This is a genomic window from Candidatus Eisenbacteria bacterium (assembly GCA_030017955.1).
Lineage (GTDB): Bacteria > Eisenbacteria > RBG-16-71-46 > JASEGR01 > JASEGR01 > JASEGR01.
In genome coordinates this window covers 1-41,824 of record JASEGR010000017.1, presented here as the reverse complement: position 1 = coordinate 41,824, position 41,824 = coordinate 1, and the positions used below count along the sequence as shown (strand labels likewise).

Annotated in this window: 37 protein-coding genes and 1 tRNA gene; 30 read left to right on the top strand and 8 right to left on the bottom strand. The window is 52.1% G+C overall.

Annotated features, from left to right (window positions below; all coding sequences use genetic code 11):
• Window positions 1–364: 364 nt before the first annotated feature.
• The 21 genes from recA (at window position 365) to QME66_04035 (ending at window position 16,950) form a co-directional block, all read left to right on the top strand.
• Window positions 365–1,426, top strand: coding sequence for a recombinase RecA (gene recA, locus QME66_04135; GenBank protein ID MDI6808158.1), 1,062 nt, complete (start codon window positions 365–367; stop codon window positions 1,424–1,426).
• Window positions 1,423–1,980: a regulatory protein RecX gene (locus QME66_04130; GenBank protein MDI6808157.1), complete on the top strand. Its 558-nt coding sequence runs from the start codon at window positions 1,423–1,425 to the stop codon at window positions 1,978–1,980. The genes recA and QME66_04130 overlap by 4 nt, the downstream gene beginning before the upstream one ends.
• Window positions 1,981–2,070: 90 nt before the next feature.
• A complete protein-coding gene (gene alaS, locus QME66_04125; protein MDI6808156.1) occupies window positions 2,071–4,731 on the top strand; it encodes an alanine--tRNA ligase in 2,661 nt (886 codons plus the stop codon).
• 66 nt (window positions 4,732–4,797) lie between these two features.
• Entirely contained in the window at window positions 4,798–5,010 is a 213-nt protein-coding gene (locus QME66_04120; protein MDI6808155.1) for a hypothetical protein, read from the top strand.
• Entirely contained in the window at window positions 5,003–5,731 is a 729-nt protein-coding gene (locus QME66_04115) for a hypothetical protein (protein MDI6808154.1), read from the top strand. Before QME66_04120 ends, QME66_04115 begins: the two co-directional genes overlap by 8 nt.
• 5 nt (window positions 5,732–5,736) lie before the next feature.
• Window positions 5,737–6,801 carry a glucose-1-phosphate thymidylyltransferase gene (locus tag QME66_04110; GenBank protein ID MDI6808153.1) on the top strand — a complete coding sequence of 355 codons (1,065 nt, stop codon included), beginning with the start codon at window positions 5,737–5,739 and terminating at the stop codon, window positions 6,799–6,801.
• The gene (rfbD, locus tag QME66_04105; protein MDI6808152.1) at window positions 6,798–7,661 is read left to right on the top strand and encodes a dTDP-4-dehydrorhamnose reductase; all 864 of its coding nucleotides are present in this window, start codon (window positions 6,798–6,800) and stop codon (window positions 7,659–7,661) included. Before QME66_04110 ends, rfbD begins: the two co-directional genes overlap by 4 nt.
• A 373-nt stretch (window positions 7,662–8,034) precedes the next feature.
• Window positions 8,035–8,643 carry a D-sedoheptulose 7-phosphate isomerase gene (locus tag QME66_04100; GenBank protein ID MDI6808151.1) on the top strand — a complete coding sequence of 203 codons (609 nt, stop codon included), beginning with the start codon at window positions 8,035–8,037 and terminating at the stop codon, window positions 8,641–8,643.
• Window positions 8,640–9,545 (top strand): decaprenyl-phosphate phosphoribosyltransferase, encoded by a 906-nt coding sequence (locus tag QME66_04095; protein MDI6808150.1) that lies wholly within the window; start codon window positions 8,640–8,642, stop codon window positions 9,543–9,545. The genes QME66_04100 and QME66_04095 overlap by 4 nt, the downstream gene beginning before the upstream one ends.
• Window positions 9,546–9,567: 22 nt before the next feature.
• Complete coding sequence (gene ispE, locus QME66_04090) at window positions 9,568–10,422, top strand: 4-(cytidine 5'-diphospho)-2-C-methyl-D-erythritol kinase (GenBank protein ID MDI6808149.1); 855 nt, start codon at window positions 9,568–9,570, stop codon at window positions 10,420–10,422.
• A 94-nt stretch (window positions 10,423–10,516) separates the two neighbouring features.
• Window positions 10,517–10,813 (top strand): septation regulator SpoVG, encoded by a 297-nt coding sequence (gene spoVG / locus QME66_04085; GenBank protein MDI6808148.1) that lies wholly within the window; start codon window positions 10,517–10,519, stop codon window positions 10,811–10,813.
• A gap of 92 nt (window positions 10,814–10,905) precedes the next feature.
• Window positions 10,906–10,980, top strand: a tRNA-Gln gene (locus QME66_04080).
• 118 nt (window positions 10,981–11,098) lie between these two features.
• The gene (locus tag QME66_04075) at window positions 11,099–12,022 is read left to right on the top strand and encodes a ribose-phosphate pyrophosphokinase (protein ID MDI6808147.1); all 924 of its coding nucleotides are present in this window, start codon (window positions 11,099–11,101) and stop codon (window positions 12,020–12,022) included.
• A 40-nt stretch (window positions 12,023–12,062) separates the two neighbouring features.
• Window positions 12,063–12,743: a 50S ribosomal protein L25 gene (locus QME66_04070; GenBank protein ID MDI6808146.1), complete on the top strand. Its 681-nt coding sequence runs from the start codon at window positions 12,063–12,065 to the stop codon at window positions 12,741–12,743.
• The gene (gene pth / locus QME66_04065; protein ID MDI6808145.1) at window positions 12,673–13,344 is read left to right on the top strand and encodes an aminoacyl-tRNA hydrolase; all 672 of its coding nucleotides are present in this window, start codon (window positions 12,673–12,675) and stop codon (window positions 13,342–13,344) included. Before QME66_04070 ends, pth begins: the two co-directional genes overlap by 71 nt.
• A complete protein-coding gene (gene rpsF / locus QME66_04060) occupies window positions 13,344–13,679 on the top strand; it encodes a 30S ribosomal protein S6 (protein MDI6808144.1) in 336 nt (111 codons plus the stop codon). The genes pth and rpsF overlap by 1 nt, the downstream gene beginning before the upstream one ends.
• 57 nt (window positions 13,680–13,736) lie before the next feature.
• Window positions 13,737–14,174 (top strand): single-stranded DNA-binding protein, encoded by a 438-nt coding sequence (locus QME66_04055; protein ID MDI6808143.1) that lies wholly within the window; start codon window positions 13,737–13,739, stop codon window positions 14,172–14,174.
• A 37-nt stretch (window positions 14,175–14,211) separates the two neighbouring features.
• Window positions 14,212–14,466 carry a 30S ribosomal protein S18 gene (gene rpsR, locus QME66_04050; protein MDI6808142.1) on the top strand — a complete coding sequence of 85 codons (255 nt, stop codon included), beginning with the start codon at window positions 14,212–14,214 and terminating at the stop codon, window positions 14,464–14,466.
• Window positions 14,467–14,666: 200 nt separating this feature from the next.
• Window positions 14,667–15,110 (top strand): 50S ribosomal protein L9, encoded by a 444-nt coding sequence (gene rplI, locus QME66_04045; GenBank protein ID MDI6808141.1) that lies wholly within the window; start codon window positions 14,667–14,669, stop codon window positions 15,108–15,110.
• 27 nt (window positions 15,111–15,137) lie between these two features.
• Window positions 15,138–16,388, top strand: a complete 1,251-nt coding sequence (locus tag QME66_04040; protein ID MDI6808140.1) for a peptidyl-prolyl cis-trans isomerase — start codon at window positions 15,138–15,140, stop codon at window positions 16,386–16,388.
• Between the two features lie 64 nt (window positions 16,389–16,452).
• The gene (locus tag QME66_04035) at window positions 16,453–16,950 is read left to right on the top strand and encodes a bifunctional nuclease family protein (GenBank protein ID MDI6808139.1); all 498 of its coding nucleotides are present in this window, start codon (window positions 16,453–16,455) and stop codon (window positions 16,948–16,950) included.
• 30 nt (window positions 16,951–16,980) lie between these two features.
• On the opposite strand, the gene QME66_04030 is transcribed toward QME66_04035, so the two are convergent.
• The 5 genes from QME66_04030 to QME66_04010 are packed head-to-tail and all read right to left on the bottom strand — an operon-like array spanning window position 16,981 to window position 22,300.
• A complete protein-coding gene (locus QME66_04030) occupies window positions 16,981–19,068 on the bottom strand; it encodes an N-acetylmuramoyl-L-alanine amidase (protein MDI6808138.1) in 2,088 nt (695 codons plus the stop codon).
• A gap of 23 nt (window positions 19,069–19,091) precedes the next feature.
• On the bottom strand, window positions 19,092–19,808 hold the full coding sequence (locus QME66_04025; protein ID MDI6808137.1) for a succinate dehydrogenase iron-sulfur subunit: 717 nt from the start codon (window positions 19,806–19,808) through the stop codon (window positions 19,092–19,094).
• Entirely contained in the window at window positions 19,808–21,508 is a 1,701-nt protein-coding gene (locus tag QME66_04020; protein MDI6808136.1) for an FAD-binding protein, read from the bottom strand. Before QME66_04020 ends, QME66_04025 begins: the two co-directional genes overlap by 1 nt.
• Before the next feature lie 10 nt (window positions 21,509–21,518).
• Complete coding sequence (sdhC, locus tag QME66_04015) at window positions 21,519–21,920, bottom strand: succinate dehydrogenase, cytochrome b556 subunit (GenBank protein MDI6808135.1); 402 nt, start codon at window positions 21,918–21,920, stop codon at window positions 21,519–21,521.
• Window positions 21,921–21,931: 11 nt separating this feature from the next.
• Window positions 21,932–22,300, bottom strand: a complete 369-nt coding sequence (locus tag QME66_04010) for a hypothetical protein (GenBank protein ID MDI6808134.1) — start codon at window positions 22,298–22,300, stop codon at window positions 21,932–21,934.
• Between the two features lie 266 nt (window positions 22,301–22,566).
• Here QME66_04010 and QME66_04005 point away from each other — a divergent pair, with 266 nt between their 5' ends.
• The 5 genes from QME66_04005 (at window position 22,567) to QME66_03985 (ending at window position 27,236) form a co-directional block, all read left to right on the top strand.
• A complete protein-coding gene (locus QME66_04005; protein ID MDI6808133.1) occupies window positions 22,567–23,745 on the top strand; it encodes an ABC transporter substrate-binding protein in 1,179 nt (392 codons plus the stop codon).
• 12 nt (window positions 23,746–23,757) lie between these two features.
• Window positions 23,758–24,651, top strand: coding sequence for a branched-chain amino acid ABC transporter permease (locus tag QME66_04000; protein ID MDI6808132.1), 894 nt, complete (start codon window positions 23,758–23,760; stop codon window positions 24,649–24,651).
• Window positions 24,652–25,668: a branched-chain amino acid ABC transporter permease gene (locus QME66_03995; protein ID MDI6808131.1), complete on the top strand. Its 1,017-nt coding sequence runs from the start codon at window positions 24,652–24,654 to the stop codon at window positions 25,666–25,668. It abuts the gene before it with no gap.
• Window positions 25,669–25,788: 120 nt separating this feature from the next.
• On the top strand, window positions 25,789–26,532 hold the full coding sequence (locus QME66_03990) for an ABC transporter ATP-binding protein (protein ID MDI6808130.1): 744 nt from the start codon (window positions 25,789–25,791) through the stop codon (window positions 26,530–26,532).
• On the top strand, window positions 26,532–27,236 hold the full coding sequence (locus tag QME66_03985; protein MDI6808129.1) for an ABC transporter ATP-binding protein: 705 nt from the start codon (window positions 26,532–26,534) through the stop codon (window positions 27,234–27,236). Before QME66_03990 ends, QME66_03985 begins: the two co-directional genes overlap by 1 nt.
• Window positions 27,237–27,409: 173 nt before the next feature.
• Here QME66_03985 and QME66_03980 read toward each other — a convergent pair whose 3' ends face one another.
• Window positions 27,410–30,259, bottom strand: coding sequence for a FlgD immunoglobulin-like domain containing protein (locus tag QME66_03980; GenBank protein ID MDI6808128.1), 2,850 nt, complete (start codon window positions 30,257–30,259; stop codon window positions 27,410–27,412).
• 149 nt (window positions 30,260–30,408) lie between these two features.
• Entirely contained in the window at window positions 30,409–32,133 is a 1,725-nt protein-coding gene (locus QME66_03975; protein ID MDI6808127.1) for a S8 family serine peptidase, read from the bottom strand.
• A gap of 205 nt (window positions 32,134–32,338) precedes the next feature.
• On the opposite strand from QME66_03975, the gene selA reads away from it, so the two are divergent.
• The 3 genes from selA (at window position 32,339) to lon (ending at window position 40,096) form a co-directional block, all read left to right on the top strand.
• A complete protein-coding gene (selA, locus tag QME66_03970; protein MDI6808126.1) occupies window positions 32,339–33,766 on the top strand; it encodes an L-seryl-tRNA(Sec) selenium transferase in 1,428 nt (475 codons plus the stop codon).
• A 34-nt stretch (window positions 33,767–33,800) separates the two neighbouring features.
• Window positions 33,801–37,484: a chromosome segregation protein SMC gene (gene smc, locus QME66_03965; protein ID MDI6808125.1), complete on the top strand. Its 3,684-nt coding sequence runs from the start codon at window positions 33,801–33,803 to the stop codon at window positions 37,482–37,484.
• A gap of 158 nt (window positions 37,485–37,642) precedes the next feature.
• Entirely contained in the window at window positions 37,643–40,096 is a 2,454-nt protein-coding gene (gene lon / locus QME66_03960) for an endopeptidase La (GenBank protein ID MDI6808124.1), read from the top strand.
• A 33-nt stretch (window positions 40,097–40,129) separates the two neighbouring features.
• Here lon and QME66_03955 read toward each other — a convergent pair whose 3' ends face one another.
• Window positions 40,130–40,996, bottom strand: a complete 867-nt coding sequence (locus tag QME66_03955) for an inositol monophosphatase family protein (protein ID MDI6808123.1) — start codon at window positions 40,994–40,996, stop codon at window positions 40,130–40,132.
• 285 nt (window positions 40,997–41,281) lie between these two features.
• On the opposite strand from QME66_03955, the gene QME66_03950 reads away from it, so the two are divergent.
• Window positions 41,282–41,725, top strand: a complete 444-nt coding sequence (locus tag QME66_03950; protein MDI6808122.1) for a hypothetical protein — start codon at window positions 41,282–41,284, stop codon at window positions 41,723–41,725.
• Window positions 41,726–41,824 lie beyond the last annotated feature (99 nt).

Here is a 41,824-nt window from a genome sequence, read left to right as displayed (position 1 = left end):
CTCATAACTATCATCCCCTCCATAAAGGCTCCCTCCTTCGAGGGGACATTTTAGCATTGCAGTTAACGGGGACATTTTCCCTTTGCTAACACATCGATCTATCTCTTTCTTGACTTCACCTTCTCCCTTAGATATTGTTCCAAATTGACCGGTTTGGAATCAATCTGACCGGTGGAGAGGAATCTTCGAAGAAGAAACTGACTGGTTGCGGGGAGGCGGGAGCGGATGGGAGGTGGTTGGGGTGGACAGTCTGGTTGAGGTTTCCAGTCATGCGCAAGAGTAGCGGGGTCAAGTAATACTGGACAGATTCTCGGAGCTTCTGGGGCAGCACCCTTTCGAATGAAAGGGCAGAAAGAGGTGAATCATGGTGACAGGTCTAACAAAAGAAAAGACAAAAGCGCTTGAGCTTGCCGTTTCGCAGATAGAAAAACAATTTGGAAAAGGTGCGATCATAAGGCTGGGTGAAGATTCTGCCAAGGTCTCTGTCGAAACCATACCTACCGGCTCACTTGGGCTCGACATCGCTACCGGGATTGGCGGAGTCCCGAGGGGAAGAGTCGTTGAAATCTTCGGCCCGGAATCTTCAGGGAAAACGACGCTGGCCCTCAGCATAATAGCCAACGCGCAGAAACTCGGCGGGAATGCCGTTTTCATCGACGTCGAACATGCGCTTGATGCTGCGTATGCAAAGAAGTTGGGCGTCGATATTGAAAATCTTCACGTTTCCCAGCCGGATACCGGCGAGGAAGCCCTTGAGATAACCGAGCACCTTGTGAGAAGCGGGGCGGTTGATGTGATTGCGGTCGATTCGGTGGCAGCCCTTGTTCCGAAGGCGGAAATTGAGGGAGAGATGGGCGATGCGCACATGGGACTCCAGGCAAGACTCATGTCGCAGGCCCTCCGCAAGCTGACCGGAGCAATAAGCAAATCCAAGACCTGCGTCATATTCACGAATCAGATACGAATGCAAATAGGCGTCATGTTCGGAAATCCTGAAACGACTACCGGCGGAAGGGCGCTGAAGTTCTACGCATCTGTGAGACTCGACATAAGAAGAATAGCTTCGATCAAGGAGGGCGACAGGGTCGTTGGAAACCGGACAAAAGTAAAAGTCGTGAAGAACAAGCTTGCAGCTCCTTTCAGAGATGCGGAGTTCGATATTCTCTACAATGAGGGCATCTCAAGAGAGGGAGAGATAATTGATCTTGCCATTGACAAGGGAGTCCTGGCGAAGAGCGGCACATGGCTTTCCTTCGGTGAGGAAAGAATCGGCCAGGGCAGGGAGAACGCAAGATTCTACTTGAAGGAGCACCCCGAGCTTCTCAAGAAAATCGAAGACAAACTGAGGATTCCACTTGACCACAAACCGGCTGAGCCGGCCCCGGAGCAGCAGAAGGAAAAGGTCGCTGAGAAAGTCAGACGGTGAGATTCAGGACTCTGGGGAGAGGAGGCGTCAGCAAGAACAGATCCTCCTTTCGCTCCAGCAAGGCCCGGGGAAAAGCAGAAGATGAGAAGCGGGACAGCTTCGATGAAGCAAAGAGCAAAGCCCTCGATATTCTGGCAAGAAGAAGTATTACAGCGAAAGCACTCCTTGAAAAACTAAGGGAGAAAGGCTTCACCGAAAAGACGAGCTCCCTCGTCGTTGCAAGACTTACGACGCTGGGGCTTATCAACGATCTCGAATTCGCAAGGGCTTTCGTAAGGAACAGAATCCTTGTCTCTCCAAGGGGATTCTTCCTGCTAAAGAGAGAACTTCTCGGAAAAGGTGTTCCGAAAGCAGTTGCTGAGAAAGCGATATCTGAAGCACGGGAAGACGTAAGCGAAATCGAGATAGCTGAGAAGCTTGTTGAGAAGAAGATGAGGAGTCTGGGAGGAGTGGAGGAACGCCGGGCCAAAGCCAGGGTTTTTTCCTTCCTTGTTAGAAAAGGGATCCCGGCGAGCGTTGCGATTCAAGTGACAAGGAGCAAATTCTCCGGGTGAGTGAGTGGCGCCAAAGTAACTGATGCACTCGGGGGCAATCAGGCGATTTGTCCCCGAATTCAGGATTCTCAGGTGGGAGAGAATTAAGTGATGTGTCCCCGAATTCAGGAGTTTTCTTCGTCGAGGTTGAGGGGGCTTTTTCTCGATTTCTTCAAAGATAAGGACCACACCGTAGTTCAGAGCGCTCCCATCGTGCCGGATGATCCTTCACTTCTTTTTACTACCGCCGGAATGGTTCAGTTCAAACCCTACTATACGTTGGAAAGTGAAATTCCTTTTTCAAGGGCAGTCTCCATCCAGAAATGCCTGAGGGCCACGGATCTAGAGAATGTGGGGCACACGATACGACACCACACCTTTTTCGAGATGCTCGGAAATTTCTCTTTCGGCGATTACTTCAAGGAAGAAGCAATCTCCTGGGCCTGGGAGTTTGTGATTGATGTTCTTGGACTGGATAAGGAAAAACTCTTCATCTCGGTCCACATGCAGGACGAAGAGGCCAGGAAGATCTGGCGTGAGAAGATAGGGGTCCCGGAGCCGAAGATTGTCGGGCTCGGAGATGAGGACAACTTCTGGGGGCCTGCCGGGCTTACGGGCGCCTGCGGACCTTGCTCGGAAATCTATATTGACCTTGGCGAAGAAAAAGGGTGCGGTAAACCCGACTGCGGCGTCGGATGCGATTGTGACAGATTCGTCGAGTTCTGGAATCTCGTTTTTCCTGAATTCTACAAGGATGAAAAGGGGAAGTTATCGCCGCTGAAAAGAAGAGGCGTTGATACAGGGATGGGGTTTGAGCGTCTTGTCATGATTTGCCAGGGGAAATCCTCGAGCTACGAAACGGACATTTTCCTGCCGGTCATGAGGGCCCTGGAAGAGAAGGGAAGCATTGACTCAGGTAAAGCGAAGATTCCGATGAGAATAGTCGCAGACCATGCCCGGGCACTTGTGTTCGCCATCTCTGAAGGGATTCTCCCTACGAATGAAGGAAGGGGTTATGTGTTGAGGAGGATCCTGAGGAGGGCTGTGAGGAGAGGCAGGGACCTGGGTCTCAAAGGGCCTTTTCTCTACGAGCTTGTCGGAGTGATCGCCGATTCGATGGGTTCCATCTATCCCGACCTTCTCCGGGATCCGGGAAAGGTTTCTCTGGTGATAAAGGGTGAGGAGGAAAGATTCAGGTCGACGCTCGATGAAGGGATGGGGAAGCTCGACGCGCTCGTTGAGACGGCAAAAGAAAAAGGGGAACGCTCCCTTTCAGGCAAGGAAGCATTCCTCCTTCATGACACCTACGGTTTTCCAATTGATCTCACGGTTGAAATTTGCAGCGAGGCCGGGCTTAGCGTAAGGGAAGATGAGTTCGAAAAGGAGATGGCTCTTCAAAGGAAGAGGGCTCAGGAAACTGGTGAGTTCCTCCAGGAAAAAGAGGAGAGAAAGGTGTGGAAACCTTGGGTACTTGTGAGTTCTGGAATCGCGACGGCATTCGTCGGCTACACAAAACTGTCTCAGAATGTGAAGGTGAGAAGGTACCGCGAAGGAGAAAAGGGGCTTCCTCAGATTGAAGCTGTGCTGGACAAGACCCCTTTCTACGCCGAGGGGGGAGGACAGGTTGGAGACTGCGGTCGCCTGATAGGGCCGGGAATTGAAGTGAGGATTGAGACTGCACGGAAAGAAGGAGATCTCCTCATCCATTGTGGCGAGTTTGTGAGAGGTGAACCGAAGCTCCTGGCGGCCCCGGGCCTTGTGGCAGAAATTGACAAAAACGTGAGGGATGCAGTGAAAAAGAACCATACTGCGACCCACCTTCTTCATACCGCGTTGCGAACGGTCCTGGGCGAGCACATAAGGCAATCAGGTTCCTTTGTTGCATCTGACAGACTACGTTTCGACTTCACTCACTTCTCCGCACTTTCTCCCGAGGAAATCAATTCTGTCGAGGACCTGGTGAATGAAAAGATTCAGGAGAACCTTCTTGTGAAAACCTCTACAACTTCGCTTGAGGGGGCAAAAAGCCAGGGGGCGCTTGCTTTCTTTGGCGAAGTATATGGAGACACTGTGAGGCAGGTCATCGTAGGAGAGAAAGACTACGTTTTCTCGCGCGAGCTCTGCGCTGGAACACATGCATCTCATACCGGAGAGATTGGCTCCTTCCGGATTGTCTCCGAGAAGGCAGTTGGCTCAGGTCTCAGAAGGATTGAGGCAGTGACCGGGCGGGCTGCAGATGAATATCTGGACGAAGAGAGGAACTTCCTGACTGAGCTTGAAGATTTCCTGAAGGTGCCGAGACGGGAGCTTCTTGACAAGGTGAAGGCACTTCAGCTTGAAAACGATAGATTGAGGAAGAAACTCGATGCTCTTCAGGGAGAATCGGCGCTTTCGATTGCCTTGAAGAAGTTGGAAGAAGAGCCAATTCTCGTCAACGGAGTCAGGGTTTTGACTGCGCCTGTTGATGCGCCGGACATAGATACGCTGAGAATTGTGGGGGATGGGCTCAGGGAGAAAATGGGCCGAGGAGTCGCGATCCTTGGCTCTGCTATTTCCGGAAAGATCTCAATAGTGATTGCGGTGACTGACGAGCTTCTCCGCGAAGGCAAGATTACTGCCGGCGAGATTGCCAAGGAGCTCGGGAGCCGTCTGGGCGGCGGTGGTGGTGGCCGTCCTCATCTCGCATTGGCGGGCGGGAAGGACCCGGAAAAACTCGCAGAAGGACTCGAGACGGGACGAAGGCTCGTTGAAGAAAGACTGCGAGCCGGGTGACGGTTACTCTGAGTCGGTGACCGGGTTCAGGCAAGGTGGCCATCGAAAAATGGCGTTGGAGCGAACATGGTGAGATTCTTGGGGTACTCGTCACGGTGGAAAGCGAGCGTCCCCGTTACGGGCGAGTTTGCACTGTCTGAGGCCGAAGGCCGAGTTTGCGAACTCGAGCGAGCGTGCCGGGACGGGTCAAGAATCTACGCCAGGAGCGGAAACGCGCATTTTTCGCCGGTGACGGGCGCCGTGCGGCTGGAGGGAAAGGACATCTCGAAGCGTGATTGACATTCACACACACATTCTTCCATTTGTTGATCCTGACGGACCTCAGTCGCTGGACGGGTCGCTGGTCATGGCCCGCCAGGCGTGGAATGACGGAGTCAAGGTGGCTTTCGGAACGCCGCACATTGTGAGCGACCGGCCCAGGCAAAATGGGAAGAAATGGAAGGAAGCAAGAGATAGACTGGATGAGGCTCTTAGGAACGAGGGAATAAGTCTTGATGTGAGACTCGGCGGAGAAGTCTATTTCACCGAGAAACTCGAGTCATTCCTGGAAGAAAACAATGTCTTTCTTGATGAAGCGCACAGATTCTTCCTGGTTGAGTTCCAATTGACCTCGTTTCCTTCCGGCGCTGAATCAATTCTTTCCAGAGCTGTGAGAAAAGGCATGGTTCCGATTCTCGCCCACATCGAGAGAAACCTGGCCATGTCGAAGAATCGGGTTCCCGTTTGTGATCTTGTTCAGATGGGCTGCCTTACCCAGATAACCGGTGGCAGCCTCCTGGGATACTTTGGGGACACGGCGAAGGAAAAGGCAAAGGAGCTCCTGGGAAATGGACTGGTTCATTTCCTTGCCTCGGATGCACACGACCCGGTGGACAGACCGCCTGTCCTGGCAGCGGCCCTCAAAGAGGCCTCGAAAATCATAGGCGACACGGAGGCGGGAAGACTCGTGCATGAGAATCCAAAATCACTTGTCGATGGCGCATCTCACTTGAGGAGGTGAGGACAATAAAAGGGCTCATCCTGAGCGGCGGAAAAGGTACGAGACTGAGGCCGATAACCCATACCAGCGCAAAGCAGCTTGTTCCGGTTGCGAACAAACCGATTCTGTTCTACGCAATTGAGGCCATAAGGGACGCAGGCATCACTGATATCTACATAGTGGTCGGCGATACGAAGGATGAGATCAAAGCGGCAGTGGGAAACGGTTCTGCCCTTGGGGTGAAGGCAACCTATATCGAACAGGAGGCTCCGCTCGGACTGGCACATGCAGTCAAGATCTCTGAGAAATATCTGGGCAAGGAACCGTTCGTCATGTTTCTCGGAGACAACATCATCAAGGACGGAATCAAGAATTTCGTGGACGAGTTCAGAAGCGAACACCCAAACTGCCAGATACTTCTCGCCAAAGTGCCTAATCCTTCCGAATTCGGAGTGGCGGAGCTTGATGCCGACAGAGTCGTGAGGCTTGTGGAGAAGCCAAAAATCCCGAAGAGCGATCTGGCGCTTGTCGGCGTGTACATGTTTGACAGCACGGTCTTCAAGGCCGTGAATAACATCAAGCCGTCCTGGAGAGGCGAACTCGAGATAACCGATGCAATCCAATATCTCATCGACAAGAAGTTCGTGGTAAGGTCTCACACAATCACGGGGTGGTGGAAGGACACAGGTAAGCTTGAAGATATACTCGAGGCCAACAGAATTGTCCTCATGGCGCTTGAGCCGAGGATCGAAGGCAGTGTTGATTCGAAATCACAGGTAGCAGGAAATGTGGTGATTGGTGAAGGCAGTGAGGTCAAGGAGAGTGTCCTCAGAGGGCCCCTGATAATCGGGAAGAACTCGAAGATTACCGGATCCTATGTCGGGCCTTTCACCTCTATTCATGACAATGTTCTGGTTGAGAACAGCGAGATCGAGCACAGCATTGTGCTCGAAGGCAGCACTATTCTGAATCTCGGCGCCCGGCTTGAGGGAAGTCTCATTGGCAAGAACGTAGTTCTCAAGAAGAATTTCTCCAAACCCCAGGCCTATCGTTTCATGGTGGGGGATTCAAGCCAGGTCGAGGTCTATTGACAAAGCGCAGAGTTCTTGTAACAGGCTGTAAGGGGTTGTTGGGCACTGCCCTTACAAGAATTCTCTCACAAGAGTACGAAGTGATTCCCTGTGACATAGACACGGCAGATGTAACCGATCTGGATTCGTTCGGAGAATTCGCACGGAATGCTTCACCGGACATAATCGTACACTGCGCGGGTTACACGAGAGTTGACGATGCCGAGAAAGAAAAGGAGCTTGCCTTCAAGATAAATGCCTTTGGCACGAAGAATGTTGCGACCGTGGCGACTGAAATGGAAGCCCCGGTTCTCTATGTGAGCACAGACTACGTTTTTGACGGAAGAAAGGGTGCGCCGTACCTGGAATTCGACCGGCCAAATCCAATAAACGTCTACGGCAGCTCCAAGCTGGCCGGAGAAGACTTCGTGAGGAACATCTGCCCGCAAAACTGGATAGTGAGAACTTCCTGGCTCTATGGCACGGGCGGCAAGAACTTTGTCGATACGATGGTGACCCTTTCCGGGAAGGGCAAAGAGATACCGGTTGTGGATGACCAAAGGGGTTCTCCGACACTCGCGGACGACCTTGCCGGTGCAATGATGGTCATACTGAAGAGGAACGAGTTCGGTCTCTATCACGCTACAAATGGCGGGGATTGCTCATGGTACGAATTCGCCAGGGAGATAGTCAGTCTCTGGGGAGGAGACGCTGCTATCGTGAAGCCGATCTCTTCGGCTCAGTCGGACCGGCCGGCGAAGCGCCCGACGAACTCAGTCCTGGAAAATTACCGCCTGCGGCACACACTCGGATTTGAGACCCGGCACTGGAGAGACGCCCTGAAGGACTACTTGAGGGCCAAGAAAGAAGAAGGCTCGTAACAATGGAAAACGGGATATTGTTCACGAAGATCGAGCACTGTAGCGGCTGCCTGTGAAATCAGGAGTGCTGTGCAGCAGCTGGGCCTGGAGATGTCCTTGAACCGACTTTCCGAAAATCTCTGGACTCCCTTCTTGGAGGAGGGAACGACCCCGAAGGGGACGAATTTGCGCTGTCTGAGGCCAGGGGCCGAGTTCGCAAATTCGAGTGAGCGAGTACGGGAAGGATCGACATTTTCGGCAGGAGGGAAAGGATATCTCCCGGAGCTGAGCCCGGGCCGAGGAATCAGCCGCCAGCCGAGCCTGAATCGCGATGCCTGATGTTGCCAACACGCAAGGTGGTACGCAGTCGAAGTGTCGCTGAAAGGAGCATTTCTTGCCGAGAAAGAGCCAGCTAACACGACAGGATGCAGAAAATGCGGTCCTGACCTCCTCCAAGATTATAAGGGAGGTTGGTGAGAAAAACGGGAAGTGGATAATGGACGTCGCGCAGGTGATGGTTCACGCCGTCAATTCGGGGAAGAAGATCCTCTTCTGCGGGAACGGCGGCAGCGCGGCCGATGCTCAGCATCTCGCCGCTGAATTGAGCGGCAAGTTCTATCTCAACAGAGATGCGATCCCGGCGGTCTCTCTCACGACGAATACCTCCATCTTGACTGCAGTCGGAAATGACCTTGGATTTGAGAAGATCTTCTCAAGACAACTTGAAGCGATGGGGGCGAGGGGCGATGTCCTTGTCGCTATAACGACAAGCGGAAAGTCGGAGAACATAATACGGGCGGTTCGCACAGCCAAAAAGAAGGGTCTCAAGACAGTTTGCTTGACGGGGCTCAAAGGAAGGGAGCTCGCGAGGGAATGTGATTTTTCGCTCATCGTTCCTTCGGAAGAGAGCCCGCGAATTCAGGAAGCACACATCACGGTCGGGCATACAATCTGCTGGCTGGTTGAGGCTCAGCTGTTCGGAAAGAAAGGAAAAGGAAAGTGAGAGGAGCCGGCAAGAGAATTTTCGACCTCATCACTGAAATGAGGCCGAGCCAGTGGACTAAGAACCTTGTCGTTTTCGCAGGGCTTATCTTCTCACATGGAGGCGCGACAACTTCACTTCTATTGAGATCGGTGGCCGGATTCTGTCTCTTCTGTCTCCTTTCCGGATCAATCTACATTCTGAACGACGTAGCGGATATCGAAAGAGACAGAGCGCATCCCTGGAAGAAGAAAAGGCCCGTTGCGAGAGGCGATATCTCCAAGAGTTCTGCGGTGTCTTTCTCTCTGCTGATTGCCGCCGTCTCTCTTTGTCTTGCATATCCGCTTGGAAGAAGTTTCTTTTTTGCTGCGGCGGGGTTTGTTGTCCTTAATGGTCTATACAGCCTGATTCTGAGAGGAGTCGTGCTCCTTGACGTTATTGCAATTTCGACGGGGTTCGTTCTCAGAGCTTTGGCCGGAGTCGAGGCCTTGAGAGGAGTCGAACCCGGTATTGAGGTTTCGCCCTGGCTCCTGCTCTGCACTTTCTTTCTTGCGCTCTTTCTTGCTGTCGGAAAGAGGAGGGCTGAGTATGAATTCCTGCTCGAAGGCGCGAGCAATCACAGGCTGACTCTTACAAAATACTCTCCGCGCGTCCTGGATCAAATGATACCGGTTGTCACGGCAAGCACGGTCATATGTTACTCGATCTATACAGTCGCTCCAGGCACAGTGGAGAAATTTCACACCACGGGTCTTCTATACACGGTTCCATTCGTTCTCTTCGGAATATTCAGATATCTCTACCTGGTTTTCGAGAAGGGCAAGGGCGGAAATCCTTCCGAGACCCTTCTCACTGACCTTCCGCTCATAATCGACATTCTTCTCTGGGGTCTGGTAGTAGTCTGGGTAATCTATTTGAGTTAGATACCTCCCATAGCGATCCCATATGACAGAGAAACTCCTGGCTTCTTTTGCGAAGCTCAACCTGTGCCTTGAGGTGGGTCTCCTAAGAAGCGACTCCTACCATGAGATTGAGTCTGTGCTTACGACCATCAGTTTGAAGGACGACGTAATAGTGAAAAAAGCGCTGGGCAAAATCTCCGTCCGCTGTGACTCAGAGAGCGTCCCGGTGGATAAGACGAACATCGCCTGGAAAGCCGCAAGGCTGTTTCTCGAGAAATTCTCACTCAAGGGAGGCGTTGAGATTGAGATAAGGAAAAAGATTCCGGTTGGCTCCGGCATGGGCGGGGGGAGCAGCAACGCCGCCGCGGTACTTAAAGGTATGGCTGAGCTCTGGGGTCTGAACCTGAGCAGACAGATGCTTCTTGGTCTTTCTGCCCTTCTTGGAAGCGACGTCCCGTTTTTTGTCGAGGGAGGCGTGGCGATTGCCAGAGGAAGAGGGGAGAAGTTGAGCCGGCTTGCCGGCCTGCCTGAAATGTGGTTTGCGCTGGTGAATCCAGGGTTTGCGGTATCAACCTCCTGGGCTTACGGCGAAGCCGAAAAAATTGGGTTGACACGTAATGCTGGGTGCAATAACATGTTACTAATCGGGATAGAGCATGGCGATATCGGCCTGATCGCTCGCTGTATCCACAACTCGCTTGAGGACGTGGTCGTGCGGAATTACCCGATTGTAGGACATCTAAAAGAGTTAATGATATCTCTGGGTGCACTCGGGAGCGCCATGAGCGGGAGCGGTCCAACAATATTCGGCGTTTTCAAGACTCAGGAATCTGCTGAAGAGGCTGTTGACAAACTGACAGCCCTCGGGTTATCCGGGTGGGTTGCCAAGCCTGTGTAGGCGGAGAAGTCTGAATCTTTCCGGCCACCCGGAAGTGCGTGATTGGGCACCGCGTTGCGCGTTGCGGTATACCAGGACAGGTGGTGACGACCATATGGAGATCACAGAGGTAAGGATTTCTCTCAGGGAGAAGGACAAGCTCAAAGCTTTTGCGAGCGTCACGCTTGATAACGCATTTGTAATCAGAGGCATGAAGGTCATAGAAGGGAACAGCGGCATGTTTGTGGCAATGCCTAGCCGGAAGAAACCCGACGGTACTTATCAGGACATTGCGCATCCAATCAACAATGAGGCGAGGAGGATGCTGGAAGACAGGGTGCTATCTGAGTACTATCGGGAGTTGGCAAAGGAGAAAAGCGCTCAGCCAACTTCACTCACTGGGAGAGAATAGGAGGCCTGGGCACTCAAGGGAGCCTTCTTAGACACAGCCGACGCCCGGTTAATCCCGAGGCATGAACATAAGAGGTGGCGAAACTCCTTGGATGGGGCGTCGTCAAGCGGTAAGACACAGGAATTTGGATCCTGCATTCGGGGGTTCGAATCCTCCCGCCCCAACCAAATTGAGCGATGAGGAGAGTAGGCTAGATTACGGTTCTTATTATTGTGGCCGGACGGTCTGCTTCCATAATTGTGAAATTGAACCTGGAAATAGGCCGTCCTATTTTTTGAAAATCGAATGAAAATATTCTCTGGAAACGCAAACAAAGACTTGGCACAGGAAGTGTGCCTCGAACTGGGTATCAGTTTGGGCGACGCTGATGTCTCCTGCTTCTCAGACGGGGAGACTACGGTGAAGATAAACGAAAACATCAGAGGCGTTGACGTTTTCGTTTTCCAGTCGACCAATTCTCCCGCCTCAAACCTCATGGAGCTCCTTGTGATGCTGGACGCTGCCAAAAGGGCGTCTGCCAGGCGGGTCACCGCTGTGATTCCTTATTTCGGCTATGCGCGACAGGACAGGAAAGACCAGCCGAGAGTCTCGATCACTGCCAAACTGGTAGCGAATGTGATTGCGACTGCCGGGGCTGACAGGGTTCTTACAATGGATCTTCACGCACCCCAGATTCAGGGATTCTTCGATATTCCTTTTGATCACATCTATGCTGCCCCTGTTCTCATCGACTACTTCAAGAACAAGGGGGTTCAAGATCTGGTCGTGCTCGCTCCTGATATCGGAAGTGTCAAGATGGCCAGAGGATTTGCGAAAAGGCTTGGTGCATCACTTGCCATAGTGGACAAAAGAAGACCGGCTCCCAATGAGGCGGAGATCATGCATCTCATAGGCGATGTTAAGGACAAGAGGGTCGTCATAATAGATGATATTGTTGATACCGCCGGGACTCTGACCCAGGCGGCACGAGTGATAGCCGATAATGGGGCGATGGAGGTCTTTGCCGGCTGCACTCATGCGGTTCTTTCGAATGATGCGATTAAGAAGATCAGAGACTGTCCCATTAAGGAGCTTGTCACTACAAACACGATACACCACGATGCAAGTGGGCTAGACAAGAAAATGAAGACGCTTTCGGTTGCGAAGCTGCTTGCGGAGGCGGTAAAGAGAATCCACGAAGAGAGATCATTGAGCAGCTTGTTTGTCTGAGCAAGAACTAACCCTTGTGCTTTCTTAAGGAGGTTTTCCCATGCCCGTGTTTTCGCTTGAGTGTGAGGTAAGGACCAAGGTTGGTACCGGAGAATCAAGAAGGTTGAGAAGGTCTGGATTTTTCCCTGCCGTGGTCTACGGGCAGGGAGATGCTCCCATGCCGCTCCTGGTCTCGAAGGAGACACTTTTCTCGGTGTTGAAAGTTTCCGGCGGGAGCAATGTTCTGGTCGATCTCAAGATCTCAGGCCAGAAGAAATCGGAGATTAAGACCATAATAAGGGAGCTTCAAAGAGATCCTGTGACCGGGGGTATTCTCCACATCGATTTCCAGCACATCTCCCTCACCAGTGAGATAGTTGTCGAGGTTCCTGTTGTCTTGACCGGAGTTCCTGTCGGCGTCACCGAGCACGGGGGCATTCTCGAGCACATTTTGAGAACGGTTCAGGTCGAGTGCCTGCCGACGGACATTCCCGAGAAACTGGAAATAAATGTCTCGGCTCTTGGGGTCGGAGACTCCATCCATGTTGGGGACATTACGATAGTAAACGGCAAGATCCTTACAGATCTTGAATCAGCACTGGCTACCGTTGTGCCGCCGACTGTCTTTGAAGAGGTGAAAGTCGAAGCTGCTCCTCAGGAGCCTGAACTTATTGCAAAGGCTGAAGAAGAAGAAGTGCCTGAAGAGAAAGAAGAGGGAAAAGAAGCAGAAGAGGAAAAGTAGATTCTTGAGAGCAGTCATAGGGCTTGGAAACCCTGGAAAGAGGTACAGGAAGACCAGGCACAATCTTGGATTCAGGGTTGTCGACATGGTGCAGTCCGGATTCGACGGGGTGGTTGGGGAGGTAAGGGGGATGTACTGGGCAAAGACATCCGATTCGGCTCAAGATAGATTCTTCTTTGTCAAACCGCTTGCCTTCATGAACAGGAGCGGCCCGGCAGTCCGGGAGTTTGTTGAGGAGCATGGGCTGGTATCGGGAGAGCTCCTCGTTGTCTGTGATGATATCTACCTTGCGCTCGGGAAGGCGAGGCTGCGCAGGAAGGGAAGCTCTGGCGGTCACAAAGGGCTTGAATCCATCATAGAGTCTCTCGGAACGAAGGAATTCCCGAGGTTGAGGATTGGAATAGGCCCTGTTGATGGAGACGCTGACCTGGTGGAATTTGTCCTCTCCGAGTTCACCGACGATGAGGAAAACACTCTTGAGGGGGTTCTGGGGGCTGCATCGGGCTCTGTTGTTGCTTTTCTCGAAAAAGGCTTGGACACCGCGGTTGACCGCTTGAATGAGTCACTGACTGTACCAGGCAAAAAGGGGGTGATTGACTAGTGAAAGACTATGAGACTGTCATCATCTTAAGTCCCAATCTGGACGAGAAAGACCTGGACGAAGAGATGGAGAAGGTGACGGGCACGATAACGTCCTTCGGGGGCGAGGTGAAGGAAGTGGAGAAGTGGGGTAAGAGACGATTCGCCTACGAGATCAAGAGGCACAAAGAAGGCAATTATGCCCTCATGAAGTTCAAGAGTCCACCATCGGCCTTGACGGAACTTGACAGGAGGCTCAAGCTGAATGAACGGGTTCTCAGACACTTGACATTGTTGAGCGTATCTCTCCCTCCATCGGAGGAGAAGAAGAGTGCGAACGCGAATGACCGTGTCTAAGATGGGATTCTGACAAGCTGTATCTGGAAGCGGGGGGGATGTTGGGAGGAGGAGAATATGATGACCGATGTGAAATTAGCTTCAATAAACAGAGTCTTTATTTGTGGAAGACTTACAAGAGATCCCGAGCTGAGATTCACGCCTTCTGGAGCACCGGTTGGAACATTTGCCATTGCCTCCAACAGACGGTTCAAGAATCAGAGCGGAGAATGGAAGGAAGAAGTCTGCTACGTGAACGTTGTCACCTGGGGAAAGCTCGCAGAGAGAGCCGGCGAGGCCCTGAAAAAAGGAAGTGCAGTGTATGTTGAAGGACGGCTGAGAAGCCGGTCGTGGAACCAGCCCGATGGGTTGAAGAAAAGTGTCATAGAGGTGGTGGCAGATAGAGTACAATTTCTTGACAGGGACAAAAGAAAGGAAGATGAGACGGCTCCCGCTCCCGATCTCGAAGCCGGAAAAGAAGAGCCTGAGGAATCGGATGAGGAGCTGCCATTCTAGAACCGCACAATTCAAACACTAACCGGACGGAGGCAATTTGAGAGTCAGGGAGAAAACCGAGAAGACCGAGAAGGTAGTAAGAAAGAAGGCATGCAAGCTCTGTATCGAGAAAATTGATCGAATCTACTACACTGATGAAGATCGACTTTCCAGATTCATATCTGACAGAGGAAAAATAGTCCCGAGAAGGATCACGGGCACCTGTGCCAGGCATCAGAATCAGATAAGGGCTGCTGTCAAAAGGGCGCGGATGCTTGCCCTGCTGCCTTTCACGGGCGACCACCACAGGTGAGTTCTCAGGGGCCCTGGGCATCCTGACTCCTCACTTTGCCGGGACGCCTTGCAGGTTTCTCGTATGCAGACTATCCTTTGAGAGAACCGAATTCGCCGAACTTCGGAACAGTCCTGGTGTATGAATTGCAGTCTCATATCGCAAGACGTGGAAAGTGTCGTCGAGCTTGTCAGGAAACAGTCTTCAAAAAGGAGCGGTAGATGGAAGTTGTTCTTCTTGAAAAGGTGCAGGGCCTCGGAGAAAGAGGCGATGTCGTCAAGGTTGCTGAAGGATACGCAAGGAACTATCTGATTCCCCTAAAGAAGGCGATAGTTGCAGGCGAGAAGAGCCGTGGCGTTCTTGATGAGCAAGAGAGAATGTTCAAGAAGAGAAGAGAGAAAGAGCTTAGGGAGGCCGGCGTGCTTGCCGCCGAACTAGAGAGTGTTTCCTGCACGATTCCCATGCAGTCCGGCGAAGACGACCGGCTGTTCGGGTCTGTTACCGCCCAGGATATCAGCGAATCTCTCGAGAAACAGGGATACAAAGTCGACAAAAGGAAGATTGTTCTTGACGAACCGCTCAAGGCACTTGGAGTGTATTCAGTCCCTATAAAGGTCTGTCCGGAAGTCGAGGCAGTAGTGAAAGTCTGGGTTGTCAAAGAATAGGTTCTCACGGAAAGGAGTCAGGGCACAATGAGATACGCGTCTATTGCTGTTCTCTTTCTCCTGGTAGCGGTTCATTCGTTGTACGCCAAGGAGGAGGCAGGCGTAAAGCCCGGGAGCAAGAGCCCGGTCGTTCTGGCGATAGTCAACGGAGTGCCGATAACCAGTGCCGACCTTGATGCGGAAATTGAACAATACGGGCAGAAAGACCGTATAAGACTGGACTCACCCAGTTCAAAAAGGGTCATTCTTGACAGGCTTGTTGACGACTGGTTGTGGCTGAAGGCAGCGAACGATTCCGGCCTGAGAAATGACCCGGAGTTCCTGAAGAGGATGAAAATCGGGGAGAGGCGAGTCCTTCTGAGCCTCTTCTACGAGAAAGAGATAGTGGGAGGGGCCGCGCCCTCTGACGAAGAAGTGAAGAAATACTACGACGAACATCTCAAGAACTATGAACTGAAAGAGAGGGTGTATCTGAAACACATGGTCCTCCCGACCGAGCAAGAAGCGCTTGCCGTCAAGAAGGCGCTGGATGCCGGCGGGAGTTTTGAAAAACTTGCCAAGGAGAAGTCAACTGACCAAGCCACCAAGGACAACGGTGGAAGGGTTGGCTTTGTGATGAAGGGGATGGCCGTCAAACTTCTCGGCAGTGCTTCGGACACGTTGGTGACTGAAGCCCTTCAGCTGGAAGTGGGCAAGGCAAGCAAGGTGATCAGAACCAGCAAGGGCTTTGAAATTCTTGAGATTGACTCCAAAGAGAATGCACGCACGAAGACGCTGGATGAGGTCCGGTCTCAGATAAGAGAGAATCTCCAGGGAAAGAGGACGTCGCAACTGCAAAATGAGATATATGAGGAGCTCAAGAAAAATGCCAAGGTGGAAGTAAACGAGGAAGCGCTTATAAACTATCTTGCTGAGAAAATGACTCCCCCGGAGCTCTTCGATGCCGCTCAGAAGGCGTCGACTCCGTTCGAACGCATCAAATACTATCAGAGAATAGTCACGGCTTTCCCGGATAGCGCCCAAGCCCCTCAAGCTCAATTCATGATTGGGTTCACCTATTCCGAAGAACTGGGTGACTACGCAAATGCCGAGACCAGTTTTGATGCAATGCTCAGGAGATACCCTAAGTCCGACCTGATTCCTTCGGCGAAGTGGATGATGAAGAATATGAAGGAAAGCAGGCCCAAGCTGAAAGGTCTTGAGGATGTCAAGAAAGCGTCGAAAGAAAAGCCAGACGAGCCCAAGGGCGGTAAGAAGAAGGAAGACAAGAAGAAATGAATGCTCGCTACAGGTCTCACCCTGACACATAGAATGGCCCGGTGGAGTTTGCGGGGAGGCTCACGTGCTGATTGAAGTCGGGATTGGCGGACTCGCGATTGACGAGAAAAGCAAGAGTCCCGTTGTCCTTCTGCAGGAAGTCGGCGGAGAGAGATACCTTCACATCTGGATTGGGCCGGCCGAAGCAAGTGCAATCGCGATGGAGCTGGCAGGCAGGAAGTTCCAGAGGCCGCTTACTCATGATCTGATGGCAATGATTGTTGAGGGACTCAAGGCCCACGTTTCGAAAGTTGTTATCTCGGAGCTCAAGGATAATACTTTCTTCGCGAAGATCATCCTCGACAGGCAATCAGAGAATGTGGCGGTTGATGCAAGACCGAGCGATTCAATAGCCCTGGCATTGAGGACTCACTCGCCTATCTACGTTGCCGAGGAGTTGCTGAACGGTCAGGGGAAGGTTGGTACAGAGAAAACGAAGGAAGAGCGTGAGGCGGAGAGGGCTGAAGAGCTGAGAAGGTTCCTCGAAAAAATGAATCCGGAGGATTTCGGAAAGTTCTTCTGAACCGGCGTAACGTCCAGGAGACAGGACGCTTCAGGGATTCGCGCCGGTTTTCTGCAGGGTGAGTTTCAATCCGGAAAAGATCAGAAAAGCCTCGAGTTCAAGATTCTTCTTCTTGTCAAGAAAGACCCTATCTGCCGCTCCCGACACGTTGAAAAACCTGATGATTACTGCCGGAGCACTTGTCTGCTGGATAGTATACCCGGGATATTCGAATACTCCGATCTTCCGACCGAGACTATCTGAGAACGCCCCTGCGACGGATGATGCAAGCATTCTTCCGGCAGCACTGCCGGGATAGTAGAAACTCCCCGTCTTAGATATCCCAATCCCGCTGTGAGAGATTTGTATGAAGAAATCCGCTCCGGCAGTTTCGGCAAACATGACTCGCTCAGCAGCCGATGGAGACGTGTGTTCGTCCCTTGTCAGGAAGGCCTGACCTCCTGCATCAGTGATCAAGGCAGCGAGGCGCCTGGAGACCTCCAGATTGAGCCTGGGAGACAGGGCCAGAATCTTCGGATTGCCTTCATCCGGTTCAAGGCTTTCCGGGTCTATGACAATCCGTTTGCCCTGGAATATGCCGTCAAAGAGAGGATTGACGGAGACTTGAACCCCCGAATCACCTGCCCCTGAAGCTGTCCGGATAGATTGCTCGTACCCTTCCTTGAAAATTCTCGTGACGGAATCTCCTTTCGAAAAGCAGATCGCAGCGAAGAAACCGTCCCTGTTCGTCTCGGTGTATGTCTGTCCCGCGATTTCCACTCTTGCCGATCGAATTGGGAGACCGGACCTTGAGTCCTTGATGAATCCGGTAAGCCAGCACGTGTCACCGCCGGCAGTGCTGCAGGTGATCGAATCCCTCACGGTTCCCGTCTGGGCCTGAGCAGAAACTGCGCCTCCACTATTTGAAGAGTATGAAAATGCTTCGCCGCCTACTGTCCGGCTTTGATTCCGAAAGGATGCGGCTCCCCGGTAAGAGAAGAGCACAACCGTACTGTCAGCCACAGGCCTTCCATACATATCCTGCACATACGCCTTGAGGCAAAGTGCTGCCCCGGTTTTTTCACACGCGACAGGAGGGGTGGATGAAAGAACGATCTTTGCAGGCTCGCAGCCAACCTTGAATCTCTGCCTGAAAGGCTTCGAGCTGTTTCCATTCATGTTTCTTATGGAAGCTTGAAGTTCCCGGTTCCCATTCGGAAGCGCCTCTTTCGGCCTAACCGAAATCCTCCAGGTTTCTCTGTCGATCCGGCACTCTGTTTCTCTTCCATCTATTTTCACGGACAGTGTGGACCAGTCGGGATCAGCTTCTTCGGCGCCAGCCCTCAGTCCGATCGCTATTTCCGGGAGTGGAGTGGTGAAAACTGTACCGCGGTCCACATCAGAGAAGAAGCACGGAACTCCCTTTGAGAAATACTCGACGAGGCCGAGAAAATAAGCTTCCGCCTCCATTTTCTGCTTTTCCGAAAGCACCAATCGCTTTTCCACCAGAGGATTTGTAAGATACGAAGGTTCGCCTAGAACTGCCGGAGAGCTGGAATTCCTGAGGACAAAGTAATTCCCGGGCATGACTCTGGCTTCCCCTATTCCAAGATTTGCGGAAAGGTGCTTTGCGATGCACTTCGCAAGGTCAAGAGACGGGCCGCTATCAAGAAGCCTGTAATAGACCTGACTTTCGTTTGTCTTCTTTCCAACGTCGGAGTTGTGGTGAATTGATAGGAAGATATCGGGAGAGAAGTCGTTCGCGATCTTCGACCTCAGAGAGAGGTCATTCTTGAGGATCGCTTCTTTGTCTCCTACGAAGTCTTTGTCCGAACTTCTGGTGAGAATCACGTCTGCGCCGCTGTCTTTCAGAAGTCCCCACAGATAGAGCGCAACCCCAAGGTTGACGTCCGATTCCTTAATGCCTTTTACGCCGCGGGCCCCGAAATATCTTCCCCCATGCCCAGGGTCTATGACGATCTTCCTGCCTTTCAATGCGGAGGTGTCAAGTCCCTTGATGGACTCTGCGAGTCTCTCATAGGGTCTGCCCGTGGGGCCTTTCGGCAGGAGGGCGCAGCCGCTGAAGAGGAGAATCACGGTGACGAAAATCAGAAACGCGGAGGCAACTGTCTTAACCATTAGTTTGTGAAACGAAGGTCCTGCTAAGTGAAGAGTCCCTTTATCCTTGATAAGACGGATTTCATCTTGAGCCTTGCTATCGCGTGCGATGGGTCAAGTTCCTTCGGGCAGACGTTCTGGCAGTTGAAAACCGTATGGCATCTGAAAACACCATTTGCCTGGCTGATTATCGCAAGTCTTTCTTTCGTCGCGATGTCCCTTGAATCCTCAACGAATCTAAGCGTCTTCATGAAGGCATGAGGCCCCAGATACTCGGGATTTGTGGCCGAGAATGGACACGAACCATAGCACGCTCCACATAGGGTGCAGTCCACGACATCATCAATCTTCTTCCGCTGCGATGGAGTCTGAAGGATCTCCTTTTCGGGAAGCGGCTCACTCGGGATGAGATAAGGTTTTATTCTCTCGTAGTTCTCAAAGTACGGCTTCATGTCAACAACGAGATCTTTGAGAATCGGCAGATGCGAGAGCGGCCTCACCGTGACCCTGGACGAGCGGAGTGCCTCTATCTGCGTTCTGCAGGCCAGGCGGTATTCTCCGTTTATGTGCATCGCGCACGAACCGCACACTGCTGCCCTGCAAGCCGCCCTGAACGCAACCGTCGAATCAAGATTCTCCGAGATGTAGATAAGCCCCTGAAGAACCGTCATACTCTTGACCACGGGGACCTGGAAGTAGTCAAAGTACGGTTCCTTCTTGGCATCGGGATCGTACCTAAACACTTTGAACTCGACGACCATTAGTACTTTCTTTCCTCCGGCTTGAAACGGGTTATTGTCACGTTCTTGTAAGAGAAGGCCGGCCCATCCGGAGAATGCCTTGCAACGGTGTGCTTCAGCCATTCGGCATCGTTTCTTGTTTTATGGTCCGTCCTGGAATGCGAGCCCCGGCTCTCTGTTCTCTTTATCGCGCCCTCGGCTATGAGAAGCGCGATGTCCAGATTCCCTTCGAGTTCTCTCATCCAGACATAATCATAGTTGAACACTCTCGTTCTCGAAATTGCCCTGGTCTTCTCAAGGGCCTGGAGCAGTCTCTTGATCTCGTCTCTACCTTCAACCATTTCCTTTTGATTCCTGAATATTCCGAACTTATCCTTCATGGTGACGGCGAGGCGGTTCTTGATTTCGTAGGGATTCTCCTTACCGTTTCTTTTCTTCAGAAGCTCAATCCTGTCCTCTTCTGCTGAGAGCGCATCCTGCAGGCTGTCCTTGTCATTGGGGTGCTGGTTCATTCCAACGTATTCAGATGCCTTCTTTCCAGAACGGGCGCCGAAGACAAGCGTTTCAAGCAGGGAATTTCCGCCAAGGCGATTTGCCCCGTGGGCGCTCACGCAAGCGCACTCACCTGCCGCAAAGAACCCTTTGAGCTCAGTCTCACCATCAACATTCGTGTCTGTGCCGCCCATTGTGTAGTGCATTCCGGGCTGGACGGGAATCGGCGACTTGATCGGATCTACACCTGCAAAATCCATACAGAGGTCTCTTATTCCCGGAAGTTTCTCTTCTATCTTTTGCCTCCCGAGATGCCGCAGATCAAGATGCACATATGCATTTTCAAAACCTCTTCCTTCGTTTACCTCGGTCTGGATGGACCTCGAAACGATATCGCGGGGAGCCAGCTCCATCACTCTTTCGGAAACGTAGTTCTTCATGAACCGCTCGCCCTTGTTGTTGAGAAGGAATCCCCCTTCGCCGCGCGCACCCTCTGTCACGAGGATGTTTGTGCCGTAGAGCGAGGTCGGATGGAACTGAACAAACTCCATGTCTTTGACCGGAACGCCGGCCCAGTAGGGGATTGCGACTCCCAGGCCTGTAGATATAAGCGCATTCGTGCTGTTTGAATAGATTCTCCCTGAGCCGCCGGTTGCAAATATGACGGCCTTAGCCCCAAGAGCGGCGATCTCTCCTGTTTTCAGATCCGTGGCTATGATACCCGAGACAACATCACCCCTCTGCACCAGCCTCGAGACCATCAATTCGCAATAAACCTTTATTCTGAGCCGCGTGGCCTGTTCAAAAAGAGTCTGGAGAAGATAGTGCCCGGTCCTGTCGGCTCCGTAGCAAGTTCTCGGGAAGCCGCCTCCGCCGAAAGGTCTTTGTGCAATCTTTCCCTCTTCTGTCCTCGAGAACGGGCAGCCCCAATGCTCCATCTCGTAGATTCTTTGGGCGGCCTCGCCTGTCATTATCTCGGCAGCATCCTGGTCAGCAAGGAAGTCGGAGCCTTTTATCGTGTCATAAGCGTGGAGTTCCGGACTGTCGTTCTTTCCATCGGGGTGGTTCCCGAGGGGCGCGTTTACGCCGCCCTGTGCAGCGCCCGAATGTGACCTCACGGGGTGCACCTTGGAAACAACTGCGACATCAACACCCAGAAACGCGCACTCAACTGCAGCCCTTAGGCCTGCGAGCCCGCCTCCAACAACCAGGACATCGTGAGATACCAAGAATCCTCCCCTAGGATGTTGCCTCTAGAATCCTCGGAACGATAGTGGCAACAATGAAAACCATAAGAACTATGAAGAGAACTACCCACGCCCAGAACATTGCCTTCTGCCTCTTGGTCAGAAAGAAGAAATCGGCAATAGTCACCCTGAGTCCGTTGAGCCCGTGGACCACGACACTCGCAAGAAGAAAGATCTCGAGACCGTGAAAGAGTGGAGTCTGAACCTTGTCAAGTCTCGCATTGAAAACGCTTTCTCCGCCTCTTGCTGAGCTCAGAACCCACATATGGAGGAAGAGATAGAGAAGAAGGGCAAGGCCTGTCACTCTGTGCAAGAGCCAAGCCCAGCTCCCAACATGTGCGTTGAGCCTCATGTCCGCGATGACCTGCTTTATCACTTTGCCGGCGCTTGGCATCCCGCTCCTTTTCAGTACTGAAAGAAAGAAGAAAACGAAACAAAGGCGAATGCGGAAAGCAGTGCACCCAGAGACCAGAAGACGAAGAGCGCAAACTTGCTCTTCCCGATGCCGGTCCAGTAGTCGGTGAGAATGGTCCACAGTCCGTTCATTCCATGGAAGACTACAACCGGGATGAACGCTATGTAGTAGGCCTTCCAGAGTCCGCTTTCTTCAAGCCTCGCGGTGACGGTGGCAAAATCAATGTGCGGGTTGTTTCCGAAATGGATCACCCTGATATGAACAAAAAGGGTGTACGCGAGAAAAAGTCCTGTCAGTCTCTGGAAAAACCAGGAGAAAGGACTCCTCAGTCCCTGCCTTGCAGCAAATGAGAAGGGCAAACTTCCCTCCAGGCCGATGACATCGCTGACAAAAACGATGTCGTGGCAGGTTATCACGACCCGTCAATTCATGCAAGCGAAAAATTGATGGGTCGTGGCTCATTGCTCTCAAAACTGTGTTGACCCAATACCCTGGCTGTGATAGCTTGTGGCGCACTCGCTTCCATTGCGCATAGCAGTCGGAAACAAGGCAATCATTGTTCATTTTGCGTGCGTGACATGCTGTCGCTCGAATGGCGGATGTCCTGTTCAAGACGGAGGAGAAGATGAGACCAAGCAAGAAAGCAGTGTTGGCTTTGTTCTGTGCCCTATCGCTCGTTGTCTGCGCATGCGCTGAGAAGGCTGATGTCATAAAGATCGGTGAATATGGCTCGCTCACGGGCACCACGGCCACGTTCGGAAAATCGACGGACAACGGGATTCAGATGGCCATCGAGGAGATAAATAGTGCAGGCGGAATTGGCGGCAAGAAACTCCTTGTCATTGTCGAAGACGACCAGGGGAAGCCGGAGGAAGCAAATACTGCTGTGACGAAGCTTGTCAATCAGGACAGAGTGGCTGCGGTACTCGGCGAAGTCGCGAGTTCCAGAAGCCTTGCCGGTGCGCCGGTTTGTCAGAAGGCAGGAGTGCCGATGATCACGCCTTCTTCAACAAATCCGAAGGTGACGCAGGTCGGAGACTACATCTTCAGGGTGTGTTTCATCGATCCTTTTCAGGGAACCGTGATGGCGAAATTCGCGAGGGACACACTCAATCTCAAGAAGGCAGCCATTCTCAAAGACATAAAGAACGATTACAGCGTGGGACTTGCCGACTTCTTTGCCGGAGCATTCGAAAAACTCGGCGGCACCATAGTCGGTGATGAATCGTACAGCGAAGGCGATATCGACTTCAAGGCCCAACTTACCTCGTTAAGGGCAAAGAAGCCTGATGTGCTTTTCATCCCGGGCTACTACACCGAAGTCGGACTGATAGCAAAACAGGCAAGGGACCTGAACTTCAACGTTCCTCTCCTCGGCGGCGATGGCTGGAGCTCGCCCAAGCTCACGGAGATTGGAGGGGAAGCGCTTCAGAACTCGTACTACAGCGATCACTATTCGGTTGAAGACCAGAATCCAGTCGTGCAGCAGTTCGCAAAGCTCTATCAGGACAAGTACCACGAGGTACCGAGAGATGGAATCGCCGCCCTTGCCTATGATGCGGCAAAGATTCTTGCCCAGGCGATGAAGACCCTCTCGCCTGAAGACCTTGACAATCTGACGAAAAGCGGAAAAACACAGCAGGATGCGCAGAAGAAACTGAGGGATGCTATTGCCTCAACCAAAGACTTCCAGGGAGTGACAGGAACAATATCTTTGGATGAGAACAGAAACGCGGTGAAACCCGCCGTTATCCTGAAATACGAGAATGGAGTTTACAGGTATCTAACTAGAATTTCTCCCTGACACTCTTCTGCCTTGCAAGAGTTCCTACAGCAGCTCGTAAACGGAATAACCTGGGGCAGCATATATGCCCTCATAGCCCTCGGCTACACTATGGTTTATGGCATCCTCAGGCTCATAAACTTTGCCCACGGGGATGTCTACATGGTTGGAGCTTTTGCCGGCTATTATGCCGCTCGCTGGCTAAGAGACTCCTCGCCGTTGACCGCGGTTATCGTGCTTCTCTTTGCAATGGCATCCTGCACTGTTCTTGGAATTGTGATTGAGAGGGGTGCATACAAGCCGGTCAGGCGTTCTCCCAGGCTAACAGCTCTCATTACGGCAATAGGTGTTTCCCTCTTGCTTGAGAATGCCGGTCTGCTCGTCTTCGGGGCCGATCCAAAGTTCTTCCCGCAAGTAATTCCCTTGAAGCAGATCACGACACTCTCCGGGGTCATTGTTGGGAACCACCAGCTCATAGTGCTCGGAGTCTCCATTACTCTCATGGCACTCCTTCAACTTGTGGTGCTTAAGACGAAGGTAGGGAAGGCAATGAGGGCCGTCTCATTTGACAGGGACACAGCCAGCCTGATGGGAATTGCGACGAACAACATAATCACATTCACATTCGCGATAGGGTCGGCTCTTGCTGCTGCCGCAGGCGTTCTCGTCGCCCTCAGCAATCCAAAGATTGACCCGTTGATGGGCATTATGCCTGGGCTCAAGGCATTTGTTGCCGCAGTGTTGGGCGGGATAGGCAACATACCGGGTGCGATGCTGGGCGGACTTGTCCTGGGAACTGCAGAGGTCATGGTGGTCGGTTATCTGTCTTCAACGTACCGGGACGCCATTGCATTCGGAATCCTGATCCTGATTCTGCTCCTGAGGCCATCCGGAATTCTCGGCAGTCACGTGATGGAGAAAGTCTAAATGCGCAGCCAAACAATTAGAGCTGTGAAGTTCCTCGGCTGCCTGCTTGCCCTTTATCTCATGAATGCGATTTTTCCCGTTGCGCTAAACCCCTACATTTTCCAGATGATTATTCTCTCCGGCGTGAACATCATACTTGCCGTAAGTCTTAATCTGGTAAACGGATTCACGGGTCAGTTCTCGATCGGGCATGCCGGCTTCATGGCGATCGGCGGCTACCTTTCCAGCGCCGTTACCTACTACAAGGGCCAGTCAATCGTAAATCTGCTTGTTGCCTTAGGTATCCCTCACGGCGGCGCCATCACCATACTGCTGTTAATTGCGCTTGTGCTCGGAGGACTCTTCAGCGCATTTGCAGGACTTCTCGTGGGGCTTCCATCCCTGAGACTGAGGGGTGACTACCTGGCAATTGTCACTTTGGGATTCGGTGAAATAATAAGAGTCTGCATTCTGAACATTAATGTGGTCGGCGGAGCAAGAGGCTTCACTGATATTCCCAAACTCACAAACTTCTTCTGGGTCTATTTCTGGGTATTACTGACAGTCGTGACCGTGTGGAACATCATGAGCTCGAGTCACGGGAGGGCATTCCTCGCGGTAAGAGAGGATGAAATCGCTGCCGAGGCTCTCGGGATAAACACCACAAAATACAAAGTCACTGCCTTTGTCATTGGCGCTTTCTTCGCAGGAGTATCGGGAGGTCTTTTTGCGCATTATCTCCAATATCTCCACACGAACAGCTTCACGTTCATGAAATCGATTGAGGTCATTGTCATGATCGTGCTTGGAGGATTGGGCAGCATTACAGGTTCTGTTCTTGCGGCGATATTTCTCACGATACTGCCTGAAGTGCTGCGCCCGGTGAAAGAATTCCGCATGGTGATTTACTCGTTCTTCCTCATCGTCCTTATGATCACCAGGCCCCAGGGCATATTCGGCATGAGGGAGCTCACCTTGTCGTGGATAAGAGAGAAGCTCTTCTTCAGGAAGAAACCGGTTCACATTGATTCGAATTGACGAATTGATTCATGTAGCACGCCCGGAGACTCGTTTGCCGCATTCCTTTCATCCGGTCACAGTGGGTGTGACGGCCTCTAGACGGGGCAGGCCCAATTGCTCGAAATAGAAAAATGCACAATGATGTTCGGGGGCTTGAAAGCCGTCTCCGAGCTTGATTTTGAAGTCAAATGCCGTGAGCTGGTGGGACTGATCGGCCCCAACGGCGCCGGAAAAACGACGGTCTTCAATCTGATCACCGGCATAAACAATCCTACCTCCGGAGAAATAAGATTTGAGGGGAAGCTCATAAACGGGATGCATTCGTTTGACATAGCCGCCTTGGGCGTGGGAAGGACTTTCCAGAGCACACGGCTGTTTGGCGCGCTGAGTGTTCTCGATAATGTAAAGACCGCGTGTCATCTCCACGCAAAGTCCAATCTCCTCAGTGCTGTTCTCCGCACCGGGCGTTTTCTCGACGATGAAAAGGAAATCGAGGAACGTTCGCTCAGGCTTCTTCAGGCCTTTGGACTTTCTGACCTGCGGGATGTGAGGTCAAATATGCTTCCTTATGGGCGCCAGAGGCGGCTCGAAATTGCGAGAGCATTGGCGACGGAGCCGAAGCTCCTCCTTCTCGATGAGCCTGCAGCCGGGATGAATCCCCAGGAGACTGAGGATTTGATGCGCCTGATTGTGAGAATAAGGGACGAATTCAATCTCGCGATTTTCCTCATCGAGCATGATATGAAAGTAGTGATGGGAATTTGCGAAAGAGTGGGCGTTCTCGACTACGGCGTCAAGATCGCTGAGGGACCACCAGAAGAGATTAGAAGGAATCCGAAAGTCATTGAGGCCTATCTGGGTGAGGATTCGGGAGCTCGCTGATGCTCGAAATAGAGAAGCTCGAAGTCTTCTACGGAGCGATCCACGCAATAAAGGGGATCACGGTTTCGGCTCCTGAGGGAAAGATTGTCACTCTCATAGGAGCAAACGGTGCAGGGAAAAGCACGCTTCTGAGGACAATCTCCGGACTCGTACGTCCGAAGAGTGGGAGCATCAAGCTCGATGGGAAGGAAATAAGTTCCAAAGAGCCGCACCATATCGTAAAGCTCGGGGTTTCACAAGTCCCGGAAGGCAGGCACGTTTTTGCAAACCTGAGCGTAATGAATAATCTTGAGCTGGGCGCATATCTCAGGAAGGATCGTAATGAGACGAGGAAGGACCTGGAGAGAGTCTTCTCGCTTTTCCCGCGGCTAAAGGAAAGGCAGAAACAAAGGGCCGGCACATTGAGCGGAGGAGAGCAGCAGATGCTTGCCATGGGAAGAGCTCTCATGTCGCATCCGCGGATACTGCTCATGGATGAGCCGTCGCTTGGACTCGCTCCGCTTCTGGTCAAAGAGATTTTCGCCACAATCAGGGAAATAAATGAGCAAGGAACTACGATCCTCCTTGTAGAGCAGAACGCACACATGGCCTTGAGCACTGCCCACGAGGCATATGTGCTCGAAACCGGGAGAGTAGTCCTCCACGATAAGGCGTCAGCTCTCCTGCAGAACGAAGCAGTGAAGAAAGCCTACCTCGGCGGCTAATCCGGGGACACTCTGCCCAATTCCGGAGCAGTCTCACGTGGGCAGAAGGCCTCTCCCATTTGGGGAGAGGATTGGGGTGAGGGGGAATTCGCGGACCAAGTCAAGGCGGCTGCCGCTCTTTGGAGGATGTCTCCCTAAGCAGTTCCTGCTTGCGGAAGGCTACCAGAAGGGTCCTATCTCACGACGACTGACTTTCTTGTCTTGACGATCCCATTTGCCTCAAGTCTGATGAGATAAACTCCTGAGGCAATGTTCCTGCCTTCTTTGTCCCTTCCATCCCAATAGATGTGATAGAGTCCGGGGCCCTTTTCACCAAGAAAGAGATTCCTCACAAGATTCCCCTTCACATCGAAGCAGCTTAGTGAAACCCGCGAATGCTTCGGGACGGCGAAGCTAATCTTCGTAGAGGAAAGGAGTGGGTTGGGAAACGGAGCTAAAAGGAAAAGGTCTCCCGGCAAGGAACCCTGACTTCCCTTGAATGGTCCATAGAGACGCTCTGTTCCTTCTCTTGTTCTCACCCGCAGCCAGTAGGTCGCTGTCGGGAGGTCTCTTCCGTCTTTGTCTAGGAGGGAATAGCGTCTTGTTGGGTTGGCCTCAAGCGTTGCAACTGCTACGGGAGTGCCATTCTCGTCGCACGACCTAAGAACACTGATTGACGACTCATCAAAAGGACCAGAAAGCTGGAACTCCACCAGCCTTCCCGCGGTCGTCACCTTGTCGCCAAAAGAAGAGACAGATACGCTGGTGAAGTCCTCCCATGTCCCCTGTTTTCCCCACACCCTCAAAGAATGGAACCTATCGAAGGTCATCCTTGACCAGACAAGAAGAAGAGAGCCATTGGGAACCCGACAGAGGCTTGGCCAGAGGTCGAGAAGGCTGGTCGAAACAAGTTGAGTTCCTGAGTCCGTCACGGTTCCATCTTCAGAGACCTTTGCCCCTCGGACAAGAGTATTGCCGCCAAGCGTATCCTGCCAGGTCACAATGAAACTCGTACCGTCAAAGGTTACAGTCGGGTATGCATAGAATATGCGAGAGATCCCAGTCTTCGGGAGACCGGTGGCAATAGTGATCGGAATCTGATCCAACGGTTGGCCCGCCCTCGAGAATCTAATCCCCTTTATGTCCTGTCCATTCTCGGACGGTTCTTCCCAGACAAGCAGATGTGTCTCCCGACCGGCTGAGAAACCAAGATCATCGTAGGTGGCAAGGACACTCTGGCCCAGGCTTGTTGGCGCCGCATCCACAAGCGCGAGATCAGTCTTGATTCTCAGGAAGGAAAGCGGCCGTTGACCGGAACTGGTTCCAAGAATCAAAACGCACAAGGAATCAATGCAAGCGACCCTAACACTCGCCGAGGCGCCGAATGGAATCCCGACTTGTTTTTCCGAGATCCTTCTCCCGGTTCCGTCCATAACCGCGAGTTTGATGGTCACCGTGTCAGGATCAACATCCCAGCTAAAATCAAGTCGTCCCCCCCAAACAATGACATAGTTTTCTCCAATCGGGGCAATCTGGGGAGGAAAGAAGTCAATCGAGAAGGTTGTGATAGAATCAAACACAGCGACGCTCTGCACAGAGCCGCTCTCACCGATGGAGGCGAGAAAAAAACTATGAACATATGGCTCCCCATAATCGAACCCCAGTCCTGTCCTGCCCTTGAACGCTGCAAGGAAGTCTTTTCCATTTGAAGCGAGAGCCGTCCTGTTGGTTGACATACCTATTCTGGCGAGAATCTTCTCGTTTCCAAAAGGTATCTGTGTTTCTTGGTCAAGTGACACAAAGGCCAGGTCGGACATGCCGTATGGGTACTCAACACCGATTCTTTCCACTGAAGGCTCTCTCCACAAGACCAACGAAGCCTTTTCTGTACAGGCGCAGAGCGAATGCGTTTGAGTTGGCGAAGAGAGGCTCAAAAGCGCTCCTTCGGGCTGGAGAACTTCACCCGATGCTCGAACAACGGCACCTCTGACATAGTGGCTATTCTGCCAGGCAACAAGACATTGTTCATGACCACTACCTATCACGGGAAGATACGCCAGCTGCTGCGCTCCGGGAGTAACAATCCAGAAAGCCTGGTAATCGAGCAGTTCGCCTTGGGGTGTGAGCCTTGCTCCAACAAGACCACTTTCACCAGTGGAGTCGTCGTCGCTAGCCCAAGTCACCAGATAATCTTTCCCCGTGAAGCCAACAGCATTTTGCCATGCGCCGCCAGGGATAAAAGAAATCCTTACGCCGTTTGGGTCGAGAAGCACTCCATCTCTTGAGACTCTCGCGCCAAAAACCCACGTGCTTTCGCGCCAAACGACGAGGTAATTGGTTCCGTCACAGCTCACATCAGGGGTATGCTGGTCGCCGTCAATCATCGTGGGAAATGAAATAGCTGTGCTGTCGAGCACAACCCCCCCAGAACTGACCCTTGCGGCATAAACGGCTCTATCAGAAGGTTTCTCCTTTTGCTTGGCGTCCCAAACAACAAGATAGTCAGTGCCGTCAGTAGTGATTCGAGGAAGAACCCCCTCTGAAGAGATAACGAACGGTTCCTCATCGAGAGGTTCCAACTGGCGGGAAAGCCTGAACCCCCAAATCTGACGTGCTCCTGGGGTTGGCTCCTCCATCCAAGTCAGAAGGAAATTCTGCCCGTTCGAAGCAATTTCAACCCGCCATGGTGAGTGATCCGTAAGTACCTCTATTCCCTGCGGATCAACTACCTGTCCGTCCTCAAGAACCCTTGAGGCGTAAATTGCCTTGGAGCTGCCCCTCGTGTCAGACCAAACGACAACGAAATTCTCGCCATCGTAGGCCACAGAAGGTAAGGCCATAGCCTGAGAGGAACCGAGATGAATCGGGATCCCCGCGTTGTCCAATATTGTGCCGTCGAAGGCGACTCTTGCCGCATAAACGTAGTATGAATACCAACCTCGCGAGTCAAGCCAGACCACAAGGTAGCATGTCTTGCCCCGGGCAACTCTCGGACCAAACGATCCTAAGCGTTGAAGCTGAGGAGCCCCAGCATCTGAGACCATGAACTCGGTTCCGGAAAAGGAGCCAGCTTCTGAGTGCGGTGGAAGCAGGAACAAAAGCAGAAATAACCCTAGCCCCGCGCACAGCCAAATAGCGCATGTCCGCAGCATTTCTCGCTCACGCATAAGACAAATGAACACTTCACGCAACCTTATCGCAGAAGCACCGTCTTCGCGCTGCGACTCAGCGTTCCTGAAGACAGCTTCACTACATAGACTCCTACAGGAACGGGTCGGCCGCCATCATCAAGACCGTCCCAGGCGACCGTCTTCTCAGCGCCTCGAAGGCTACCCTCCCACAAGGTCTTTATGAATCTTCCGCGCACGTCATATACAGTGAGTTCCACGTTCGCGTCCTCGGGCCAGTCTTCGCGGAGTGAGAGGGTAAACGTTGTCTTGCCACGACCTGGATTCGGACTGACGGAGATTGCTGGCTTCATGTTAGAACTCCCGGCATCACGCTGCAATCTCCCTTCTGACACACTTATTGTGCCCGCAGCCCTTGCAACTGCCTGGTATGCGTTCACCATGCCATAGCCCACAAGTTCGTTCCACTCGCCCGGATATTTAGGAAGATGGGAGGCAGTTTCCTTCACTATGTGCATGATTTCAATGTTGGTAAGAGTTGGATCAACGGCTTTCATGAGGGCACAGACCCCGGCAACATACGGAGCCGCCACGGAGGTGCCGCTGATACTCCCATAGGTGCCGGTTGGAATGTACCCGGGTGAACCCGGGGGTGCAAGTTCCATTGGTATGTTTGTTGTCCAGATGTGATTGCCAGGAGCGACGATGCTGATAAAACTTCCATAATTCGACCACCAACATCTGGTCGAATCCCTGTCAATTGCACCCACCGCAAGGACCCAACCGCTATCGCCATACGCAGCAGGGTAAATCGTGCAGTTCGGAGTGCAATCCCCCAATTGATTTGTATTTCCCGAGGCCACGACCAGCACTCTGCCGTAATTGTACACGTATTCCACTGCTTCTCTCAGAACAGGCACGTCCTGCAGAAGAACGAGGCCCGTGACAATTACGTCGCAACTGTCTGCTGCCCTTACAAGACCCGCTGCGAGGTTATCCGCATTGGGCAGAGAGAAATACGAAATCAGCATAGTATTCCAGCCTGCCCCGGCGATACCTTCGCACCCAGACCCTATGCAAGGACATTCGTCAGGTTCATCGCAAGGCATGGGCTCTCCCGGGTCCGGCGGAATTTTCGTGTTATTTGTGAGTGCCGCCGCCACCCCTCCGACCCAAGTGCCATGCCACGAATAGCCAGGGTCTCCGCGGTCAGGAACTATCTTACCAAGCAAATCCGGGTGCCCACGCCACACACCCGAATCAACGACACCTATCCTCACGGCGGTATCGCCCATTGTCACATCCCATGCGCCCATAACATTCATGTACTCAGGCCACAGTCCCCACTGGCATAGGAAATACTCATCACATGGTTGGATGGCTGCCCACTGGCCCACCCAGTTTGGATTCGCAGCCTCTACCCCTTCCAGTGAACTCAAATGGGAGCTTACCTCAAGTGGAGTCTGGTGAGAGCCGAATCTAATTGTGTATATTCGAGAAAGGTCTGGCACCTTTGCAGATGTCCCGTCTTTCCTCACCAGGAACGTGTCGGAAGGAGATTTCCCCGGAAAGACACTCCTGATTTCGACCCGGCCGAGTCCTTCTATGGCTCTCTTGGCGCTCAGAGAACGAAGTCTGAAATCTGAGAATGGCACCCAATCCCTGATGTTCCAACTTTGCGCCACTCCCGGCTTGAAAGCGACTGTCACCTGGTTGGGGACAAATGATGCGTAGCCTCCTCCTGACTGCTGCTGAGTCAGGATTGCCACTTCAATATAGAGTACCGCCAACGCGCCTCTTTTGTCAAGAGAAAGTTTGAACCATACTGTGGAATGTCAGGTTTCAGTTTTTAGACTCCAGCGTGGACATTCTGCCGCGGCTTCCACATCATATAGAAAAAACCTTGACAGGGTTACTATATCTGGTACTTTTGGCCTAAGATGGCCGTGGGACTTGAAAAAGCCCGGGCGGCCGGAAGTTGAGTCGGAACGTCTCATGAGCGATGAGAAAAGAGTGACCGGGAAAGACGGGGAGTTGAGGAAAATTCCTTCCGTTGAAAAGATCCTCAACCTTCCTCAGATAGAGAAACTTCTGGCGAAACATCCGCGGGGCTTAGTGAGGGAAAGCGTGCAGGAACTTTTGGAAAGCAGCAGAAAGTCTTTGGTCGAAGAAGAAACAGCTGCATTTGACTTCGACCCTGATACGTTTTCTCAGGAAGTCTCGAAGAAGATAGAAGGGAAACTGAAACCGCGCCTGCGGCGGGTCATAAATGCGGCAGGCGTCGTGCTTCACACAAATCTCGGGAGAGCCCCGATTTCACGCATGGCCGCAGAACGGATGAGAGAAGCAGTAGAAGGATACTGCAATCTTGAGTATGAGCTCGAAACAGGAAAACGCGGCTCGAGGGAAATCCACGTAGGGGCGCTGCTCACAAGACTAACCGGTGCCGAAGCTGCAACAGTCGTCAACAACAATGCGGCCGCGGTCCTTCTCGTGCTTAATACTCTCGCAAGAAAGAAGGAAGTCATAGTCTCAAGAGGCGAGCTTGTAGAAATCGGCGGCTCGTTCAGACTCCCCGAGGTAATGGCAAGGAGCGGCGCAAAACTTGTTGAAGTTGGAACGACCAACAAGACGAACCCGAAGGACTACGCTGATGCGATAACCGATAAGACTGCGCTTATTCTTAAGGTTCACAGAAGTAACTTCGAAATGCTGGGTTTCGTGAGTGACGTTCCGCTTGCGGAGCTCGTGGAAATCGGAGAGAAGCACAATATCCCTGTAGTGGAAGACCTTGGAAGCGGGGCTTTCATAGACCTTTCACGCGCGGGAATGAAAGAGCCGGTGACAAGAGAGAGCGTGAAGTGCGGAGCTTCGCTTGTCACCTTCAGCGGAGATAAACTTCTCGGGGGGCCGCAAGCCGGGGTTATTGTCGGCAAGAGGGAACTGGTCGCGAAACTATCCAGAAACCCGCTCACGCGTGCCCTCAGAGTTGACAAGATGAGACTTTCCGTTCTTGAGACGACTCTCCTTGCCTATCTTGACGAAGAGTTCGCGGCAAGCGAGATTCCTGCACTGAGGATGATAATGCTTGAACCTGGCAAAATAGAGCGCCGGGCAAAGACTGTGATGGAGAAGATTTCTGGTGAGCTTCCCCAGGGCTGTGAGGTAGAATTGCTGAAAGGAAAGTCGGAAATCGGAGGCGGTGCGCTTCCGATGCTTGAACTCCCGACCGTGCTCGTGGCGATCAACGGGAAAGGTGCATTCCTTGAGAGAACCGAGGAAAAACTGAGATTGGGAGAGCCGCCTGTGATTGCCAGGATACAAGACGGGAAGCTTCTTCTTGACCTGAGGACTGTTGAAGAAGAAATGGATGAGCTTCTTTCAGGGCTCATACTTCTTGCCTTGAGAAAAGCGAGGGGCTGAGTGTCGCAGACGCGTACGCTGAAGAGGGTATCTAATGTTTCTCAAGAAGCTTAAGGTAGTCGGCTTCAAGTCATTCAACAAGAAGCTCGAGCTTGAGTTCGGGCCCGGCATAACTGCGATTGTTGGTCCCAACGGCTGTGGAAAGAGCAATATCGTCGACTCGATAAGGTGGGTGCTTGGCGAGCAGAGCGCAAAGACACTCAGGGGTCACGAGATGGAAGATGTCATCTTCAACGGGACAGTCCAGAGGAAACCGCTTGGCATGGCAGATGTCTCGCTCACTATCTCGAACACCAGGAACATCCTGCCCGTCGAATACTCGGAAGTTGAGATAGGAAGAAGAGTCTTCAGGTCCGGAGAAAGCGAGTACTCGCTGAACCGGAACACGTGCAGGCTGAAAGACATAAGGGACCTCTTTCTTGATACCGGCATGGGTGTTCAGGCCTACTCGATCATCGAAAGAGACATGGTTGAATCGATTCTTGCCGATTCGGGAGGTGCGAGGCGTTTCCTTCTGGATGAGGCCTCGGGGATCATGAAGTACAAGGTGAGAAGGAAGGAGGCCCTCGGAAAACTGAGCCTCACGGAGCAGGACATAATCAGGGTAAATGACATTATTGGAGAGCTCGAAAAGGAAGTCCGTTCTTTGAGAAGGCAGGTGGGGAAAGCACGGCGGTACAAGAGACTGGAAGAAGAGTTGAAGCGGGTCGGCATTGCGCTCGGCGTCATGAAGATGGGCCGGCTTTCGCTCAAAGAAAAGGAACTTTCTCAGGATGAGGAGAAAGAAAAGGAAAAGAGAGATCACCTTGCCGCATCTCTTCTCAAGATGGAGGCAGATTGCGAGGAACTGAGAGTCGAGTCTCTCAAGGGTGAGACAGAGCTCAGAAAGACCCAGTTTGAACTCAATGCCCGCGAGCGCGAGCTGGAAGAAATCGTTAGAGAGATCATGGTTCTGGATGCAAGAAAGGGTGGAATACTGGAGAGACTTCAGGAAGGAGTCAGATCCAGGGAACGAATAGATGCGAAGCTTGAAGAGACAAGGATCGATGGCGAAGAGGTGGAGAAGGCAAGCCTTGAGGCCGAGGCGAATCTCGCAAGGGAAGCAGAAGAGCTGAGGGGCCTCGAAGCCGTTCTGGCCGAGGTGGATTCCATACTCTTCAAGAGGAGAAATGTCGAAGAGGAGGCAAGAAAAACCGTCCTCGAGAGCTTCCAGGCCACAGTTCAGAAGAGGGCCGAGCTTGAAAGAAGCACCTCCAGACTCTCTTCGCTGTCGGATACTGCTTCCCGCCTTGCAGATGAGAAAGTATCCCTGAAGGTACAGCTTGATGAGACAGAGTCACTTCGGCTCGGGCTCAAAGATAATGTGGAATCCAAGCGGAGCCATGTCGATGAGCTTCGCTCAAAGATAGTCTCTTCAAGAGAGAAGCTTATTGGAATTGATGAGTCGCTTAGGACGCAGAGGATAGAAGAGAGGAAGAAGGGAGAAGAGCTTGCCGGTGTGTCCTCCAGATTGGAGACACTCAGGGAGCTCAATGCATCTTTTGAGGGATACGAGACCGGGGTCAGAAGGCTTATGCTGGAAAACCAGCATCCTGGACTTGTGGGTGTTGTGGCCAACCTCATCGAAGTTGAGCACGGTCTCCTTGATGCGCTTGAGGCAGCGCTTGGGAATTCTCTCCAGTATGTTGTGACTCAGACTGCAGGCGATGCATTCTCCTGCATGGACTGGCTCTCCTCGAAGAAAGCAGGGAAGGTCACGTTTCTTCCCCTTCAGACGCTGCGTAATGTTCAGAAGAAGAATCCGCCGGACTGGATTCTCAGAGAGCCCGGCGTTCTGGGCGCTGCTGTTGAGAAGGTGAGGGCCGGCAGCGAGCTCCAGGGTGTGCTCAATTTCCTGCTGAACGGTGTTCTGATTGTCGAGAACAGACAGACAGCCACCAGGATTGCAGATGCTGAAGGTTCAGAGGACATAAGACTCGTCACTCTGGATGGAGAATTCATCTCGGCGAAGGGGCACATCTCCGGAGGAGAGAAGCTGGAAGGATTCCTGGAAAGAAAGGACGAACTGAAGAGGCTTGAGGTAGAAAAGACGGAGTGCACAAGGCTCCTGGAAGGCATGAGAGCCCGGATCCTCGAAGAAGAGATCGAGAAGGAAGTGCTCAATCGTGAGACGAGTGAGCTTGAAGTGGTGCTCTCGGTCGCAATGGAGGCTCTCCTTCAGATGGAAAAGGAGTATCACAACCTCACCTCTCAAGTCGACCACATTCAAAGGAAGATTGATGAAGTCGAGGAGAATTCAAGGGTTGCGCAGGGGGAAATCGGTGAGCTTGAGGGAAGGGCCTCTCTGCTCAGGTCTGAGCTCCTCTCCCTGGAAACTGGAAACAAGGAAGATGAGGCCGCTCTCACACAGGCAGCCCTTGATGTCAAAGAGTTCGAGCTGAAGAAAGAGGAGGTTCAGGAGGCAGTTGGTGAAAAGAAGATGTCGTGGGTAAGGGTTGCTTCGAGATCCAAGGAGCTTACTTCATCGATAGAGAGGATCGAGCGGCTCAGAGAGGGGCTCTTGAGGGAGCGTGAGCAGGAAGAAATCGAAGGCAGGGAGCTTGAGTCGTCGCTTCTGGAAATAGAGAAGAGGGCTGTGGAACTTGGCGTCGGTGGGGAGGAGGCGCGCAAGAAGAAGGAAGAATGTGAATCCCTTCTTTCTGAGATAGAAAAGACTCATAAAGAAACACAGATCAGCGTGGGCCTCAAAGAGTCGGAAGTGAAATCAGCGCGAGGAGAGGTGGACAGTCTTATAAAGAGGGTCCACTGGATCGAACTTGGACTGCTTGAGGTGAGGACCGAGAGTAGAGCTCTCAAGGAGTCAGCCCTCTCGGAGTTTGGCATCGATGTGAGCTGGCCGGCGGAGCAAAGCCACGGCCATGTCCAGGAGGGACTTGGCTCCGGCCAAGAAGCTGAGGTGGAGCCGGCTGTTACGGGCTCTTCTTCATCCTCCGAGGCCGCTGAGGAAATAACCGAGGAGGGGCTGTCGAGGAGGTATGAGTTCCTGAAAGGACGATTCAAGGCGCTCGGACCTGTAAATCTTCTTGCAGTTGATGAGTTTGACGCGAAGAAGCAGAGACTTGGGTTCCTTGACAGTCAGAGGACGGATCTTGTCGAGGCCAAAGAAAAACTGCTCGACGTGATCAATACAATAAATGAGACTGCACGGAAGCTTTTCATGGAGACGTTTCAGACGGCTGGGCAAAACTTCTCCCAGGTGTTTTCGACGCTCTTTGAGGGTGGTAACGCCGAGCTCATACTCGTCGGAGAGGATCCGCTCGAGGCCGAGATTGAAGTTGTGGCGAGACCAAGGGGGAAAGTGCTCCAGCGCCTGGATCTTCTCTCAGGGGGAGAAAAGGCTCTTACGGCAATAGCGTTTCTCCTCGGTCTCTATTTGGTGAAATCCTCCCCATTCTGCATCCTCGATGAAGTGGACGCGCCGCTTGACGACGCCAACATTGACAGATTCACGAGTCTTCTCAAGCTCTTCTGCAAGAACACCCAGTTCATCGTCATAACTCACAACAAAAGGACGATGGAGGTGGCTGACCGGCTTTATGGAGTAACGATGGCTGAGCCAGGTGTGTCCACCGTCGTGTCGGTTCAGTTCGACGGGAGAGAGGCGGAGAAAAAAGAAATCAGGAAAGAAATCAGAGAAGAGGTTGAAACCCTGCTCTAATGGCGTCCAGCTTTTCCTCCCCATGTTTTCCAGTATTCTTCCGATAGATTAGGGCGAAACTTCCACTTTTGCAGGCCCTTACAGTTTTGGATTGAAATTCCAGCCAAGGGGTAGTATCTGTTATGACGTACTATGCACGGAAGAAAACGAGACCTGTCATGACATTGGAGAAGTTCTGGCGCGGCAAAAGCGCAGACATACTTGAATCCTCGATTCCAGAAGTCCTTCCGATCCTGCCGCTTATGAGCACGGTGCTTTTTCCCCTTGGAGTCGCAACTGTGCAGGTGGGTTTTGAAAGAAACTTGAGACTTATCAGGGAACACTCCAAGCCCGAGGAAATAGTTGGGATTTTCCTCTCCCGGAGAATGAATTCAGGTAAACCTGAGCCCGAGGAGATAGAGAAGATAGGCATTGCTGCAAGAGTGATCAGGCTGGTGAATATGCCTTCCGGCACGGTTCAGGTAGCTCTTGAGGGCTTGAGAAGAATTGCCATAGTCGAGTACGTCAAAACTGAGCCCTACCTTGAGGCAAAGGTAGAATGCCTGAAGGAGACCGTCAGTGACCCTTCACAGGCTTCAGTCCTTGTTGAGAAGATAATTCAGCTTGCAAGGAATCTTGTGGAAGTGGACCGTGCCTATCCCCGGGAGCTTGTCCACACATTAAGCATGAATGCGGCGGAGCCCGGAACATTTGCTGACTTCGTGGCTACTGCCATCGACTTCGAGCTTGAGGGAAAGCAGAGAACACTTTCGAGCCTTGATGTCGTCGAGAGGCTTGAAGTGGTCCGGGAAGTGCTTGAAAACGTTTTCGAGAAGAGGCGTGTCCTTGCCGGCATAACAAAAGACGCAAAGCTGAGAATCAAGAAGACTGATAGAGAGCGTTTCCTGAGAGAAGAGCTCAAGACCATCAGGAAAGAACTGGGAGAAGATGAGCCGCAGGAATCAGAAATAGAGTTGCTCAGAAAGAAGCTGGCCGAGCTTTCAATCTCCCAGCCAAGCAAGAAGTACCTCGCCAGTGAAATTCAGAAGCTGAGGACAATTCCTCCCAGTTCCACTGAATACGGCCCGGTGAAGAATTACCTTGACTGGGTGCTTTCACTCCCGTGGGGGAAAGAGCTTCCCGAGGAGATAGACCTCAAGAAAGTTGAAGAGATCCTCAACGAGGACCATTACGGGATGGAGAAGGTGAAGGAGAGGATAGTAGAGTATCTCGCCGTGCGAAAGCTCAGAAAAGATGTCACACCGTCCATTCTTTGTTTTGTCGGTCCGCCCGGAACTGCAAAGACTTCTCTTTCCGAATCGGTGGCGCGCGCCTTGAACAGGCCTTTCTTGAGGGTGAATGTTGGAGGCGTTACAGACGAGGCAGAAATAAGAGGCGAGAGGAAAACTCTGCCTGGCTCACAGCCCGGCAAGATAATAAGAGCGTTGAGGGGCGCCGAGACGAACAACCCGGTTTTCATGCTCGATGAGGTGGACAGAGTAAGGAGCGAGGGGACAATCGGGGAACCGTGGGCCGCGCTTTTTGAAGCCCTGAATCCGGAGTCTAACTCGTCATTTGTGGACAATTACCTGGGAATCCCCTATGACCTTTCCAGGGTGCTTTTCATGGCCAGCGCCAATATTGCCGAGTTTATTCCCGAGGCGCTGCTTGAGCTCATGGAGACAATAGAACTCCCCGGCTATACAGACACTGAGAAGTTTGAAATCGCAAAGAGATTCATCATCCCCAGGAGAGCGGTTCTTCAAGGGCTTTCCCAGGATGAGATCAGACTTTCCAATGACGCGTTGGAAAAGATTATCGAACTCTACACGAATGAGGCCGGAGTAAGAGAGCTTGTAAGACAAGTCGATTTTCTCCTCAGGAAATATGTGAAAAGAAAGGCGCTGGGAGAGAAGGGGCCGTGGGATGTGACTTCAAAAGATGTTGAAACTCTTCTCGGAGCGCCACCCTACCTGAGAGAGAGGGGTGAATCTGAACCAGAGGTTGGAGTTGCGACCGGACTTGCATGGACAGGAACAGGCGGCTCCCTGCTCCTGGTCGAAGCGCTCAAGATGCATGGTTCCGGAAAGCTCGTCATCACAGGTCAGCTTGGCGAAATTATGAAGGAATCTGTGCAGGCCGCCTACAGCTATGTGAGGTCAAGGGCGGATTTTCTTGAGATTGATCAGTCGAACTTCAGCGACTACGACGTTCATGTTCACTTTCCCCAGGGAGCAGTCCCGAAGGATGGTCCATCTTCCGGCATAACTACCTGTCTTGCCATTGCCTCTGCACTGAGCGAGAAACCGGTGAGAAACGACATCGCAATGACGGGTGAGATTACACTCAGGGGAAGGATTCTTGGAGTCGGCGGGCTCAAGGAAAAGATGCTTGCGGCTCACAGAGTCGGGATAAGCTCCGTGATTGTCCCGAAAGAGAATGAGAAAGACCTCGAAGAGATCCCGGCGGAGATAAGAGAGAAGATGCAGGTCTCCTTCGTAGAGAGAATTGATGAGGTTTTCAGGCTTGCGCTTCTCAACATTGTCATTGCGCCCGGAAAGAGTCCGGACGAAATCGTCGTCGAGGAGATACGGAAGAGAAGAAGCTCGGGCAAGATCACCATCGAAGAATAGCGAGGGGAGTTTCCACGGGATCCACGGAAGAAATCAAGAACGCCGCATACGCTTAGTCAACTCGAGCGCTGCCAGCAGTTCCCGATGAATTCTACCATTTGATGCTGCGAGGCTACCTTTCCTCAGGTCGAATCTGCAGCCGTCATAGTCTGTGGTTCTGCCGCCTGCCTCTTTCACCATGAGGGCTCCTGCAGCAATGTCCCAGGGCTTCAGTTTCATCTCCCAGAATCCGTCGAATCTGCCGCACGCCAGATAGGCAAGGTCGAGGGCCGCGGAGCCTGCTCTTCTAACAGCTCTTGCCCGGACCGCCATATCACAGAAGACCCTGAGGTATTCGTTGGCGTGCTTCCGTAAATCATATGGGAAGCCGGTCGCAAGGAGGCTATTGGTGAGAAGCCGGGTCTTCGAGACGACAACCCTCTTGCCATTCAACCTTGTTCCCATCCCGGTTCCTGCTGAAAATGTCTCGCCGAGAAGCGGATTATGAATTACGCCGGCAACCATTGTCTTCTCGAACTGAAGCGCAATCGAGACGCAAAAAACTGGAAATCCGTGCGCATAGTTCGTCGTGCCGTCAAGTGGATCGATTATCCAGAGGTACTGAGAATGCTTCTTCTCGAAGAGCGCCTCTTCGGCCATTATCGAGTGGTCAGGGAAAGCTTTCCCTAGTTTCCCCACAATGAACTCCTGCGATCTCCTGTCAATGTCGGTTACCAGGTCGATTTCTCCCTTGAGTTCTACCTTCTGAGTCTTTCCAAAGTTCTTTGCCAATATTTCTCCTGCCTGGACTGCGACTGAAGTGGCAACCTTGAGGAAACCCGCCATTTCTTTAGTCGAAACCGCCTTCTTTTTCACCAGTTCACCTGCCATTACGAGTTCGGGTATGTCAAGAACATTCATAGATTAGATTGTTATTTTCTTGCACGATTAGGCCTCTATCGCTCAGACCTCTTCATGACACAAACTGCCAGGGTCGGTCTTATTCCCGAACACTCATGCTCGTACAGCGTCATCACTTTGTCAACGACAAGGTTGTCACAGCGAGCACTAAGGAAATGTCACGTGCTTTGAATGTTGACTGCAAGGGTTTGACATTTTTCTCTTTTAGTTTTAGGAACCTGGACGATAATATTCCACGACGGAAGCGGTCTCAACGTCCTTAACGCTCTACTGGGAGAATAAGTTATGAATAGACAAAAGATAGCAAAAATACTGAGCATTATTGTTATGGTTGCGGGAATTATGGTTATGGCGGGTTGGATTTTTGATATCGGTATTCTAAAAAGCATTTTGCCGACGTGGATAACTATGAAATTTTCGACCGCCCTCTGCTTTTTCCTAAGCGGTCTTACTGTATATTTTATTGCAAAGTCTCAAGAAGCGCAATCTGGATTCGCGCAGGTTATTCTTCCTTTGGCTTCATTAACTATCCTTCTATTTATGGCGTTACTTTTGGCTTCTTGTTTCTTGAGAGTGCGCTTAGGCATAGAGGATTTGTTTATCAAAGAGGTGCAAGAGGCGACTTCACAAGACTGGATTGCTGGAAGACCGTCTATAGCTACGATGATGGAGTTCATTATTATTGCGATTGCAGGAATTCTAAACGGTGATGTCATAGGCTTCCTGTAAAAGAGGAGATGGTGTAACCTCCGAAAAAGGAGTTGGTTAATCGGGGTCATAGGGGTGATGTCATAGGCTTCCTGTAAAAGAGGAGATGGTGTAACCTCC

Coding starts and splice junctions, on each gene's coding strand:
- recA (MDI6808158.1), top strand. CDS start 365: ATGGTGACAGGTCTAACAAAAGAAAAGACAAAAGCGCTTGAGCTTGCC.
- alaS (MDI6808156.1), top strand. CDS start 2,071: ATGTGTCCCCGAATTCAGGAGTTTTCTTCGTCGAGGTTGAGGGGGCTT.
- QME66_04120 (MDI6808155.1), top strand. CDS start 4,798: ATGGTGAGATTCTTGGGGTACTCGTCACGGTGGAAAGCGAGCGTCCCC.
- ispE (MDI6808149.1), top strand. CDS start 9,568: ATGACAGAGAAACTCCTGGCTTCTTTTGCGAAGCTCAACCTGTGCCTT.
- spoVG (MDI6808148.1), top strand. CDS start 10,517: ATGGAGATCACAGAGGTAAGGATTTCTCTCAGGGAGAAGGACAAGCTC.
- QME66_04075 (MDI6808147.1), top strand. CDS start 11,099: ATGAAAATATTCTCTGGAAACGCAAACAAAGACTTGGCACAGGAAGTG.
- QME66_04070 (MDI6808146.1), top strand. CDS start 12,063: ATGCCCGTGTTTTCGCTTGAGTGTGAGGTAAGGACCAAGGTTGGTACC.
- QME66_04055 (MDI6808143.1), top strand. CDS start 13,737: ATGATGACCGATGTGAAATTAGCTTCAATAAACAGAGTCTTTATTTGT.
- rplI (MDI6808141.1), top strand. CDS start 14,667: ATGGAAGTTGTTCTTCTTGAAAAGGTGCAGGGCCTCGGAGAAAGAGGC.
- QME66_04040 (MDI6808140.1), top strand. CDS start 15,138: ATGAGATACGCGTCTATTGCTGTTCTCTTTCTCCTGGTAGCGGTTCAT.
- QME66_04030 (MDI6808138.1), bottom strand. CDS start 19,068: ATGGTTAAGACAGTTGCCTCCGCGTTTCTGATTTTCGTCACCGTGATT.
- QME66_04025 (MDI6808137.1), bottom strand. CDS start 19,808: ATGGTCGTCGAGTTCAAAGTGTTTAGGTACGATCCCGATGCCAAGAAG.
- sdhC (MDI6808135.1), bottom strand. CDS start 21,920: ATGCCAAGCGCCGGCAAAGTGATAAAGCAGGTCATCGCGGACATGAGG.
- QME66_04005 (MDI6808133.1), top strand. CDS start 22,567: ATGAGACCAAGCAAGAAAGCAGTGTTGGCTTTGTTCTGTGCCCTATCG.
- QME66_03995 (MDI6808131.1), top strand. CDS start 24,652: ATGCGCAGCCAAACAATTAGAGCTGTGAAGTTCCTCGGCTGCCTGCTT.
- QME66_03990 (MDI6808130.1), top strand. CDS start 25,789: ATGATGTTCGGGGGCTTGAAAGCCGTCTCCGAGCTTGATTTTGAAGTC.
- QME66_03985 (MDI6808129.1), top strand. CDS start 26,532: ATGCTCGAAATAGAGAAGCTCGAAGTCTTCTACGGAGCGATCCACGCA.
- QME66_03980 (MDI6808128.1), bottom strand. CDS start 30,259: ATGGTCTCAGATGCTGGGGCTCCTCAGCTTCAACGCTTAGGATCGTTT.
- selA (MDI6808126.1), top strand. CDS start 32,339: ATGAGCGATGAGAAAAGAGTGACCGGGAAAGACGGGGAGTTGAGGAAA.
- smc (MDI6808125.1), top strand. CDS start 33,801: ATGTTTCTCAAGAAGCTTAAGGTAGTCGGCTTCAAGTCATTCAACAAG.
- lon (MDI6808124.1), top strand. CDS start 37,643: ATGACATTGGAGAAGTTCTGGCGCGGCAAAAGCGCAGACATACTTGAA.
- QME66_03955 (MDI6808123.1), bottom strand. CDS start 40,996: ATGAATGTTCTTGACATACCCGAACTCGTAATGGCAGGTGAACTGGTG.
- QME66_03950 (MDI6808122.1), top strand. CDS start 41,282: ATGAATAGACAAAAGATAGCAAAAATACTGAGCATTATTGTTATGGTT.